Origin of the sequence: Devosia sp. (assembly GCF_014860165.1) — a bacterium.
In the GTDB taxonomy this organism is placed as follows: domain Bacteria; phylum Pseudomonadota; class Alphaproteobacteria; order Rhizobiales; family Devosiaceae; genus Devosia.
The window spans coordinates 1-57,671 of the sequence record NZ_JACZKG010000017.1; the positions used below are offsets into that span (position 1 = coordinate 1).

49 protein-coding genes (1 of these 49 running past the window's edge) are annotated in these 57,671 nt (G+C 64.2%); 33 read left to right on the forward strand and 16 right to left on the reverse strand.

Annotated features, from left to right (window positions below; genetic code table 11):
- Window positions 1–217 precede the first annotated feature (217 nt).
- Complete coding sequence (locus IH615_RS04395) at window positions 218–1,111, reverse strand: aromatic ring-hydroxylating dioxygenase subunit alpha (RefSeq protein ID WP_291360137.1); 894 nt, start codon at window positions 1,109–1,111, stop codon at window positions 218–220.
- 126 nt (window positions 1,112–1,237) lie between these two features.
- Here IH615_RS04395 and IH615_RS04400 point away from each other — a divergent pair, with 126 nt between their 5' ends.
- The gene (locus IH615_RS04400) at window positions 1,238–2,278 is read left to right on the forward strand and encodes an Ldh family oxidoreductase (RefSeq protein ID WP_291360139.1); all 1,041 of its coding nucleotides are present in this window, start codon (window positions 1,238–1,240) and stop codon (window positions 2,276–2,278) included.
- A 1-nt stretch (window position 2,279) separates the two neighbouring features.
- Here IH615_RS04400 and IH615_RS04405 read toward each other — a convergent pair whose 3' ends face one another.
- From IH615_RS04405 to IH615_RS04415, 3 genes are read right to left on the reverse strand one after another with little or no spacing between them, the layout of a single operon-like run.
- Window positions 2,280–2,936, reverse strand: coding sequence for a response regulator transcription factor (locus tag IH615_RS04405; protein ID WP_291360140.1), 657 nt, complete (start codon window positions 2,934–2,936; stop codon window positions 2,280–2,282).
- On the reverse strand, window positions 2,933–5,188 hold the full coding sequence (locus IH615_RS04410) for an ATP-binding protein (protein WP_291360141.1): 2,256 nt from the start codon (window positions 5,186–5,188) through the stop codon (window positions 2,933–2,935). Before IH615_RS04410 ends, IH615_RS04405 begins: the two co-directional genes overlap by 4 nt.
- A 54-nt stretch (window positions 5,189–5,242) precedes the next feature.
- Window positions 5,243–6,019 (reverse strand): SDR family NAD(P)-dependent oxidoreductase, encoded by a 777-nt coding sequence (locus IH615_RS04415; protein ID WP_291360142.1) that lies wholly within the window; start codon window positions 6,017–6,019, stop codon window positions 5,243–5,245.
- Between the two features lie 241 nt (window positions 6,020–6,260).
- Between IH615_RS04415 and IH615_RS04420 the strand changes: the two genes are divergently transcribed.
- From IH615_RS04420 to IH615_RS04435, 4 genes are all read left to right on the forward strand, one after another.
- Window positions 6,261–7,463, forward strand: coding sequence for an efflux RND transporter periplasmic adaptor subunit (locus IH615_RS04420; RefSeq protein WP_291360143.1), 1,203 nt, complete (start codon window positions 6,261–6,263; stop codon window positions 7,461–7,463).
- 3 nt (window positions 7,464–7,466) lie between these two features.
- Entirely contained in the window at window positions 7,467–9,416 is a 1,950-nt protein-coding gene (locus IH615_RS04425; protein WP_291360144.1) for a MacB family efflux pump subunit, read from the forward strand.
- A 294-nt stretch (window positions 9,417–9,710) separates the two neighbouring features.
- Window positions 9,711–11,591 carry an autotransporter assembly complex family protein gene (locus IH615_RS04430; RefSeq protein WP_291360145.1) on the forward strand — a complete coding sequence of 627 codons (1,881 nt, stop codon included), beginning with the start codon at window positions 9,711–9,713 and terminating at the stop codon, window positions 11,589–11,591.
- Window positions 11,591–15,946: a translocation/assembly module TamB domain-containing protein gene (locus tag IH615_RS04435; protein WP_291360146.1), complete on the forward strand. Its 4,356-nt coding sequence runs from the start codon at window positions 11,591–11,593 to the stop codon at window positions 15,944–15,946. The genes IH615_RS04430 and IH615_RS04435 overlap by 1 nt, the downstream gene beginning before the upstream one ends.
- A gap of 173 nt (window positions 15,947–16,119) precedes the next feature.
- On the opposite strand, the gene IH615_RS04440 is transcribed toward IH615_RS04435, so the two are convergent.
- From IH615_RS04440 to IH615_RS04455, 4 genes are read right to left on the reverse strand one after another with little or no spacing between them, the layout of a single operon-like run.
- Window positions 16,120–17,967, reverse strand: a complete 1,848-nt coding sequence (locus IH615_RS04440; protein ID WP_291360148.1) for an extracellular solute-binding protein — start codon at window positions 17,965–17,967, stop codon at window positions 16,120–16,122.
- 49 nt (window positions 17,968–18,016) lie between these two features.
- Window positions 18,017–19,645 carry an ABC transporter ATP-binding protein gene (locus IH615_RS04445; RefSeq protein ID WP_291360149.1) on the reverse strand — a complete coding sequence of 543 codons (1,629 nt, stop codon included), beginning with the start codon at window positions 19,643–19,645 and terminating at the stop codon, window positions 18,017–18,019.
- Window positions 19,642–20,784: an ABC transporter permease gene (locus IH615_RS04450; RefSeq protein WP_291360150.1), complete on the reverse strand. Its 1,143-nt coding sequence runs from the start codon at window positions 20,782–20,784 to the stop codon at window positions 19,642–19,644. Before IH615_RS04450 ends, IH615_RS04445 begins: the two co-directional genes overlap by 4 nt.
- Window positions 20,781–21,875: a microcin C ABC transporter permease YejB gene (locus IH615_RS04455; RefSeq protein ID WP_291360152.1), complete on the reverse strand. Its 1,095-nt coding sequence runs from the start codon at window positions 21,873–21,875 to the stop codon at window positions 20,781–20,783. Before IH615_RS04455 ends, IH615_RS04450 begins: the two co-directional genes overlap by 4 nt.
- 201 nt (window positions 21,876–22,076) lie before the next feature.
- Between IH615_RS04455 and IH615_RS04460 the strand changes: the two genes are divergently transcribed.
- The 22 genes from IH615_RS04460 (at window position 22,077) to IH615_RS04565 (ending at window position 43,797) form a co-directional block, all read left to right on the forward strand.
- Window positions 22,077–22,310 (forward strand): hypothetical protein, encoded by a 234-nt coding sequence (locus tag IH615_RS04460; RefSeq protein WP_291360154.1) that lies wholly within the window; start codon window positions 22,077–22,079, stop codon window positions 22,308–22,310.
- A 122-nt stretch (window positions 22,311–22,432) separates the two neighbouring features.
- Window positions 22,433–23,032, forward strand: a complete 600-nt coding sequence (locus tag IH615_RS04465; RefSeq protein ID WP_291360155.1) for an AprI/Inh family metalloprotease inhibitor — start codon at window positions 22,433–22,435, stop codon at window positions 23,030–23,032.
- 207 nt (window positions 23,033–23,239) lie between these two features.
- Entirely contained in the window at window positions 23,240–24,388 is a 1,149-nt protein-coding gene (gene zapE / locus IH615_RS04470; RefSeq protein ID WP_291360156.1) for a cell division protein ZapE, read from the forward strand.
- A gap of 251 nt (window positions 24,389–24,639) precedes the next feature.
- The gene (gene mdh, locus IH615_RS04475; RefSeq protein WP_291360157.1) at window positions 24,640–25,602 is read left to right on the forward strand and encodes a malate dehydrogenase; all 963 of its coding nucleotides are present in this window, start codon (window positions 24,640–24,642) and stop codon (window positions 25,600–25,602) included.
- Between the two features lie 162 nt (window positions 25,603–25,764).
- Window positions 25,765–26,958: an ADP-forming succinate--CoA ligase subunit beta gene (gene sucC, locus IH615_RS04480; RefSeq protein WP_291360158.1), complete on the forward strand. Its 1,194-nt coding sequence runs from the start codon at window positions 25,765–25,767 to the stop codon at window positions 26,956–26,958.
- Between the two features lie 4 nt (window positions 26,959–26,962).
- Window positions 26,963–27,490, forward strand: a complete 528-nt coding sequence (locus IH615_RS04485; protein WP_291360159.1) for a hypothetical protein — start codon at window positions 26,963–26,965, stop codon at window positions 27,488–27,490.
- 1 nt (window position 27,491) lies between these two features.
- Window positions 27,492–27,869: a cupin domain-containing protein gene (locus tag IH615_RS04490; protein WP_291360160.1), complete on the forward strand. Its 378-nt coding sequence runs from the start codon at window positions 27,492–27,494 to the stop codon at window positions 27,867–27,869.
- Between the two features lie 8 nt (window positions 27,870–27,877).
- Window positions 27,878–28,783 (forward strand): succinate--CoA ligase subunit alpha, encoded by a 906-nt coding sequence (gene sucD / locus IH615_RS04495; protein WP_291360162.1) that lies wholly within the window; start codon window positions 27,878–27,880, stop codon window positions 28,781–28,783.
- Between the two features lie 369 nt (window positions 28,784–29,152).
- Complete coding sequence (locus IH615_RS04500; protein ID WP_291360164.1) at window positions 29,153–32,155, forward strand: 2-oxoglutarate dehydrogenase E1 component; 3,003 nt, start codon at window positions 29,153–29,155, stop codon at window positions 32,153–32,155.
- An 11-nt stretch (window positions 32,156–32,166) separates the two neighbouring features.
- Window positions 32,167–33,462, forward strand: a complete 1,296-nt coding sequence (odhB, locus tag IH615_RS04505; protein ID WP_291360166.1) for a 2-oxoglutarate dehydrogenase complex dihydrolipoyllysine-residue succinyltransferase — start codon at window positions 32,167–32,169, stop codon at window positions 33,460–33,462.
- Window positions 33,463–33,532: 70 nt separating this feature from the next.
- On the forward strand, window positions 33,533–34,291 hold the full coding sequence (locus IH615_RS04510) for an SDR family oxidoreductase (RefSeq protein ID WP_291360167.1): 759 nt from the start codon (window positions 33,533–33,535) through the stop codon (window positions 34,289–34,291).
- A gap of 147 nt (window positions 34,292–34,438) precedes the next feature.
- Complete coding sequence (locus IH615_RS04515; protein ID WP_291360168.1) at window positions 34,439–34,885, forward strand: hypothetical protein; 447 nt, start codon at window positions 34,439–34,441, stop codon at window positions 34,883–34,885.
- 74 nt (window positions 34,886–34,959) lie between these two features.
- Window positions 34,960–35,445, forward strand: coding sequence for a hypothetical protein (locus tag IH615_RS04520; protein ID WP_291360169.1), 486 nt, complete (start codon window positions 34,960–34,962; stop codon window positions 35,443–35,445).
- 73 nt (window positions 35,446–35,518) lie between these two features.
- Window positions 35,519–36,151 (forward strand): LysE family translocator, encoded by a 633-nt coding sequence (locus IH615_RS04525; RefSeq protein ID WP_291360171.1) that lies wholly within the window; start codon window positions 35,519–35,521, stop codon window positions 36,149–36,151.
- 18 nt (window positions 36,152–36,169) lie between these two features.
- On the forward strand, window positions 36,170–37,579 hold the full coding sequence (lpdA, locus tag IH615_RS04530; RefSeq protein WP_291360172.1) for a dihydrolipoyl dehydrogenase: 1,410 nt from the start codon (window positions 36,170–36,172) through the stop codon (window positions 37,577–37,579).
- Window positions 37,580–38,072: 493 nt separating this feature from the next.
- Window positions 38,073–39,053, forward strand: coding sequence for a TRAP transporter substrate-binding protein (locus IH615_RS04535; protein WP_291360174.1), 981 nt, complete (start codon window positions 38,073–38,075; stop codon window positions 39,051–39,053).
- A 270-nt stretch (window positions 39,054–39,323) separates the two neighbouring features.
- Window positions 39,324–39,818: a TRAP transporter small permease gene (locus tag IH615_RS04540; protein ID WP_291360176.1), complete on the forward strand. Its 495-nt coding sequence runs from the start codon at window positions 39,324–39,326 to the stop codon at window positions 39,816–39,818.
- Between the two features lie 5 nt (window positions 39,819–39,823).
- A complete protein-coding gene (locus IH615_RS04545) occupies window positions 39,824–41,107 on the forward strand; it encodes a TRAP transporter large permease (RefSeq protein ID WP_291360178.1) in 1,284 nt (427 codons plus the stop codon).
- Window positions 41,108–41,111: 4 nt separating this feature from the next.
- Complete coding sequence (locus tag IH615_RS04550; RefSeq protein ID WP_291360180.1) at window positions 41,112–41,861, forward strand: FadR/GntR family transcriptional regulator; 750 nt, start codon at window positions 41,112–41,114, stop codon at window positions 41,859–41,861.
- Between the two features lie 2 nt (window positions 41,862–41,863).
- Window positions 41,864–42,694, forward strand: a complete 831-nt coding sequence (gene kduI / locus IH615_RS04555) for a 5-dehydro-4-deoxy-D-glucuronate isomerase (RefSeq protein ID WP_291360182.1) — start codon at window positions 41,864–41,866, stop codon at window positions 42,692–42,694.
- Window positions 42,691–43,455 carry a 2-dehydro-3-deoxy-D-gluconate 5-dehydrogenase KduD gene (gene kduD, locus IH615_RS04560; protein WP_291360184.1) on the forward strand — a complete coding sequence of 255 codons (765 nt, stop codon included), beginning with the start codon at window positions 42,691–42,693 and terminating at the stop codon, window positions 43,453–43,455. Before kduI ends, kduD begins: the two co-directional genes overlap by 4 nt.
- Before the next feature lie 6 nt (window positions 43,456–43,461).
- A complete protein-coding gene (locus tag IH615_RS04565) occupies window positions 43,462–43,797 on the forward strand; it encodes a cupin domain-containing protein (RefSeq protein WP_291360185.1) in 336 nt (111 codons plus the stop codon).
- Window positions 43,798–43,944: 147 nt separating this feature from the next.
- Here the strand turns inward: IH615_RS04565 and IH615_RS04570 are convergent, their stop codons facing one another.
- Entirely contained in the window at window positions 43,945–44,565 is a 621-nt protein-coding gene (locus IH615_RS04570) for a hypothetical protein (RefSeq protein WP_291360186.1), read from the reverse strand.
- A 74-nt stretch (window positions 44,566–44,639) separates the two neighbouring features.
- Here IH615_RS04570 and IH615_RS04575 point away from each other — a divergent pair, with 74 nt between their 5' ends.
- The 5 genes from IH615_RS04575 to IH615_RS04595 all read left to right on the forward strand — a co-directional run bounded on the left by IH615_RS04575 (window position 44,640) and on the right by IH615_RS04595 (window position 49,272).
- Window positions 44,640–45,251, forward strand: a complete 612-nt coding sequence (locus tag IH615_RS04575) for a trimeric intracellular cation channel family protein (RefSeq protein ID WP_291360187.1) — start codon at window positions 44,640–44,642, stop codon at window positions 45,249–45,251.
- Entirely contained in the window at window positions 45,248–45,598 is a 351-nt protein-coding gene (locus IH615_RS04580; RefSeq protein ID WP_291360188.1) for a DUF4326 domain-containing protein, read from the forward strand. The genes IH615_RS04575 and IH615_RS04580 overlap by 4 nt, the downstream gene beginning before the upstream one ends.
- 61 nt (window positions 45,599–45,659) lie before the next feature.
- Window positions 45,660–46,871, forward strand: coding sequence for a mannonate dehydratase (gene uxuA, locus IH615_RS04585; RefSeq protein ID WP_291360189.1), 1,212 nt, complete (start codon window positions 45,660–45,662; stop codon window positions 46,869–46,871).
- A gap of 95 nt (window positions 46,872–46,966) precedes the next feature.
- Window positions 46,967–48,862: an ATP-binding protein gene (locus IH615_RS04590; protein WP_291360190.1), complete on the forward strand. Its 1,896-nt coding sequence runs from the start codon at window positions 46,967–46,969 to the stop codon at window positions 48,860–48,862.
- A gap of 14 nt (window positions 48,863–48,876) precedes the next feature.
- Window positions 48,877–49,272 carry a response regulator gene (locus IH615_RS04595; protein WP_291360191.1) on the forward strand — a complete coding sequence of 132 codons (396 nt, stop codon included), beginning with the start codon at window positions 48,877–48,879 and terminating at the stop codon, window positions 49,270–49,272.
- A gap of 56 nt (window positions 49,273–49,328) precedes the next feature.
- Here IH615_RS04595 and IH615_RS04600 read toward each other — a convergent pair whose 3' ends face one another.
- The gene (locus tag IH615_RS04600) at window positions 49,329–50,684 is read right to left on the reverse strand and encodes a pyridoxal phosphate-dependent aminotransferase family protein (protein ID WP_291360193.1); all 1,356 of its coding nucleotides are present in this window, start codon (window positions 50,682–50,684) and stop codon (window positions 49,329–49,331) included.
- Window positions 50,685–50,889: 205 nt separating this feature from the next.
- Here IH615_RS04600 and IH615_RS04605 point away from each other — a divergent pair, with 205 nt between their 5' ends.
- Window positions 50,890–53,289, forward strand: a complete 2,400-nt coding sequence (locus IH615_RS04605) for a bifunctional diguanylate cyclase/phosphodiesterase (RefSeq protein WP_291360195.1) — start codon at window positions 50,890–50,892, stop codon at window positions 53,287–53,289.
- A 6-nt stretch (window positions 53,290–53,295) separates the two neighbouring features.
- On the opposite strand, the gene IH615_RS04610 is transcribed toward IH615_RS04605, so the two are convergent.
- The 6 genes from IH615_RS04610 to IH615_RS04635 all read right to left on the reverse strand — a co-directional run.
- Entirely contained in the window at window positions 53,296–54,438 is a 1,143-nt protein-coding gene (locus IH615_RS04610; RefSeq protein WP_291360197.1) for a succinylglutamate desuccinylase/aspartoacylase family protein, read from the reverse strand.
- Window positions 54,439–54,445: 7 nt separating this feature from the next.
- Window positions 54,446–54,733 carry an MTH1187 family thiamine-binding protein gene (locus tag IH615_RS04615; protein WP_291360199.1) on the reverse strand — a complete coding sequence of 96 codons (288 nt, stop codon included), beginning with the start codon at window positions 54,731–54,733 and terminating at the stop codon, window positions 54,446–54,448.
- Window positions 54,734–54,741: 8 nt separating this feature from the next.
- Window positions 54,742–55,476, reverse strand: coding sequence for an ABC transporter permease subunit (locus IH615_RS04620; RefSeq protein WP_291360201.1), 735 nt, complete (start codon window positions 55,474–55,476; stop codon window positions 54,742–54,744).
- On the reverse strand, window positions 55,476–56,288 hold the full coding sequence (locus tag IH615_RS04625; RefSeq protein WP_291360203.1) for an ABC transporter permease subunit: 813 nt from the start codon (window positions 56,286–56,288) through the stop codon (window positions 55,476–55,478). The genes IH615_RS04620 and IH615_RS04625 overlap by 1 nt, the downstream gene beginning before the upstream one ends.
- Before the next feature lie 185 nt (window positions 56,289–56,473).
- Window positions 56,474–57,226, reverse strand: coding sequence for a transporter substrate-binding domain-containing protein (locus IH615_RS04630; RefSeq protein WP_291360204.1), 753 nt, complete (start codon window positions 57,224–57,226; stop codon window positions 56,474–56,476).
- Between the two features lie 66 nt (window positions 57,227–57,292).
- A protein-coding gene (locus IH615_RS04635; RefSeq protein ID WP_291360205.1) for an amino acid ABC transporter ATP-binding protein crosses the window boundary here: on the reverse strand, window positions 57,293–57,671 show its 3' portion. The gene runs 419 nt beyond the window's last position; the window shows 379 of its 798 coding nt (coding positions 420–798); the start codon falls outside the window, past its right edge; its stop codon occupies window positions 57,293–57,295.

Sequence of the window (57,671 nt, forward strand, 5' to 3'; positions counted from 1 at the left end):
GCGATGGACTGGGATCGCGCCACGATCTGAAACTTGCTGCTCGCTACCCTGGCGTACGGGGCAACGCGATCTGAGAGGGTTGGGGAGGGGTGGCGCCGCGAACGCGGTGGGTGTGGCTCACCCCCACCCTCATTCCCTCCCCACAAGGGGGAGGGAAGCGATGGCTGCGCATTCATTGCCAAGACCTCGTGGTTCGACAGGCTCACCATGAGGTCTACTACGATGCCACCGGGATCACGCCATAGGTAATGCCCTTCTGGCTCAGCCAGCGGCGGTAGGCGATGGCGGATTTGTCGGCGCGGATGGGTGTTTCGGACCTGGGGTCCAGGGGAAGCCGCTTGGGATACTGGTTTTCGAGGATGGGCTTGTCCTGGCCGAAAATGGTCTGCTGGAAGCGGCGGAGATCGGTGATGGTGGAGGTGGAATCGATCATCGATTGCAGCAGGTGGGCGCGGCAGCGCTCCTGGGTCATGGGCTGGAGGAAAATGGCGATGACATCGCGGCGGCTCTCGTCCTCCGGGCAGGATTTGTAGAGCACCGAGCAGAAGGGGTGGGGGACGCGATAGACGTATTCGACTTCCATGGCCGAGGTGGCCGACTTGGCGGCGCGCGGCTGGATGAACCGGCATCTGGTGGCCAGCACCTCGTCGCGCTCCTCGGAGACCTCGACGTCATATTCCTTGACCTCGGTATGGGGCTCGGCGCCGAGGATGTCGGTGTGGACGTACGGAAAGTGGCCCATGTCGAGGAAGTTCTCCACCGCGCGGGGGGCGGAGACATGGATGCCGATGGAGCCGCAACTCATGTTCTTGCGATCGGGTTCGGCATATTCGGGGATGGGGAAGAGCGCAGCGGGCGGGCTGCCGAGGCTGGTCCAGATATAGCCGTAGCCGGTGATGGCGGGCAGGCGATCGATGATGGTTTCGGTGTCGATCTCATCACCCTGCTCTTCGTCGGTCCGGCGCCAGACGACCGGGTTGCCGTCGCTGTCGCGGGTGAGGGCGATCCTGATATCGAGCAGCAGGGTGGTCTCGATTATGCCGGGCACGATTTCATCGGTGGCGGCAATGACCTGCCAGAGGTCGCGGGTGACGGGGTCGATGGTGGGCATGGGCGGTCTCAACTGTTGGGATGAGCATAGTCCGGTGCGCGATGAGGGAAAGAGGAAAGTTGGCGGACGCCCCATGCGGTGGTGGCATGGTGCTAAGGTAAGCCATTGAGTCTGCGGAGGTCACGGGTGGAGAGTTCGGCGAAGCGGTTTCCGGCGGCGGTTCTGGAGCAGAGGGTGGCGGGCGCCCTGCGCAATGCGGGGGCCAGCGAGGCTTCGCTGGCGGCTGCGACACGGGCCATGCTGCATGCCTCGGCGCTGGGCGTGGACAGCCATGGCGTGCGGCTGACCGAGCACTATTGCGCCATGCTGGCTGGCGGGCGGCTGAACAGGGATCCGCAACTGAGGGTGGATATCCGCGCAGCGGGAAGCGCCATGGTGGATGGCGATGATGGGCTGGGGCATTACGCGGCCTACAAGGCCGTCGAGGTGGGCATCGAACTGGCGCGACAGGCGGGCGTGGGCGCGGTGGGCATCGCCCATTCCTCCCATCTGGGGGCGGCGGGGGCCTATGCGCTGGCCGGAGCGGAGCAGGGCTATGTGACCTTTGCCACCACCAATACCGATTCGATGGTGGCGCTGTTTGACGGCGCCTCGCGCTTTCACGGCACCAATCCGCTGGCTTTTGCGGCGCCGGTGCCCGACAGCAGGCCGTGGCTGCTCGACATGGCGACGTCGTCGATCCCGATGAACCGGGTGCTGCTGCATCGCTCGCTGGGCCTGCAACTGCCCGAGGGGGTGGCGGCCGACACGCATGGGGCGGCGACCACGGATCCGCAGGCGGCCGAAATGCTGCTGCCGCTGGGCGGGGCGGATTTCGGCTACAAGGGCGCAGGCCTGGCTGGCGTGGCGACGCTGTTTTCGGCGCTGCTTACCGGCACGACGCTCGATACCGATTTCATCCCGATGTATGGCGGGCCCGGCGGGGATGTCTCGACGCCGCGCAATATGGGCCATTTCGTGCTGGTGATCGATCCGGCCAAGTTCGTGGGGCGTGAGCTGTTCGGCATGATGATCACACGGTACCTGGCCAGCCTGCGCGGGGCGGCGGTGCGTGATGGCGCGGAACGGGTGATGGCGCCGGGCGATCGGGAATGGGACCGGATGGCTGAGCGCGAGGCCCAGGGCATCCCCGTCGATCCAGACACGGTGCGTTTTCTCGGGCTCTAGATCACGCGAGGCCGCGCCGCACCGCCTCGCGGGTGGCCTCGGCGCGGCTGGTGACGCAGAGCTTCTGGTAGATGACCTTGACATAGGACGCCACGGTCTGCGGCTGCAGGCCGAGGCGGGATGCGGCTTCGGAGACGGTGAGGCCGCGCGCCAGCAGCGTCAGCACCTCGGTTTCGCGCGGGCTGAGGCCGGCTTCGTCCTTGACGACGGCCGGGGCACGGAAGTGGCTCAGCATGCGGTGGGCGATGGAGGGTGAGAGGGGCGGTTCGCCGCGCTCGATGCGGCGAAGGTAGTTGACGAGCAGGTCGGCTTCCTCGTCCTTCAGCACATAGCCGCGGGCGCCGGCGGCAATCGCCTCGAACAGATGGGCGTCGTCATCGTAGATGGTGGCGACTACTGGCAGCACATCGGGATATTCGCGCTGCAGGCGGTTGATAATGTCGATGCCCGAGCCGTCGGGCAGGCCGATATCGACGATGGCGAGCCAGAGCCCGGTGCCATGGCGGTCGAGCCAGGAATGGGCGGATTTGAGCGTGCCTGCGGTTTCAATGCGCAGGTCGGGGAAGGCGGAAGCCAGCACCGCCAGCATCCAGTCACGGGTGCGCGGTTGGTCCTCGATCAGCAGGCACAGGCGGGGCGGGGTTGGGTCGACAGTCATGCCGGTGAGTTAAGCCGAACTGCCGGTTCCAGCACCCCCGGTTCCGGGGGGCGGGCGGTGAGGACGAGGGGAATATCGAGGGTGATGCTGGTCCCGTCGGTCTGGGCCGCCAGCACCAGGTGGCCGCCGATATCCTCGATGCGGTGGCGCAGGTTGCGCAGGCCGAAGCCGGCGGTCTCGCCTGACAGGGCCTCCGCCGGAATGCCGCTGCCGTCATCGGTGAAGCGCAGGGCCAGGTGTCCCGGGGACAGAGTGGGGGTGACGGTGAAGCGGCTGGCGCCGGAATGGCGGATGGCATTGGAGACGATTTCGCGCACGGCCGATGTCAGCGCCTTGTGCAGGCGATAGTCGAGCTGGATGGCCTCGACCTCGGTCTCAGGCAGCGGCCAGTCGAGTGCGATTTCAGCGGCCTCGAGCCGGCGCGCCGCTTCGTGACGCGTTTCGGCGAGCACGCGATCGAGGCTGGCCTCTTCACCCGAGAGGCCGCTGACGATGGCGCGGATGTCGCTCAGCGCCGCCTGCAGGGTGGGGCGGGTGGTTTCGTCGGCGGTGTGCAGCCCGGTCAGCAGCCGGGCGCCGACATCGTCGTGCAGGTCCCGCGCCATGCGGCGACGCTCTTCGCCGACGCCGCGCATATAGGCCTCACGACCTTCCTCCGCGCGCACGGTGAGGGCGACGAGATTGTTGGCGAGCTTGAGATGATTGGGCGAAAAGAGGCCGCGGCCGGCAAAGGGATAGATGACGCGCAGGGGCGGGGAGCCGCCCACGGCGGGCAGTTCGAGCAGGAGCCCGTCAGCGCTGACTGCGGGCGCCGTCGCCGGGGATTCGATCTCCTCGATTTCGAGCGGGTCGAACAGGCGTTGCAGCAGGGCTCGCCATTCGCGGGCGCCGGCCGCCGGCGAGGGGGCAAAGGCGATTTCCAGCGCGGCGGAAAACAGTTCGTCCTGCTCGATGCGGCGGCGTGTGGTGAGGCGGCGCCAGATCCAGTCGCGCGCCGGCAGATAGACAAAGCCGACCAGCAGCAGGGAGACACCGAGTGCCGGGGCGGTTTCGAACTGAAGCAGGAAGATGAGCCCGGCATCGATAACCAGCAGCAGCACGGCGCCAAAGGTATAGAACAGGACGCGGTAGGCCCAGTCGCCCAGCTCGAACAGCCGGTAGCGGCTGAGCCCCAGCGCCAGGCCGACATAGATGACGATCAGCACGCCGGTGACGTGGCTCTGGGGCAGGCCGAACGGAATGCCGAGCAGGACAGGGGCGGCGCCGAGGATGGTATATGCCCCTGAACCGGCCACCACGGACAGGCCGAGCCAACCCAGCGCCGCACGGTCGGACGGCCGGTTGCGAGTGTGCCACCACTGCAGGCCGATAGCGACCAGGATGGCGAGCATGAGCAGCGCGACACCGATATAGAGCTGCGACGGGCCCGAGCCCAGCTCATTGAGGTCGGCGACGATGAAGGCTCCAACAAGCACCGGCAATACAAGCAGCCAGGCGGGCGGCACGATCCGACGCGGATATGTGAGCAGCAGGGCCACCATGGCGATGCCGAACAGCATGGTGCCGATGTGGTTGATGGGTATCAAGGCGCGGAACAGGGTCGCCTCGATGGCCAGTTCGCGATTGGCATAGATGGCCAGCGTCGCGGTGGCCATCAGCATTCCAATGGCGGTGATGGCGAAGAAGGCCGGGCCCAGGCTGCGCGGGCGCAGCGCCCAGACCCAGCCGGCAATCAGCATGCTGGCAATGCCGGTGAGCAATTGTACCCAGAAGCCATCCGGCAGTCGCCAGATCGGATAGCCCGCGGGGGTGCCGATGACGGTGTAGGTTTCACCGGTGACGAGGTGGCGCAGGTGCAGTTCGACCCGGTCCTGATTGAGCACGTCGTAGAGCTGCTGCTGCCGGTCGAGGAACCGGCGCAGAGCCGGATAGGTCTCGAGCGTGTCGGCCTCGGGGATCAGGTCTGCGGCCTCGACCGGCACCGGCTCGGGCCAATCGGCAGGCCGGCCTGCCGCCGGGGGCGCCGCGCCAATGGCCACGAGTTCCGCAGGCAGGGTGAAGGCAGGCCCTTCGAAGCTTGCGGAGGGATCTACGCCGACGATGAAGACTCCGTCCTGCAAGGGACCGGGCGACAGCTTGACGCCCAGACGGGGAATGGACGTTGCGAACACGGCCACGACGACGAATGTCGCCACGCAGAGCAGTGTTACGGCGGCCATCAGCAGGCCGGGTGTCGTGGTGTTTCCCCTCATGCCCGCATATGATGGCGCCAGGACTTCTGGATCAACAGTATAGTTGCCGAAACCTTAACTTCCGCGATGGATATCGAACGGTCCGAAGGCCTGCGTCGTCGCCATCAACTGCAATCGGTTGACGTTGACATGGGCGGGCAAAGACGTGGCCCAGAAGATCGACTCGGCGATATCATCGGCGTTCATGGCCTTGGTCCCTTCATAGGGCTTGGCGGCCTTACCCTCGTCGCCCTTGAAGCGGACCAGCGAGAATTCGGTCTCGGTGAGGCCCGGCTCGATGTTGGTGACCCGCACATTCTTGCCCTGGACGTCCGAACGGATGTTGAGGGCAAACTGCTTCACGAAGGCCTTGGTGGCGCCATAGACCGAGCCGCCTGGATAGGGATAGTCCCCGGCCACCGAGCCGAGCGTCACGATATGACCGCCGCCCCTGGCGATGAGGCCTGGCAGCAGGGCGCGGACCGTGTAGGCCAGGCCGGTCACGTTGGTTGCGATCATCGTTTCCCAATCGGTGATGTCGGTTTCGGCCGCGGGCTGGAGGCCGAGGGCGAGGCCGGCATTGGCGAGCACAATGTTGATCTGGTCGAAGGGGGCGGGGAGCGCGGCAATGGTGGCGTCGATAGCGGCCCGGTCGCGGACGTCGAGCTCGGCAATGTGGCAACTGGCGGCGCCGAGTTCGGCTTGCAGCTCGACCAGCCGATCCTTGCGGCGTCCCGTCGCGATCACCTTGCCGCCGGCGGCAACGTAGCGGCGGGCGGCGGCGGCGCCGAAGCCTGATGTCGCGCCGGTGATGAAGACGACAAAGCGGCTGGGATCGAGCAGCTGGTACATTGGGAAAGTCCTGATGGTCGGGGAGACGCGCAGGGTGGACCGGACGGGGTGGTGCGGTCAACCGGGTCGGGTGCGTGGAATTCTTTCGGACAGTCATTGTGTGTGGCCAAGCATATCAGCCTGTGAAGCGGCCTGACCACAAGCGCAACGCCAACCTTTCCAAACCTTACCAAGTCCTAACGTGAACCAGGGGAGCGGACGTATTATCCTGCTGCCAAATGATTTTTGCGGGATTTGCGGCTTGAAGACGTTGGTGAAGTGGCTGGTGGGGCTGGTGCTGCTCGGAGGCGTGGGGCTGGGGGCGTGGTGGTATTTCCTCGCGGCGCCGCAGGCGGCCACCGTGCCCAATACCGTGGCGGTGACGCGCGGCGATATCGAGCGCACGGTGCTGGCCTCGGGGGTGCTCGAGGCCAATTCGCTGGTCAGCGTGGGAGCCGAGGTCAGCGGTCGCATCGAGGCGGTGCATGTGGCGCTGGGACAGGACGTCAAGAAGGGCGACCTGATCGTCGAGATCGACAGCCTCGACCAGGAAAACGCGGTCAAGACGGCGCAGGCCGTGCTTGCCGGCATCGAGGCGCAGAAGCGCAGCCAGCAGGCCACCCTGGTCAAGGCGCAGGCCGCGCTGGCGCGCAACCAACAGCTCAGCGCCAATAGCCTGGTGTCGCAGACCGACCTCGAAACAGCGCAGGCGGCGGTCGATTCGGCGCAGGCGCAGATCGACCAGCTGGATGCGCAGATCGCGCAATCCCAACTCAGCGTGGAATCGGCCGAACTCGACCTGGCCCGCACCAGGATCGTGGCGCCCAGCGATGGGACCATCGTCGCCGTGCTGGTCGACGAGGGCCAGACCGTGAACGCCAACTCGACCATTCCCACCATCGTCAAGATCGCCGATCTCGACACGATGGTGATCAAGGCCGAGATTTCCGAGGCAGATGTGGTGCGCGTGCAGGCGGGGCAGCGGGTCTATTTCACCATTCTGGGCGAGCCGGAGGTCAAGATCGATGCGACGCTGCGTGAAGTGGAGCCGGCGCCAACCTCGATCGGTTCGGACGCGGCCGCGGCCGACAGCGCGGTCTATTACAATGGCCTGTTCGACGTGCCCAACCCCGATCACAAGCTGCGCATCTCGATGACAGCGCAGGTGACCATCGTGCTGGACGAGGTCACGGATGCGCTGCTGCTGTCCTCGGGCCTGGTTTCGCGCAAGGACCCGCAGGGCAATGTGGTCGTGCCGGTCTATGACCCGACGACCGAGACGATCACGCCACGGCGGATCGAGGTGGGGCTCAACAACAATGTCATGGCCGAGATCAGGAGCGGGCTGAGCGAAGGCGAGCAGGTGGTCAGTGGCGGCGCGGTGCTGGCGCGGCCAGCCGGACAGCCGGGCGGGCCGCCACCCGGGATGCGCCTGGGCGGCCCCGGCATGCGCCTGGGCGGCTAGCGCATGACCGATCCCATCATTTCCCTGCGCGGGCTGACCCGACGATTCCAGACCGGGGCGGAGACCGTGACGGTGCTCAGGGATGTCGATCTCGACATATACAGGGGCGAGCTGGTCGCCATCATGGGCCAGTCGGGCTCGGGCAAGTCGACGCTGATGAACATCCTGGGGTGCCTGGATCGAGCCAGCGCGGGCACCTACACCTTTGCCGGGCGCGAGGTGGGCAGGCTGGGGCCCGATGCGCTGGCGGAGCTGCGCCGGGAGCATTTCGGCTTCATCTTCCAGCGCTATCAGCTGCTGGCCGATCTCGACGCGGTCGAGAATGTGGAAATGCCGGCCATCTATTCCGGTGTGGATGGTGGGGCGCGGCGCAAGCGGGCGATCGACCTGCTGACGCGGCTGGGGCTGGGCGAGCGGCTGAGCCACCGGCCCAATGCCCTGTCGGGCGGCCAGCAGCAGCGGGTCAGCGTGGCGCGGGCGCTGATGAATGGCGGCGAGGTGATCCTGGCCGACGAGCCCACCGGTGCGCTCGACAGCAAGAGCGGCAAGGAGCTGATGGCGCTGCTGGCCGAGCTGCATCGCGACGGACACACGATTATCATCGTAACGCATGATCCGCTGATTGCGGCGCAGACCGAGCGGGTGATCGAGATTTCCGACGGCGTCATCATTGCCGACCGGCGGACGGGTGAGGATACGCGGGTCGACCGGATGAGGGAGACGATCCGCAGGATAGCGCGCTGGCGCGAAGGGCTCGATCGCGGGCTCGAGGCCTTGCGCATGGCGCTGCGGGCCATGGTGGCGCACAAGCTGCGGACGTTCCTGACCATGCTCGGCATCATCATCGGCATTGCCTCGGTAGTAAGCGTGGTGGCCCTGGGCCAGGGCAGCCAGCAGACGGTGCTGGAAAACATCGCCTCGATCGGTACCAATACGATCAATATCTATCCGGGCACCGGCTTCGGGGACCGGCGCAGCAACCGCATCCAGACGCTGCTGCCGTCTGATGCGGAAGCCATTGCCAGCCAGCCCTATGCCGATAGCGTTTCGCCCCAGGTTAGCTCCAACGCCACGGTGCTGTTCCGCAATACGTCGTCCAATGCCACGGTCACGGGGGTGGGCGACGAGTATTTTCAGGTCAACGGGCGCACGTTCACCGCCGGCGTTGGCTTCAATGCGGCCAGCGTCACGCAGCGGACGCAGGAGGCAGTGATCGACGGCAATGCGCGTGATGCCTTCTTCATCAATGGCGAGGACCCGATCGGGCAGGTGATCATGCTCGGTCGGGTACCGGTGCGGGTGATTGGCGTGGTCGAGAACGTCACCGGCTTCGGACCGGGTGGCAACAGCGCCAATGTCTATGTGCCTTATACGACCGCGATGGACCGTATCCTGGGCCAGTCGTTTCTGGGCTCCATTGCCGTGCGGGTAAGCGATGATGCCGACATGGAAGACACCGAGGCAGAGATCACCGATCTGCTGACGCGGCTGCATGACGGCAAGACCGATTTCTTCCTGCAGAACACCGCCACCATACGCGACACGATCGAATCGACGGCAGCGACGCTGACGCTACTGATCTCGACCATTGCGGTCATCTCGCTGGTGGTGGGCGGCATCGGGGTGATGAACATCATGCTGGTGAGCGTCTCCGAGCGCACCAAGGAGATCGGCATCCGCATGGCGGTGGGGGCGCGGCGCGGCGATATCCTGCGCCAATTCCTCATCGAGGCGGTGCTGGTCTGCTTTGTCGGCGGCGCGGCGGGCGTGGCGCTGAGCTTTGGGCTCGGAAGCCTGCTGACGGCGCTGGTCGAGGGGGCGCGGGTCAGCTATTCGGCGGAGTCGATCATGATCGCGATCGCCTCGGCAAGCCTGATCGGCGTGGTGTTCGGCTTCATGCCGGCGCGCTCGGCGGCGCGGATGGACCCGGTGGAAGCGCTGGCGCGGGAGTAGGTCCACTTCTCCCTCAAGGGGAGAGGACAGGCTTGCGTTGCCCATCTGCCACGACCAGGCCCTCCGACTCGGACAAAAGCCATGGAAGGTTGTTCCCGCCCCGAGGCGGCCCTAAACTCGCCATGAAATGAACGCCTGTTTGACGGGTGCTAGCGTCGGTGCGGTGGGGCAGAGAGACTTAACGGAATCTTTCCGTCCCGAGGGCAAACTTCTGCTTCTGCCTCAAGTGGTTGAAGCGTAACGGGCGGGAACGGGTCACTGCAAATCGCGCGTCTGGTAACGAGTATCTGCGCCTTGTGCGTTGCCGCGGCCATCGTTGGCCCCGCCACGACGCCGGTTGCTGCCTTCGAGATTTTCGGCCTCAAGCTGTTCGAGGACCAGAGCGCCGAGGATGCCGAGGCGGTCATCGCCGATCCGCAGCCCTACACGGTCGTCATCACCGTCAATGCCGTCGGCGCGGTCGAAAGCGCGGTGCGCAATGCTTCGGCGCTGGTGGCCGACCAGAACGAGCCGGCTTCGGGCGCGGCGGGGCTGCGGGCCAAGGCCCGGGGCGATTATCGGCGCATCGTCGCCGCGCTCTACAATGAAGGCTATTATGGCGGCGCGGCGTCGATCCGTGTGGGCGGTGTCGAGGCTTCGAGCCTGGCGCCGGATGTCGACCTGCCCGATCCGGTGGACGTGGCCATCGTGGTCGATCCCGGCCCGCTATTCCGCTTCAACAGTGTCAATATCGTCAACCAAGCGCTGCCGACGTCCGACCCCTATGACCAGGTGGAGCCGCCGGCCAATGCCGGCTTCGGCGTCGGTGAGATCGCCAGATCGTCGGTGATCCTCAAGGCCGAGCAACTGGCGCTGGAGGCCTGGCGGCAGCAGGGCTATGCCAAGGCCGAGATCGTGACGCGCGACGTGGTCGCCGACCATGCGACGACATCGGTGGACGTGACCATCACGGTCAATCCGGGGCCCAAGGCGGCATTCGGCGCGGTGACGGTGACGGGCGCGGAAACGCTCGATCCGGAATTCCTGGCGCGGCAGACCGGGCTGACGCCGGGTGAAGAATATGACCCCGACGAGCTGGAGCGGGCGCAAAAGAGACTCGACCGGCTCGAAGTGTTCCGGGCGGCGCGGCTGGAGGCGGCCGGGTCGGTGGGAGCCGATGGGCTGCTGCCCTATAACCTGATCGTGCAGGAACTGCCGGGGCGGCGCTTCGGCGTGGGCGCGAACTATTCGAGCGTAGATGGGCTGGGGCTTGAAGCCTTCCACCTGTGGCGGAACCTGTTCGGGCAGGCCGAGCGGCTGCGGCTCGACGCGCGAGTGGCCAGCATCGGCTTTCCCATCGATACGGCGCAGTTCGACTATTTCTTCGGCGGCACCTTCACCAAGCCGGGTATCTTCACGCCCGATACGGATCTCGTCGCCGCCGTTTCAGCGGAGCGGACGATCTACCCGACCTTCACCGAGACCTCGGCGAGCGGGCGGGTGGGGCTGACCCATATTCTGTCGGACCAGATCACGCTCGAGGGTGGCGCGCAGTTCGAGATCAATCGCTTTGATGACGCGTTCGGCACGCGGGACTTCAAGACAGTCGGGCTCTATGGCGGGGCCGTGCTGGATTTCCGCGACGACAGTGTCGACCCCACCCAGGGTTGGTACGGCCAGGTGAACCTGGAGCCGTTCTATGAGCTCAACTACGGCAAAGCTGGCGCCAAGCTGACGGTCGAGGGGCGCACCTATTTCGGCTTTGGCGAGGATGATCCGTTCGTGCTGGCGGGGCGGCTCAGGGCGGGCCTCGTGCTCGGACCGAGCCTGGCCGAAATCCCGCCCGACAAGCTGTTCTTTGCCGGCGGTGGCGGCTCAGTGCGCGGCTATGCGTTCAAATCCATCGGGGTGGACAATGGCGCTGGGGTGATTACGGGCGGGCGCTATCTGCTTGAAGGCTCGATCGAGGCGCGGGCCAAGGTCACCGACGATATCGGCGTGGTCGGTTTCCTCGATGGCGGCTATGTGGCCGCCGACGTGTTCCCGGCCCTGACCGACCTGCGGCTGGGGGCCGGCGTGGGCGTGCGCTACTATACCGGGCTCGGACCCATCCGGCTTGATGTCGCGGTGCCGCTCAACAAGCGCGCGGGCGACCCCGACTATGCGCTCTATGTCGGCATAGGGCAGGCATTCTGATGGCCAGGTTTCTTCCCCTCGCTCGACGGTTCGCCGTGCTGATCCTGATCCTTGTCGGTTGTGGCATCGCCGTGCCGGCCGTCCTCGTCGCGCAGGACGTGCAGGATGTCCTGACGATGGACAATGAGGAGCAGAAGGACTGGCTGACCAATTTCGTCCAGGATCGGCTGTCGACGCCTGAGCGACAGATACGGCTCAGCAATATCGAGGGCGCGCTCGGTTCGGATGTAGGGATCCGCGAGATCACCATTTCCGATGCCGAGGGTGTCTGGCTGCGCATCAACAATGCGCGGTTGAGCTGGAACCAGGCGGCGTTGTTTGGCGGCCGGCTGGAGGTTCGTTCGCTCACGGCCGACTCGATTGACTATATCCGCAATGCCGTACCGGTCGAAGGTGCGGTGGACCTGCCGGCGCCTGAGGCCAGCGGCGGCCTTCAGGTGCCCGAATTGCCGGTGGCGGTCATTCTCGAGCAGCTCAGCATTCCGTCGGTGACCTTCGGCGAAGGCGTGTTCGGACTGGGTTCGGAGATTTCGCTGGCAGGCGCGATGACGCTCGATGGCGGCAATCTCGACGCCAATCTCGACATTGTCAGGCTTGATGGACCGGGCGGTACGCTTGGCCTGGATGTCGCCTATCGCAAGGCGGACAACAGCATCGATCTGGGCCTATCGCTGGTGGAGCCCGAGGACGGGCTCATCGCCAACCTGCTCAATATCGAGAACCGTCCGGCGATGACGGTGACGCTCAATGGCAGCGGGCCGGTGACGGACCTGCGCACGGATCTATCCCTGCAGGCCAATGGGCAGACCGCGCTTTCGGGCGTGGCGACACTGAACCAGCAGGCTGGCGGAATCTCGGTTGCGGCCGACCTGCGCGGACCGCTGGCGACACTGATCGCCGAGCCCTATCGACCGTTCTTCGGCGCCGAAACGGCCTTGACGGCCAATGCGCTGATCCGTTCCGAAGGCGGCGTTTCCGTCACCGGACTGCGGCTCAGCGGCGGGCAGCTGTCGCTGGAAGCGGCGGCCGAGACGACGCCGGACAATTTCCTCAGGACGCTCGACCTCAACGCTGTCATTGCCGACCCCGCGGGTGGGCAGGTGACGCTGCCTGTGCCGGGCAATGCGACGCGCGTCGGCTCGACGCAACTGGCCATCGGCTTTGGTGGCGAGGCCGAGGAGAACTGGACCGCGACCCTCGACATGGCCGGCTTCGAGACGACGGGCTTTGCCGCCGACACGCTGGCGCTGACGCTGGGCGGTGTCGCGGCCAACCTCAGCGACCCGGCAACGCGCCGGCTGACCTTCAATGGCGATGGTGCCCTGTCGGGCATTTCCGGCTCCGAGGAGATCGAGGCGGCGCTGGGCGAGAGCATCGGCATCGGCATTGCCGGGCTGTGGAATGCGGGCGAGCCGGTGCAACTGGCCGAGTTCCGGGTGGCGGGGCAGGCGCTGACGGCGGCGCTGACCGGGCAACTCGATGGGCTCGATTTCAACGGCGATATTGCGCTCGAAACGTCGAGCATTGCGCCATTCTCCGGGCTGGCGGGGCGCGATCTGGCCGGGGCGCTGACGCTTGAGGCCAGCGGCGGCATTCAGCCGCTCAGCGGCGGGTTCGACCTGACGCTGGATGGTACGGGCAGCAATCTTGCCATTGGCGACCAGCTTGCCGACGGCTTGCTGGCGGGAAGTGTGCAGCTTTCCGGTCGCGTCGCACGCAGCGAGGCGGGGCTGACGGCGGAGAATTTCCGCATCGCCAATGATCAGGTACAATTGCTGGCCGACGGCACCTATTCCAATGCCCTGGCGGACTTTGGCTTCACCCTTGATCTGAGAGACCTGGCGCTGCTGTCGGAAGAGGCAAGCGGCGCGCTCAAGGTGGTCGGGACGGCCAAGGGACAGGACAATGTCATCGACCTCAACTTCGATGCGAGCGTGGCAGATGGAACGCTGGCGGGGCGGGTGCTGCGCGATGGCCAGGTCGGCTTTGTCGGGCGCTACAATGTCGACCGGCTCGATGGCAAGATAGCTGGGGCCGGGTCTCTGGACGGATTCCGCACGACGCTGGCGGCCGATGTGAGCCTGACGCCGAGTGATCAGAAGCTGTCCAATCTCGATTTCCAGGCTGCGGGCACGCGGATCACCGGCGGGCTGACGCGGGTGACACTGTCTGGGCTGATCGGTGCCGGATTGACGGTTGTGTCGCCCGACGTGTCGGTGCCAGCGGCTTTTGCTTTGCTGGACGCTGAGGGCGCGGTCAATGCCGAGGTGACACTGGCGCCGGCCGAGGGCAAGCAGGGTGCGATGGTACGTGGCGACGTGCGTGGGCTGGTGGTCAACGACATACGCGTTGGGTCGGCCGATATCAACGCCACGGTTTGGGATCTGTTTGGCGTGCCTGTCATCGATGGAGCGGCCAATGCCAGCGACGTGTCGGTGGCCGGCGTCGACATCGAACAGCTCTCGGCGACGGCGACCCAGACGGGCGAGACGACCGCTTTCGACGCACAGGCGAGGCTGGCGACCGGGACGGATATCGATTTTGCGGGCTCGCTGACGCCGGTTGACCGGGGCTATCGCCTGGCGCTGGACCGGGCGCAGCTGCAGCAGGGCCAGCTTTCGGCCCGCCTGGCGCAGCCGACCGTGGTGCAGGTCAGCGGTTCGACCGTGGCGCTGGATGCGGTGCGCTTCGATGTCGGCTCGGGCTCGATCACGGCGACGGGCTCGGCGGGTGAGACGCTGAGCATTGATCTTGAGATCAACGCCCTGCCGCTCTCGATCGCCAATGCGGTGGCGCCCGATCTGGGCCTGGCCGGCACGATCAATGGGCGGGCCAACATCACGGGCACGGGCAGCGACCCGCGGGTCAGCTTCGAGGCGCGCGCCGCCGGGATCAATGCGGCAGCCATCCGTGACTTTGGCATCGCCCCACTGGACGCGACAGCGAATGGCACGTTCGCCAACGGCAGGGCGACGCTGACGGCGGTGTCGGCCAGTGGCGCGGGCGGGCTGACGCTGCGCGGCTCGGGCACCGTGCCGCTCGATGGCGGCGGGCTCGATGTGGCGGTGACAGGTTCGGCGCCGCTGGTGCTGGCCAATCGTTTCGTCGCCGAGCGGGGCGGACAGTTGAGCGGCGTGGTGACGCTGGATGCGCGGGTCAGCGGCAGCCTCGCCAATCCGCAATTTGGCGGGCGCGTCTCGACCAGTGGCGCGGGCTATGTCGATCCGGAACTTAATCTTCGGCTGCAGGTCATCAGCGGCTCGGCCAGCCTTGATGGCAGCAACCTCGTCATCGACAACCTTTCGGGGAACCTCGCCACGGGCGGTTCGGTCAGTGCCTCGGGGTCGGTCGGGCTCAGTGGCGGCATTCCGGCCAATGTCCGGCTCGCACTCAATTCGGCGCGCTATGCCGATGGCAATCTCTTCGTCGCCACGCTCTCGGGCAACCTGGCGTTATCAGGCAATCTGACCGGCTCGCCATTGCTGTCCGGCGATGTGTTCGTGGAAGAAGCCAATATCACGGTGCCCGAGAATTTCGGCGGCGGGGCGCAGCTGATCGATGTCGATCACGTCAATGCGCCGCCCGCGGTGGAGCAGACGCTGGCTCGTGCCAAGATCGACGACCGGACTGGCGCGCCAATTCCGCAGACGCGGCCGGCCGGGCTGGTGCTCGATATCAATGTCAGCGCCCCCAACCAGATATTCATCCGCGGCCGCGGGCTGGATGCCGAAGTCGGCGGTTCGGTGCGGCTTACCGGGCCGGTCAACAATATCCAGCCGGTCGGCGGGTTCGCACTCAATCGCGGGCGGCTGGCGATCCTGGGGCAACGAGTGACGTTCGAAAGCGGCACGGTGACGCTGGTGGGCGATCTCGACCCGTTCCTGAACCTGGTGGCACGCACCGAGGGCGAGGGCATCACCGTCTTCGTCACGGTTTCGGGCCGCGCTTCCGACATCAATGTGACCTTCACCTCCAGCCCCATGCTGCCGCAGGACGAAGTGCTGAGCCGGCTGATCTTCAACCGCTCGATGGGCGAGTTGTCGCCGTTGCAACTGGCCAAGCTGGCCGGCGCGGCGGCGGAACTGGTGGGCGGCGGCGGCAATGGGCTGGTCGATAGCCTGCGCGGGGCGGCGGGGCTGGCCGACCTCGATATCGTCACCGACGACAAGGGCAATGTGGGTGTACAGGCCGGGACCTATATCCAGGACAATGTCTATCTGGGGGTGCAGGCCGGCGCTGGCGGGCAGAGCAAGGTGACGATCAATCTGGATGTGACCGACGACCTCAAGGTCACTGGTGCGGCGGGGCAGGACGGGAATTCCAGCCTCGGCGTGTTCTATGAGAAGGATTATTAGGGGCGGTGGTACGGGGTTAGTGCCATAGGCTCAGGCAAACTGGATCGTCACCCTCGGGCTTGACCCGAGGGCTCTGCACTTTTCGAACGCTTCAGCAAGTGAAGGCCCCTCGGGTCAAGCCCGAGGGTGATGTCTGGTGGGCGGGTGACGTCTGCAGCGGTCCTATGAGCTCGCTACTGGCTCGCCCCACCCGTCTTGGCCGCTTTCTCCGAGTCCCACCACCAGATCGTCGGGAAACCGCTCGAGAATTCGGGCAGGGTCTCGGGGTGACTGAAACGGTTCCAGCGGGCGATGCGGGAATTGCGCAGGCTGTAGCTGGGCACGATGTAGTGATTGTGCAGCAGCACGCGGTCGATGGCCTTGGCGATGGCAGTCTGGGTGTCGCGATCATCGGCGACGACCAGCTTGTCGATCAGCGCATCGATGGCCGGATTCTCGATGCCGGCATAGTTCTGGCTGCCTTCTTCATTGGCGGCGGCGGAGCCGAAGAAGAAGCGCTGCTCGTTGCCCGGCGAGAAGGACTGGGTCCAGCCAGTATAGAGCACGTCGAAATCGAACGAGCGGGCGCGGTTGATATATTGCGGGCTGTCGACGGTGCGCACGGTGGCGGCGACGCCGATCTGGGCCAGGTTGGTGACGAGGTTGGCTGCGACCGGCTCGATGGTGGGTCCGTTGAGCAGGATCTCGAAGCTGAACTGGGTGCCGGTCGCATCGACAAGGCGATTGCCGTCGAGGGTGTAGCCGGCCTCGTTGAAGAGGCGCAAAGCGGTGCGCAGATTTTCGCGAAGTTTGGCGGGGTCGCCGCTGACGGGGTTGGTGTAGGGTTCGGTGAAGACTGTTGGCGGCACCAGGTCCTTGATCGAATTGAGCACTTCGAGCTCTTCCCCCTCGGGCAGGCCGGTGGCCTTGAAGGGCAGGCCGAAGAAGTAGCTGTCGACGCGCTCGTACTGGTTGAAGAACAGGGTGTTGCTCAGCTCCTCGAAATCGAAGGCGTAGTTGAGCGCCTCGCGGACACGGATATCCTGGAATTTCTCGCGGCGCAGATTGGGGACGAAACCGAGCCCTATGCCGGAGCCGGCATAGTCCTGCGGAAAGAGTTCGAGGACGACACGACCCTCGGCGACAGCAGGGAAATCATAGGCGGTGGCCCAGCGGCGTGCGGTGTTTTCCCACCACCAGTCGAACTGGTCACCCTTGAAGGCCTCGAACTGCACCGTCAGATCGAGGAAATATTCGTATCTGAACTCGTCGAAATTGTTGTGGCCGACCTGAGTCGGGTGGTCGTTGCCCCAATAGTCCTCGACGCGCTTGTAGATGAGCGTGCGGCCGGCATCGAAGCTGTCGAGCCGATAGGGGCCTGAGCCCAGCGGGGGCTCGAGCGTCGACTCGGCGATATTGCGGGCATTGCCCTTGGCATCGGTGCCCTCCCACCAATGCTGGGGCAGCACCATCAACTGGCCCAGGATGAGCGGCAGCTCGCGATTGCCGGTCTGGTCGAAGGTGAAAGTGACCTCGCCGGGGGCGGTCACTTCGGCCTTGGTGATGTTGATATAGTATTGCTTGCGGTCGGGATTGAGCTCGATCAGCTTTTCGAACGACCAGACCACGTCCTCGGCGGTAACGGGTTCGCCGTCGTGCCAGCGCGCGTCCGGATCCATGCGGAAGGTCACCGCGCCGTAGTCCGGGGCGATCTTGAAGCTCTCGGCCAGCAGCCCGTAATAGGTGTTTATCTCGTCCAGATTGGGCGTCATCAGCGTCTCGTAGATGAGGCCGATGCCACTGGCAGGATCGCCCTTGGGCAGGATGGGGTTGAAGGTGTCGAAGCCGCCCATGGCGCCCTGGCGTACGACGCCGCCCTTGGGGGCATCGACATTGACATAGTCGAAATGGGTGTAGCCGGCGGGATATTTCGGTTCGCCTTCCATGTTGAAGGCGTGGCTCCACGTATCGGTCGGCGTCTGCGCCAGTGCTGGCGCTGCCAAGCCGATCAGCAGGGCGGCCAGAGCGGGTATGAACTTCATCGGACGGCTCCGGAATTGCAATTGTCTGCCAGCAGACTAGGGGGAATTGTCACGGTGTGACAGGGGGCGCCGGATCAAGACTTTGCGGGCCGATGACGGTGAGGTCGAAGGCCGCGGCGATCAGCGCCCTGGTGTAGTCGGACCGGGGCGCGGCGAAGATATCGGCAGCGGGCCCGTGCTCGACAATCTTGCCGTCGCGCATCACGATCAGCTGGTTGGCCAGCGCGCGAACCACCTTGAGATCGTGCGAAATGAACAGGTAGGTGAGGCCGCGGCGCTGCTGGATGTCGCGCAGCAGATCGACCACCTGCGCCTGGATGGAGACATCGAGCGCCGAGGTCGGCTCGTCCAGCACGACGAATTTGGGCTCCAGCACCATGGCGCGGGCAATGGCGATGCGCTGGCGCTGACCGCCGGAGAATTCGTGCGGGTAGCGAAAGCGTGTCGCGGGCGCCAGGCCGACTTCCTCGAGCGCCCTGACAACGCGGGCATCGCGCTCGGCGGCGCCGATCTGGGGGAAATGCACGGCCAGCCCCTCGCCGATGATCTGGTCAACCGACAGGCGCGGGCTCAGCGAGCCGAAGGGGTCCTGAAAGACGATCTGCATGTCTGAGCGCAGCGGCCGCATGGCTTTCCACGAACGGCCCTGGAGCTGGTTGCCGAGCACGACGATGCGGCCGTCCGACGGCAGCAGGCGCAGCAGGGCGTAGCCAAGCGTGGATTTGCCCGAACCGCTTTCGCCGACCACGCCCAGGGTTTCTCCGCGGCGGATGGAGAGGTCGACGCCGTCGACGGCCTTGATGTGGCCCACCGTGCGGCGAAGGAGTCCGCGCTTGACCGGGAACCAGACCTTGAGATCGGCAACATCGACGATGCTGGGGGCCGCGGGATCGGAAGCGGGCGGATTGCCGCGTGGCTCGGCAGCCAGCAGGTGCCTGGTATAGGCGTGTTGCGGGGTGGCGAAGATCGATGCCACCGGCCCGGTCTCGACGATTTCGCCTGATGTCATGATGCAGACTCGGTCGGCAATGCGTTTGACGATGCCCAGATCGTGGGTGATGAACAGCATGGCCATGCCGAGGCGGCTTTGCAGGTCCTTGAGCAGGGTCAGGATCTGCGCCTGCACGGTGACGTCGAGCGCGGTGGTGGGTTCGTCGGCGATCAGCAGGTCGGGCTCGTTGGCGAGCGCCATGGCGATCATCACCCGCTGGCGCTGACCGCCGGACAACTGATGCGGATAGGCGCCAAGACGGCCGGCGGGATCGGGAATGCCCACGGCATCGAGCAGCTCGAGCGTGCGCTTGCGGGCGGCGGTGGCACGTAGGCCGCGATGGATCGCCAGCACCTCGCCGATCTGCCGCTCGACGGTATGGACCGGATTGAGCGAACTCATCGGCTCCTGGAAGATCATGGAGATGTCATTGCCACGCACGGCGCGCAATTCGGCCGGCGGGGCGGTCACCAGGTTCTGACCCTTGAACAGGATCTGGCCGGACAGTTTCGCGGTCGGCGGCAGGAGCTTGAGCACCGACAGCGCCGTGACGGACTTGCCCGAGCCGCTTTCGCCGACAAGGGCCACCGTTTCACCGGGGGCGATGTCGAAGGAGACGCCGCGGGTGGCGGCGTTGGCGCCGAAGGCCACGGTGAGATCGCGGATGGAGAGCAGGGGGGCGGTCATGCCATCGCCTTGCGCGGATCGAAGGCGTCGCGCACGGCTTCGCCGATGAAGACCAGGAGCGTCATCAGGATGGCAATGGCGAAAAAGCCGGTGAGGCCAAGCCAGGGCGCCTGAAGATTCTCCTTGCCCTGGAACAGCAGGTCGCCCAGCGACGGGGTGCCGACTTCGAGGCCCAGCCCGAGCAGGTCGAGCGAGGTCAGCGTCACCACCGAACCGGACAGGATGAAAGGCATGAAGGTGAGCGTTGCCACCATGGCATTGGGCAGCAGGTGCCGGAACATGATGGTCATGTTGGAGACACCCAGCGCCCGCGCGGCGGCGATATACTCGAAATTGCGCCCGCGCAGGAATTCGGCGCGCACGATTCCCACCAGCGAGACCCAGGAAAACAGGAGCAATATGCCCAGCAGCACCCAGAAACTGGGAGCGATGACGCTGGAGACGATCAGCAGCAGGTAGAGCGCCGGCACCGAGGTCCAGATTTCGATGACGCGCTGGAAGATGAGATCGATCCAGCCGCCGAAATAGCCCTGCACGGCACCGGCGAGGAGGCCGATGATCGAGGAGAGGATAGTGAGCGTGAAGCCGAACAGGATCGAGATGCGGACGCCGTAGAGCAGGCGCGCCAGCACGTCATGGGCTTCGCCGTCGGTACCCAGCCAATGATAGGTGCCCCAGCTGCAGCCGGGGTCGTCCGCCCCCAGCGGGTAGCGGGCACAGGCTTCGTCGCGGCTCAGCAGCCAGCTGGGCGGGGTGGCGCCGGAGCCGGGTTGATAGCCGTCGACGGTATTGTAGCTGAAGCGGACGGGTGGCCAGATGGTCCAGCCATTGGCCTCGATCTCGGAAGCGATGAAGGGATCGCGGTAATTGGTGTTGGCGAGGAAGCCGCCGAACTTGGCTTCGGGATAGTCGACGATGGCCGGGAACAGCAATTCGCCCTTGTAGGACGCGATGATCGGCCGGTCATTGGCGATGAATTCGGAGCCCAGGGTCAGCATGAAGCAGGCGAGGAAGATCCACAGCGACCAGTAGCCCCGGCGATTGTTGCGGAAATTGTCCAGCCGGCGCTGGTTGAGCGGCGTCAGGAAGCGCCTGCGCGGCATGGCGCTGCTTGCCGCCTGGCTGGCCACGTCGCTCATACTTCGCGGCTTTCGAAATCGAGGCGGGGATCGACCCACATATAGGCGAGATCGGAGATGAGGGCGATGACCAGGCCGAGCAGGCTGAAGACATAGAGCGTGGCAAAGACCACGGGATAATCGCGATTGGAGACCGACTGGAAACCGAGCAGGCCCAGCCCGTCGAGCGAGAAGATGGTCTCGATCAGCAGCGAACCGCCGAAGAAGGCGCCGATGAAGGCGCCGGGGAAGCTGGCGATTATGAGCATCATGGCGTTGCGGAAAACGTGGCGGTAGAGCACCTGGTTTTCCGTCAGCCCCTTGGCTCGGGCGGTGGTGACATATTGCTTGCCGATTTCGTCGATGAACGAGTTCTTGGTCAGCAGCGTGGTGGTGGCGAAGGCGCCCAGGCCCATGGCGATGATGGGCAGCACCAGGTGCCAGAAATAGTCGAGGATCTGCCGCCACCAGGGAAAACTGTCAAATCCCGGTGAGGTCAGGCCGCGCAGCGGAAAGATCGACCAGAAGCTGCCACCGGCAAAAAGGATAACCAGGGCTATCGCGATCAGGAAGCCGGGAATGGCATAGCCCATGATGACCACGGTCGAGGTCCAGACATCGAAGCGGGAGCCATCGGTGACGGCCTTCTTGATGCCGAGGGGGATGGAGACACCATAGGCGATCAGCGTCATCCACAGGCCCAGCGAGATGGAAACGGGCATTTTCTCGAGGATAAGGTCGATGACGGAGATGTCGCGGTAATAGCTCTCGCCGAAGTCGAAGCGCAGGTAGTTCCACAGCATCATGCCGAAGCGCTCGAGCGGTGGCTTGTCGAAGCCGAACTGCTTTTCGATGCGCGCCACCAGTTCGGGCGACAGGCCCTGTGATCCGCGATAGGCGGACTTGTTGCCCTGGCCGGGCTGGGCGGCGAAGTCGCCGGCGGCGTCGCCGGTGATGCGCGAGGCCATGGAGGAATTCTGGCCGGAGATGTTGGCCAGCGCCTGCTCGACGGGGCCGCCAGGGGCGAATTGGGTGATGACGAACGAGATGGCCATGATGCCGAAGATGGTCGGGATCATCAGCAGCAGGCGGCGAAGGATATAGGCGCCCATCGGTTCTCCGCGCAGGCTGTGGTCCGTGGAGCAAACGCCTGGACAATCCGGCCGGCAAATCACCATGCGGTGAGACGGCTTGCCGCGAATGCAACACTTTGACGACGGCTTGGCAAGGCGGGTGTGGGGCCAAGCTCGCCCTGGGGGCTTGCCCTGGGCAGCCGCGCCGTTCAACATCGCATTCCAGTTGCGGAGCGCCTCATGGCCTATCAGATCATCGCCCATGTCAAGAATCCCTCGCAGGCGCGGGCGCTGGTGGTGGCGTTGCGGGCCTATGGATTCAGTCCGCTGGAGCAGGGCGATGGCGGGCTGCCCGGAGTGAATGGTCTGTTCGGGTCCGAAGGCGTGCCGGTGCAGGTTCCGGAAGATGAAGCAGCCGATGCAACCGTTCTGGCCCGCGACCTGTTAAAGGAAATGGCGGCGTCCGACCCCTAAAACGCCACATTGATAGTGGTTGGTGCACAAGCGGACCGGGCGGTTGAACGCAACGCGGCCTTTGGCTATAAGCCAGCCGAGCTGTTAACCTTTATTAAGCCTTCGGGCAGGAGCGAGACCCCATGACGGTTTGGATACGCGGATCGTTGTCCGCGGTAGGCGTGGCGGCAATCGCCGTTGTGCTGGCGGCATGTCAGTCCACCGGGTCCAACACGGCCAACCTGAATACCATCGGCGCCCCGGCGCAGTTGCAGGCCGTGCCCAATTCGACGGTGCAGCAGGGCACCCTGCCGGCTATTGGCGCCACCGGCACTCCGGCGCCGGGCCTTTCCGGCCAGCCCGTGCTGGGCGGCGTCCCCGCCAACCAGACGGCCATGGCCACGACCGGCGCGACGCCGTCCATCGTGTCACTCGATCCGCTGGCCCAGCCCGTGGCTGGCGGCATGAGCACCGGCCCTGAAGGGGCCTGGAATGTCGCGGCGGGTACAGCGACCTGTCGGATCAACCTGCCGATGACCGCCAAGACCGGCACCAGCTATTACCGCGCCTCCGCGCCGGGTTGCACCGTGCCGCAGATCGCCTCGGTTACCGGCTGGCAGCAGGTGGGCAGCCAGTTGCAGCTCTATGATGAGAACGGCAACATCGCCGCGTTCCTGGCTCCGTCAGGCGGGCGCTATATCGGGACCATGGGTGGCGGCCAGGCCATCTCGATGTCCCGCTAGTTTTCGGTGAAGCCGGCCTGTAAATGGCCGGCTTCTGCGCTTCCTAAATGTCCAGTAGACCTCATGGTGAGCCTGTCGAACCACGAGGTCGTGCCCGCATCGTGCCACGACCTCGTCCTTCGACAAGCTCAGGATGAGGTCTGCTGAGAGTTCTTCTGTTTGCCTTCGCGCCCCGCACGCTCCGCCCCCGCAGCATCATCCGGCCCCGTGACCGCCGCCTATTTGGCACTGGCGGAGCGTGGCGTGCTGGTTGCCGATCCGGCGCAGCGGGAGGCGGCGGGGCTGCTCGATGGCGTGCTGGCCGGTGTTGCGGCGGAGCGGCCGAAAGGTCTGATCGGCAAGCTCTTCGACAAGGCCGAGCCGGTGCGCGGACTTTACCTGCATGGCGAAGTGGGGCGCGGCAAGACCATGCTGATGGACCTGTTCTTTGCCGCAGTGCCGATCAAGCAGAAGCGTCGGGTGCATTTCCATGAATTCATGGACGAGATGCATGCCGGCATGGCGGCGTTTCGCAAGAGCAAGACGGGCAAGGATGCCGATCCGGTCGAGGCGGTGGTCAAGCCCATCGTCAGATCCGGACTGCGCCTGCTCTGTCTTGACGAATTCCACGTGCATGACATCACCAATGCCATGCTGCTCTACCGGCTGTTCGACAAGCTGTTCGCCCAGGGCGTGACGCTGGTGGCGACGTCCAATGTTGCGCCGGACCAGCTCTACAAGGACGGGCTCAATCGCCAGCTGTTCCTGCCATTCATCGAACTGCTCAAGCAGCACACTGTCGTCGAGGAACTGCCGGCGGCGCGGGACTATCGGCGCATGAAATTTGCCGGGCAGCATGTCTATGCCTTTGGCACGGGTCCGGAGGCGCGCGCCGCGATGGACCAGTTATGGCTGCGCATCACGGGGGGCGAGCCGGGTCATCCCGATGTGGTCGAGAGCATCGGCAGGCAAATCCACGTGCCGCTGGCGGCCATGGGCGCGGCGCGGTTCGGCTTTGCCGACCTCTGCGAGAAGCCGCTGGGCTCGCGCGACTTCGTGCGCATCTCCCACCAGTTCGATTCCATCCTCATCGATGGCGTGCCGCAGATGGACCGGACGAAGTCCGATGCTGCCAAGCGGTTTATCCTTTTGATCGACAACCTCTATGACCGGGGTGTGAAACTGGGCGCCAGCTTTGCCGTGCCGCTGGAGCAGCTGGGCAGGGATGACAAGACGGCGTTCGAATTCCAGCGCACGATCTCGCGGCTCGATGAGATGCAGTCGGAGGAGTATCTGGGCAAGGGCTTGCGGGACGAGCCGAGCGAAGGTGCCGGCCCGGATCAAACCGCATCCACCGCGCGTCACCCTCCGGCTTGACCCGAGGGCTCTACACCAGCTGTGCGTCTGGCCAGTACAGTGCCCTCGGGTCAGGCCCGAGGGTGACGGCCGGTGGGTGGGGCTGGTGTTGCGTTCCAACGTTTGCCCAAGATGGGCACTTGCCCATCCGGCATCACCCCTTCGCCCATCAGCAAGGGCCAAAACGGCTTTAAGACGAAGGGTTCACTTGCCCCTCCGGACCGACAGGGTTAAGAGGTGCGCCAATTCAACGCAGTCTGGGATGAGGACTTATGGCGCGCAAGAAGATCGCTCTTATTGGCTCGGGTCAGATCGGCGGCACGCTCGCCCTGCTGGCAGCGCAAAAGGAACTCGGCGATATCGTCATGTTCGACGTCGTCGAGGGCGTCGGTCCCGGCAAGGCGCTCGATATTGCGCAGTCGGCGCCGGCCCAGGGCCTGGCCGCGTCGCTCAAGGGTACCTCCGAATACAAGGATATTGCCGGCGCCGATGTGGTGATCGTCACGGCCGGCGTGCCGCGCAAGCCGGGCATGAGCCGCGATGACCTGCTGGAAATCAACCTCAAGGTGATGGAACAGGTGGGCGCGGGCATTTCCAAATATGCCAAGGACGCCTTCGTCATCTGCATCACCAACCCGCTCGATGCGATGGTCTGGGCGCTGCAGAAGTTTTCGGGCCTGCCCACCAACAAGGTGATCGGCATGGCCGGCGTGCTCGACAGCTCGCGCTTCATCCACTTCATCGCCGAAGAACTGGGCGTTTCGACCGAGGACGTGACGGCCTTCGTGCTGGGCGGCCATGGCGACACCATGGTGCCGCTGACCCGCTATTCCACAGTGGCCGGCATTCCGCTGACCGACGTGGTCAAGATGGGCTGGATGAGCAAGGAAAAGCTCGACGCCATCGTGCAGCGCACCCGTGATGGCGGCGCCGAGATCGTCGGCCTGCTCAAGACCGGTTCGGCCTTCTATGCGCCCGCAGCTTCCGCCATTGCGATGGCCGAGAGCTATCTCAAGGACAAGAAGCGCGTGTTGCCGTCGGCTGCGTTCCTCAACGGCGAATATGGCGTCAAGGGCACCTATGTCGGCGTGCCCGTCGTCATCGGTGCCGGTGGCGCCGAGAAGGTCATCGAGATTTCGCTGAACTCGGCTGAGCAGAAGGCGTTCGACAAGTCCGTCGGCGCCGTCGAAGGGCTGATCGAGGCCTGCAAGAAGATCGCGCCGAAGCTCGCCTGATGGTGCTCTGAAAGCCCCCGCCGGGCGTCTAGCGCGGCTCTCTGCGCTTCCGGTGCTCACGTATCCAAAGATACGCTCCGCTCCGGTTCTCGAAATCCACGCCATCCGCCGCGGCGGATGGCTCCCAGAGCACCATCAGGTGCCTCACGAAGGGTCAAGACAATGAATATCCATGAACATCAGGCCAAAGAGCTGCTGAAATCCTACGGCGCGCCGGTCGCTGCCGGTGTGGCGATTTTCTCGGCGGATGAAGCCGAGGCGGCTGCCAAGTCGCTGCCGGGTCCGCTCTATGTGGTCAAGAGCCAGATCCATGCCGGCGGGCGCGGCAAGGGCAAGTTCAAGGAACTGGGCCCCGACGCCAAGGGTGGCGTTCGCCTGGCCAAGTCGATCGAGGACGTGGTCAAGAACGCCCGGGAAATGCTGGGCAATACGCTGGTGACCAAGCAGACCGGCGATGCCGGCAAGCAGGTCAACCGCCTCTATATCGAGGACGGCGCTGACATTGCCCGCGAACTCTATTGCTCGCTGCTGGTCGACCGCTCGACCGGCCGCGTCTCCTTCGTGGTCTCCACTGAAGGCGGCATGGATATCGAGGCCGTGGCCGAGCATACGCCCGAGAAGATCATCGCCGTCGATATCGACCCGATGGCCGGCGTCACGGCTGCCAATGTCGACGAGATCGTCACCGCGCTCAAGCTCGAGGGCGATGCCAAGGCCGATGCGGCCAAGCTGTTCCCGATCCTCTACAAGGCGTTCACCGAAACCGACATGAGCCTGTTGGAAGTGAACCCGCTGATCGTGATGACCGACGGCCACCTGCGTGTGCTCGATGCCAAGGTCAGCTTCGACAACAATGCCGCCTTCCGCCACGAAGAGCTCAAGGCGCTGCGTGACCTCAGCGAAGAAGACGCCAAGGAAATCGAGGCCAGCAAGTTCGACCTCGCCTATGTGGCGCTCGACGGCAATATCGGCTGCATGGTCAATGGTGCGGGCCTGGCCATGTCCACCATGGACATTATCAAGCTCTATGGCGCCGAGCCGGCGAACTTCCTCGATGTGGGCGGTGGCGCCTCCAAGGAGAAGGTAACGGCGGCGTTCAAGATCATCACGGCCGATCCGGCGGTGAAGGGCATCCTGGTCAATATCTTCGGCGGCATCATGCGCTGCGACGTCATCGCCGAAGGCGTGATCGCCGCGGTCAAGGAAGTGGGCCTCACGGTGCCGCTGGTGGTTCGCCTCGAAGGCACCAATGTCAAGGAAGGCAAGGCCATCCTCGACCAGTCCGGCCTCAACGTGATCTCGGCCGACGACCTCGACGACGCCGCCCAGAAGATCGTCAAGGCGGTCCAGGGCTAGCGCCATGCGCGCCGGTCTCGCCCTTATTGCTGCATTCTGCCTCTGCGCGACGCCGGTCGTGGCGCAGGGCAAGACCAAGGCGGGTGCCGTGCCGCAGAGCGTGCAGGCGCTGGAAATGTGCGAGACCTTTGCAAAGGGCGACGTGCTGGCGGTGGAAGCGGCCATCGAGAAGGGCTGGGACGCCTACGAAGAAACCGCCGAAAGCCCCTATGTGAAGTCCTATTCGGGCAGCAAGGAATTGCCGGGCATCGGCTACGCGACGATGTTCGCGCTGGTCGAGGACTATCCGAACAACACTTTCGGCTACTGCCGGGTGGATGTGACCGAGGTCACCGGCGATGCGGGCGTTGCCGTGCAGTCGATCCAGAATCTCGACCGCTACGAGGGCCAGGCGATCCAGAACAGCGATGGCACCTTTGCCAGCCTCACCGGCAAAACCGACAAGAACCGGATGCTGCTGACCCACCTGGCCGGCGGCTCGTTCGTGATCCAGCTGTCCATCATCACGCCCAAGGCCGGGGTGGACGAGTAACATGGCGGTTCCGCGCAAGATCAATCTCGTCAGCGCTGCCGAGAGCCAGATCAATGGCGTCTGGCAGCCTCATATTGCCGGCGACATCAATGACAGCCAGGTCAAGATCACCAAGTTCGGCGAGGTCTTCGACTGGCATGCGCATGTCCAGGAGGACGAGGGTTTCCTCGTGCTCAAGGGGCGCATCGCCATCGATTTTCGCGACGGTGTGGTCGAACTGGGCGAAGGCGATTTCCTCGTCGTGCCGCGCGGCGTCGAGCATCGTCCACGCGCCCTGACATCAGAGCCCATCGTGCTCATGGTGGAGCCATCCACCACCCTCAACACCGGCGATGCGCAGAGCGCATTGACCGTTACCCAACTCAATCGACTTCAATAGGAAGAGCCATGTCCATCCTCGTCAACAAAGACACAAGGGTTCTCGTACAGGGCCTGACCGGCAAGACCGGGACGTTCCATACCGAGCAGGCGCTGGCCTATTACGGCACCAAGATGGTGGGCGGCACCCATCCCAAGAAGGGTGGCGAGACCTGGTCGTCGGGCGTCGACGGCACCGAATTGCCGATCTTCGCCTCGGTGGCCGAAGGCAAGGAGCGCACCGGCGCCAATGCCTCGGTGATCTATGTGCCGCCTCCGGGCGCCGCTGCAGCCATCGAGGAAGCGATCGATGCCGAAATCCCGCTTATCGTCTGCATCACTGAAGGCGTGCCGGTCCTCGACATGGTGCGGGTCAAGGCGAAGCTGGAAAAATCCAAGTCGCGGCTTATTGGTCCCAACTGCCCCGGCGTGCTGACGCCTGAAGAGTGCAAGATCGGCATCATGCCGGGCTCGATCTTCTCCAAGGGCTCGGTGGGCATTGTTTCGCGCTCGGGCACGCTTACCTATGAAGCTGTGTTCCAGACCACCAATGAAGGCCTCGGCCAGACCACCGCTGTCGGTATCGGCGGCGACCCGGTCAAGGGCACCGAATTCATCGACATGCTCGAAATGTTCCTCGCCGACGAAGCCACCAAGTCGATCATCATGATCGGCGAAATCGGCGGTTCGGCCGAGGAAGATGCAGCGCAGTTCCTGATCGACGAAGCCAAGCGCGGCCGCAAGAAGCCGATGGCCGGCTTCATCGCGGGTCTGACGGCGCCCAAGGGCCGCACGATGGGCCATGCTGGTGCCGTAATTTCGGGCGGTAAGGGCGGCGCCGAAGACAAGATCGCGGCGATGGAGGCAGCGGGCATCCGCGTGTCGAAGTCGCCGGCCCGGATTGGTCGGACGCTGGCGGAAGTGCTGAAGGGTTGAGGGTCAACTCCGTCTGACACCCACCGTCATCACCCAGCTTGTCCGGGTGATCCATGGTGCGGTGCACCTGGATTGCCGGGACAAGCCCGGCAATGACGATGTAACGGCAAAGTGCGCGGGCAACGGCGCCCGTGATTGCCAGAGTACGACCAATGTCGGTCGCGCTTCGGACACAGAACGGTGTTACCCCGTTCTGGCCGGTAGCGGTTAGTATGATAATTGAGCCGCGACCCTGCTCAGGGGTCGCACCACTTAACAGGATACTAAGGATAAGCGGTCAGTATCCGACACGAAATCAGGGACCGCATGGACCGGTATGGCCGGTTCGTTGAGAAGGATGGCGGGGCGTGGGCCTCGCATGAAAAAGCGATGACACGACAGGAAAAGAACGACACGTTCTTGCTGACTTCGTTCCTCTATGGTGGGAACGCCGACTACATCGAACAACTCTATTCCCGCTACAAGACCGATCCACAGAGTGTCGACGACACCTGGAAGAGCTTCTTCTCCAAGCTCGACGACGCCGAAGGCGTCGCCCAGCAGAATGCCGAGGGCCCGAGCTGGGGCCGCAAGGACTGGCCGCAGAGCGCCAATGGCGAACTGGTCAGTGCCCTGGACGGCAATTGGGGCGACATCGCCGTCAAGACCGAAAAGGCCGTGGCCAAGAAGGCCGAGGCGATGGGCGTCGCCAGGTCCTCCGTTGCCGACGTGCTGCAGGCCACGCGCGACTCGATCCGCGCCATCATGATGATCCGTGCCTATCGCATGCGCGGGCACCTGCATGCCGATCTCGACCCGCTGAAGATGAAGGCCGATGAGCCGGCGCCAGAGCTCGACCCCAAGAGCTATGGCTTCACCGAAGCCGATTATGGCCGCAAGATCTTCATCGACAACTATCTGGGCCTGGAATACGCGACCATTCCCGAGATGCTGACGATCCTCCGACGTACCTATTGCGGTACGCTGGGCATCGAGTTCATGCATATCTCCGATCCCGAAGCCAAGCAGTGGATCCAGGAGCGCATCGAAGGTCCGGACAAGGAAATCACCTTCACCAAAGAAGGCAAGAAGGCGATCCTGTCCAAGCTGATCGAGGCGGAAGGCTTCGAGAAGTTCATCGACGTCAAATATACCGGCACCAAGCGCTTTGGCCTGGATGGCGGCGAATCCACCATTCCGGCGCTCGAGCAGATCATCAAGCGCGGTGGCGCCCTGGGCATCAAGGACATCGTGCTGGGCATGGCCCATCGCGGGCGCCTCAACGTGCTGACGCAGGTGATGGCCAAGCCGCACCGCGCGCTGTTCCACGAATTCAAGGGCGGTGCTTTCTACCCTGATGACGTCGAGGGTTCGGGCGATGTGAAGTATCACCTGGGTGCGTCCAGCGACCGCGAGTTCGACGGCAACAAGGTGCACCTGTCGCTCACGGCCAACCCCTCCCACCTCGAAATCGTCGATCCGGTGGTGCTGGGCAAGTCGCGCGCCAAGCAGGACCAGCACATTGCGCCCGATGGCAAGCTGGTCAACATTGCCACCGACGGCAAGCCCGACCGCTCGATGGTGCTGCCGCTGCTGATCCATGGCGATGCCGCCTTTGCCGGGCAGGGCGTGATCGCCGAATGCCTAGGCCTTTCCGGCCTCAAGGGTCACCGCACGGGTGGCTCGATCCACTTCGTGATCAACAACCAGATCGGTTTCACCACGAGCCCGATGTATTCGCGCTCGTCTCCCTATCCGACCGACGTCGCCAAGATGATCGAGGCACCGGTCTTCCACGTGAACGGGGACGATCCGGAGGCCGTGGTGTTCGCGGCCAAGGTCGCGGTCGAATATCGCCAGAAGTTCGGCAAGCCTGTCGTCATCGACATGTTCTGCTATCGCCGCTTCGGCCACAATGAAGGCGACGAGCCCAGCTTCACCCAGCCGCTGATGTATTCCAAGATCCGGTCGCACAAGTCGACGCTGGAGATCTATGCGGACAAGCTGGTCGCCCAGGGTCATCTGACGGTCGCCGAAATCGACAAGATGAAGGCCGACTGGCGCGCCAGGCTCGAAAGCGAGTTCGAGGCGGGGCAGGACTATCGCCCCAACAAGGCCGACTGGCTCGATGGCGCCTGGAAGGACTTCAAGCCGGCCGAGCAGGAAGGTCCGCGTCGCGGCGAAACCGGCGTCGAAATCGAACGGCTGGCCAAGATCGGCACAGCGCTGACGCGCATCCCTGAAGATTTCAACGTCCACAAGACGGTCAAGCGCTTCATGGACAACCGCCTGGCCGCGATTGAATCGGGCGAGGGTATCGATTGGGCAACCGCCGAGGCTTTGGCCTTCGGTACGCTGGTGACCGACGGTCATCCGGTGCGCCTTTCGGGCCAGGATGTCGAGCGTGGCACGTTCAGCCAGCGCCACTCGGTGCTGAACGACCAGCAGGTCGACAACAAGACCTATACCCCGCTCAACAATCTCGATCCGGAACAGAGCCGCTACGAGGTCATCAACTCGATGCTCTCGGAAGAGGCGGTGCTCGGTTTCGAATATGGCTATTCGCTGGCCGAGCCGAAGGCGCTGACCATCTGGGAAGCCCAGTTCGGTGACTTCGTGAATGGCGCGCAGGTGGTGATCGACCAGTTCATCAGCTCGGGCGAACGGAAGTGGTTCCGCATGAGTGGCCTGGTGATGCTGTTGCCGCATGGCTATGAGGGGCAGGGGCCGGAGCATTCCTCCGCACGTCCCGAGCGCTTCCTGCAGCTCTGCGCCGAAGACAATATGCAGGTTGCCAACTGCACCACGCCGGCCAACTACTTCCACGCCCTGCGCCGCCAGGTGACCCGCGACTTCCGCAAGCCTTTGATCCTGATGACGCCCAAGAGCCTGCTGCGGCACAAGCGTGCCGTCTCGGGCCTCGTGGAAATGGGTCCGGATTCGTGCTTCCATCGCCTGTTGTGGGACGATGCCGAGGCTCCGGGCGCGCCAAAGACCACGATCAAGCTGGCCGCCGACGACAAGATCCGTCGCGTCGTGCTGTGCACAGGCAAGGTCTATTACGACCTGCTCGAAGATCGCGAGAAGAAGGGCATCGACGATGTGTACCTGCTGCGCATCGAGCAGCTCTATCCGTTCCCGGCCAAGGCGCTGCTGGACGAATTGAGCCGCTTCAAGAATGCCGAGATCATCTGGTGCCAGGAAGAGCCCAAGAATATGGGTGCCTGGGCCTTCATTCAGCCTTATGTTGAATGGGTATTCGACCAGATGGGCCGGACCGGGCAGCGCGTACGCTATATCGGCCGCCCGGCATCTGCCTCCACGGCGACGGGTCTGATGCGGACCCACCTGGCCCAATTGCAAGCCTTCCTCGACGAAGCCTTCGCCAACTAAAGGACAAGACAATGTCGACTGAAATCCGCGTCCCGACGCTGGGCGAAAGTGTCACCGAAGCCACTATCGGCCAGTGGTTCAAGAAGGTGGGCGACACTGTCGCCGCCGATGAACCCATCGTTGAACTCGAGACCGACAAGGTGACCATCGAAGTACCCGCGCCTGCCGCCGGCGTGCTCGAGGCCATCGCTGCCGAAGCCGGCACCACTGTCGATGTGGGCGCCTTGCTGGGCGCCATCGGTGGCTCGGGTGCTGGTGCCGCCACCGCGGCGCCCGCTGCCGCTCCGGCTCCGGCCAAGACCGAAGTGCCCGCCGCCAATGCTGCCGGCCCCGAGCCGATCAAGCCGGCAGGTACGGGCATGCCGCCGGCTCCTTCGGCGCAGAAGCTGATCAACGAGAGCGGCGTCAACGGCTCGGATATCGATGGTTCGGGCAAGCGTGGCCAGGTGCTCAAGGAAGACGTGCTCGCCGCGCTCGCCAAGCCAGTGGCCGTGGCCGAGGCACCGGCCGTGGCCCAGGCCGCGCCGGCTTCGGCTCCCGCTGCCAAGCCGGCTGAAGCCCCCAAGACGCCCGCCGCGCCGCGCGCCCCGGTTTCGGCCGACGATGCCAGCCGCGAAGAGCGGGTCAAGATGACCCGCCTGCGCCAGACCATTGCCCGCCGCCTCAAGGATGCGCAGAACACCGCGGCGATGCTGACCACCTTCAACGAGGTGGACATGCAGCCGGTGATGGACCTGCGGACCCAGTACAAGGAGCTGTTCGAGAAGAAGCATGGCGTCAAGCTGGGCTTCATGGGCTTCTTCACCAAGGCCGTGGTGCATGCGCTCAAGGAAATCCCGTCGGTCAATGCCGAGATCGATGGCGACGACCTGATCTACAAGCAGTATGCCCATATCGGCGTGGCCGTGGGCACCGACAGGGGCCTGGTGGTCCCGGTGGTGCGCGACGCCGACCAGATGAGCATTGCCGATATCGAGAAGTCGATCAACGCGCTGGGCAAGAAGGCGCGCGACGGACAGCTGTCGATGGCCGACATGCAGGGCGGCACCTTCACCATCTCCAATGGTGGTGTCTATGGTTCGCTGATGTCGACGCCGATCCTCAATGCGCCGCAGTCTGGCATTCTTGGCATGCACAAGATCCAGGAGCGGCCGGTCGTGGTCGGCGGGCAGATCGTCATCCGCCCGATGATGTATCTGGCGCTGAGCTATGATCACCGCATTGTCGATGGCAAGGAAGCCGTGACCTTCCTCGTCCGCGTCAAGGAAAGCCTCGAAGCACCGGAACGCCTGGTTCTGGACCTCTAGGGTCCAACGCTCTAGTTTGCAGAGGGTCGGGGCTATGCTCCGGCCCTTTTTGCTTTTGGGGGGCAGGGTGATGGACAAGGGCGTGGTGATCGTTACCGGTGGGTCGCGGGGGATTGGCGCGGCGACGGCAAGGCTTGCCGCGGCGCGCGGCTATGCCGTGGTGGTCAACTACTCCGCCAGCGCCGATGCGGCGCAGGCAGTCTGTGCCGACATCCACGCACGGGGTGGCAAAGCTGCCGCGGTGCGCGGCGATGTTTCGCTGGAAGCCGATATCGACCACATCTTTGCCGCGGCGGACCGGCTGGGGAGGCTGGCGGGCCTGGTCAACAATGCCGGCGTCATTGACCGCGTCGCGCGGGTCGATGAATTCGACACGGCCCGGCTGACCCGCATGTTCGCCGTCAATACGATGGGGACCATTCTCTGCAGTGGCCGCGCGGTGCGGCGTATGTCGAGCCGGTATGGCGGCAAGGGTGGCGCCATCGTCAATATCACCTCGGCAGCGGCCAAGCTGGGGGCGCCGGGAACCTATGTCGACTATGCGGCGGCCAAGGGCGCGGTGGACAGTTTTACGGTCGGGCTGGCGCTGGAAGTGGCCGCCGAGGGCATTCGCGTCAATGGCGTGCGCCCCGGGATCATCGATACCGAACTCCACGCCGCGGGCGGCGATCCGGACCGGGCGGCGCGCATGGCCGCCAGCCTGCCGATGCCACGGGTGGGAACGGCGGAGGAGGTGGCGCGGGCGATCCTGTGGCTGCTGTCGGACGAGGCGAGCTACACGACCGGCACGGTGATCGACGTCACCGGCGGGCGGGGAATCCGACCCTAGAATTTGCCGCATTGGGGTGTGAAGAGCGGGCATTGGCGGGTGTTCACCTGCTCGTTACGCCGCGCGGCGGTCAATGCTAACAGTCTGTTAACGTCATTGGTCCAGATGCGGTGGGGTGCCAATAGAATTTTCGGAGTAGCAGGCCTTTTGCGACCACTGATTTTCCCGGCCGTCATCTGGCTTCTTGCCCTTGCCCCCACCGCCGCACAGGATGCTGCCGACGCCGAACTGATCGGCGAGTTGATGGCGTTCCATGGCTCGCAGGCCATCGTTTCGGCGATGACCACGCATTGCTACGAAACCACCGGGCTCGACCCGGCCTATCAGAGCGCCAATGACAACTGGTATCTGCGCAATATCGGCTTCCTCGACCTGGCCGACCGGGTGATCGTTCGGTTGGGCGGGGGCGCCGAAGGGCAGCAGGAAGCGGCCGAAACCTATGGCGGCAGCCAGATCATGAGCGCCTATAACCAGGCCGAGGACAAGGACGCGTTCTGCCGGGCCTTTCTCGAGCAGGTCGATGGCGGCGCGCTCGACATCGACAAGCAGTTGCCCGATGCGCTGGCCAAGGCGCAGGCCATCGCCGCGCAATAACACCCCCTGCCCATGGGTTGGCTGATCCTCTTGGCCAGCTATTGTAGCCGCAGCACGACCGGCGGGGGCAAATCATGCTGCGAATGACTGTTTTGGCCGGGCTGCTGCTGGCCGGAAGCGCGCAAGCCGCCGAATGCACCATCAGCAATGCCCGGTACGAGCACGACCAGGCAGCATGGCACCTGAGCTTCAAGCCAGTGCCAAAATTTTCGGCTCCAAACCAGACAGCGGCGTTCATCATCGAGCTGCCCAACTCCGCCGTGACGCTGGAGGGTGCGGTGCACCGACCCAACGGCTTTGGCTCCCCGCTCTGGTCGATCAGCGGCCCCTGCTCGGAAACCAGCACGGAGAGCTGCACCTTCGTCGAGGGCAATCCGGCCGCCTATGGCAATTATGGCGGCAAGGTTGGCTGGTTCGACGATGCGCCCGGCGCGACGGCGCCCGACCAGTTCATCCTGCCGCAGCTCGCGATGAGCCTCTGGTATTCGATGTATCGCGAGAATGAGTTCGTCGCGGACAACAATGAGGGCGACGTGTTCACGCTCACCGGCTGCGACTGACGGGAATCTTCGTTTCCCTCCACCACGGACTTCGATAAACAGAGGTTCCGATCTCTCGCGTGTGGTGATGCGCATGAACTTTCCCTGGCTCGAATTTGCCGCGCTGATGCTCGCCTTCGGCATCAATGCCGTCATCCCCGGCGCCGATTTCGCCATGGTGCTGCGCCAGTCCATCGCGCATGGTCGCCGCGCGGCCCTGTTCACCTCGGCCGGCATTGCCACCTCGATCCTGGTCCATGGCAGCTATACGCTGCTGGGCATCGGCGTCATCGTCGGGCAGTCGCTGCTGGTGTTCAACATCATCAAGTGGGTCGGCGCCGCCTATCTGGTCTGGCTGGCCATTTCGGCGCTGCGCAGCCCGGCGCCCAAGCCGCCCGAAGAGGGGCGCCTCGCCTCGGTCCGGCCCGGCGATTTCGCGGCATTCGCGCTGGGTTTCCTCACCAACCTGCTCAACCCCAAGGCGGTGCTGTTTTTCCTCGCGCTCTTCACCACCCTGGTCTCGGCCCATACCGGTGGCGACATCAAGGTGATCTATGTGCTGAGCATGAGCATCATGCTTTTTGCCTGGTTCGCTTTGGTCTCGGTTTTCTTTACGACAGCCTCGGTACGACAGGGCTTTTTCCGCTTTGGCCGATGGTTTAATCGGGTCACCGGCATTACATTCATCCTGCTGGCGGTGCGTGTCGCACTCGCCCAGCAGCACTAGACAGTTTTGGGGCTCCCTATGGCAGACGTTTTCGATCTCATCATCATTGGCTCGGGTCCGGGCGGCTATGTCGCGGCGATCCGCGCGGCGCAGCTGGGGATGAAGGTCGCGGTCGTGGAGAAGTGGGCGACGCTGGGCGGCACATGCCTGAATATCGGCTGCATTCCCTCCAAGGCCTTGCTGCATGCCTCTGAGCTGTTCGAGGAGGCCGGGCATGGCTTCAAGGCGCTGGGCATCGATATTCCCGCGCCGGTGCTGAACCTGCCCATGATGATGAACCACAAGACCGAAACGGTCGCGGCCAATGTCGGGGGCGTCGACTATCTGTTCAAGAAGAACAAGATCACCACCCTGCGCGGCATCGGTACCATCGTGTCGCCCGGCAAGGTGCTGGTGACGCCGCAATCGGGCGATGCCACCGAAGTCGAGACCAAGAATATCGTCATCGCCACCGGCTCGGTATCTGCCGGTCTGCCGGGCATCGAGATCGACGAGAAGCGCATCGTGACCTCGACGGGCGCGCTTGGTCTGGACAAGGTGCCGGGCAAGCTCCTGGTCATCGGCGCCGGCGTGATCGGGCTGGAGCTCGGTTCGGTGTGGGCGCGGCTGGGCGCGCAGGTGACCGTGGTCGAATATCTCGACCGCATCCTGCCCGGCATGGACAGCGAAGTGGCCCGCCAGTTCCAGCGCATGCTGCAGAAGCAGGGCATGGAATTCAAGCTGTCGAGCAAGGTCGCCGGCATCGACAAGCAGGACGACGGCTCGCTCAAGGTACGGGTCGAGCCGGCCAAGGGCGGCGACATGGAAATTCTCGATGCCGATGTGGCGCTGGTCGCCATCGGCCGCAAGCCGTTCACCGAGGGGCTGGGGCTGGACATTGTCGGCGTGGCGCTGGACGAGCGCGGCCGGGTGCGCGTCGACGCGCATTACAAGACGTCGGTCGACGGCATCTATGCCATTGGCGACGTGATTGCCGGCCCGATGCTGGCGCACAAGGCCGAGGACGAGGGCATTGCGGTGGCCGAGATCCTCAACGGCCAGGCCGGGCACGTGAACTATGCGGCTATCCCGGCGGTGGTTTACACCAATCCGGAAATCGCTTCGGTCGGCAAGACCGAGGATGAGCTCAAGGCCGAAGGCATCGACTACAAGATCGGCAAATTCCCCTTCACCGCCAATGGGCGCGCCAAGGCGATGCTGGCGACGCAGGGTTTCGTCAAGATTCTGGCCGATGTCGAGACGGACCGGGTCCTGGGCGCCCATATCGTGGGCAAGAATGCCGGCGAGATGATCCACGAGCTGGTGGTGCTGATGGAGTTCTCGGGCTCGGCAGAGGATCTGGCGCGCTCGACCCATGCCCACCCGACGCTGTCGGAAGCGGTGCGCGAAGCGGCATTGTCGCTGGGGGATGGCGCGATCCATATCTGAGGGCTTTTCTGCTCAAGGCCATAAAGGGCTCCGGCGCCGCGCCGGGGCCCTTTTGTTTTGGGCATGCCGAAGCGGCCGGCTCACCCCACCACTGTTCACGCCACTCGGGCGAACCCCGAGCGGCCATGTCACCCAAAATCGCTCCACTGGAGCGATCTTGCCTGCGGCCGGATCGAAGCCGGCAGGCCGCTCATGCGTGTGGTTAGGAGGGGGTACTCCGATGCCTGTGGCGGTCGTGGTCGGCTAGGTGCAGAGCCCTCGGGTCAAGCCCTGATTGACGGCCGGTGGGCTGGACGAATAGTCATCATACAACATCCTGAGTTTTGTATGTTGACTTACCAGTCCCTCTTCCATACCAGTTTCAACACCAAGCCTGCTCGGAGTCCAGAGGGCGCGTGCGGACTTGAGCGAGGGGTGAAACCCGTCGCGTGCAACGGCATCGGCAAACGGCGCGGAGGACGGGCCGGACCGGTGCCACTTTGGGAGGACATCCATGTTTCATCTGCCTAAACTGGCAGCGACGGCGCTCGTTGTTGCATCCCTGATGGTTTCGACCGCCAGCGCCCAGACGGTGCTGCGCTCATCCGATACCCATCCGGACGGCTATCCGACCGTCGAGGCGGTCAAGTATTTCGGTGAACTGCTGAGCGAAAAAACCGGCGGGCGCTACTCGGTCGAAGTGTTCCACTCGGCCCAGCTGGGTCAGGAAGCTGACACGATCGAACAGACCCAGTTCGGCGTGATCGATCTCAATCGCATCTCCATCGGCGCCTTCGGCACCCAGGTGCCGGAAGCGACGGTAACGCAGCTGCCATATATCTTCCGCTCGGCAGATCACTTCCACGCCGTGCTGGACGGTCCGATCGGCGAGGAAATCCTGGCTGCCTTCGACGCCGTCGATGTGGTGGCCCTCGCCTATTACGACGGCGGCGCCCGCTCGTTTTACAACAGCGAAAAGCCGATCGCCTCGATCGAGGATATGGCAGGCATGAAGATGCGCGTCATGCAGTCGGACATTTTCGTCGACATGGTCGCGGCCTTGGGCGGCAATGCCACGCCGATGCCTTATGGCGAAGTCTATTCGGGTATCCAGACCGGCGTCATCGACGGTGCCGAGAACAACTATCCGAGCTACGACACGGCCGGCCATGCCGAAGTCGCCAAGTATTACTCGCTCGACGAGCACCTGATGGTGCCGGAAGTGCTTGTCATCTCCAAGATCGTCTGGGACGGGCTGACCCCTGAAGATCAGGCCCTGTTCCGCGAAGCGGCCAAGGAGTCGGTGGCCAAGCAGCGTGAGCTGTGGGCCGCCAAGGAAGTTGAATCCAAGGCCAAGGTGGAAGCCCTGGGCGCCCAGATCAATACGGTCGACAAGGCCCCCTTCATCGAAGCCATGAAGCCGGTTTACGAAAAGTACGTCACCGATCCCAAGCTGCAGGACCTGGTGGCGCGCATTCAGGCGACTGAAGGCTAGCCTGACCGATCCTAGGCGTGGCTCAATTCTGGCCACCCACACCGAACGGCACCTCCCCCTTTGATGGGGGAGGTTGGGAGGGGGTGACGGGAGCCCCGATACTGGGGCCAGCATACCCCCACCCTAGCTGCGCTAGCCCCTTTCAGGGCCAAGCTTCGCTACCCTCCCCACAAGGGGGAGGGTGATCGACGAAGAAGCTGGGGAAGGTGGAGCAGAGCTCACCATGAGGTCTAAACAATGAAATCCTGGCTATTGCCAATCAGTCGCGGCTTGGGGCGACTTTCAAGCGCCATCCTGTGGCTGGCCGGCATTGGCCTGATCGCCATGACTGTCATCGTCGCCTATCAGGTGTTCATGCGCTTCGTGATCAACGCGTCGCCGTCGTGGACGGAAGCTGGCGCGATCATGCTGGTCACCTGGTTCGTGTTTCTGGGCGCCGCTGTCGGCGTGCGCGAAAACTTCCATATGGGTTTTGACGTGCTGCTTTATGTGTTGCCCGGCGGCGCCAAGCCCTGGCTGCGCGGCATCAGCGACGTCGCCATCTTCGCCTTTGCCTTCGGCATGCTGTGGTATGGCGGGGAACTGGCGATACGCTACTGGTCGACCCGCATTCCGGTGCTCGGACTGCCAACCTCCTTCACCTATTTCCCAATCGTGGTTTCGGGCTTTCTGATGTGCCTGTTTGCGGCTGAGCGCTTCCTGCTGCGTCTCGCCGGCGAGCCGGTCGATGACGTCGCGGCCGACCCTGCTATCACCGAGGCCTGACGCATATGGAATACTGGATTCTCTTCGGCGTCTTCACGGTACTGATGGTGATCGGTACGCCGATCGCCTATTGCCTGGGCATTGCCAGCTTCGCCACCATCATCTATCTCGGCCGCCCGGCCATCGTGGTGTTCCAACAGCTCAATTCCGGCGTCTCGGCGTTCAGCCTGCTGGCCATTCCATTCTTCATCTTTGCCGGAGACCTGATGATGCGTGGCGGCATAGCCGAGCGCATCATTGCTTTCGCCGGCTCGCTGATCGGACATGTGCGTGGCGGCCTGGGGCAGGTCAATATTGCGGCGTCGACGCTGTTCGGTGGTATTTCCGGCTCGGCCGTGGCTGAGGCGGCCGCCGTCGGCGGGATCATGATCCCGCAGATGAAGGCGCGGGGCTATGGTACGGACTACGCGGTCAACGTCACCTCGATGGCGGCGCTGATCGCCCTGCTGCTGCCGCCCAGCCACAACATGATCATCTATTCGCTCTCTGGCGGCGGCAATATCTCCATTGCCGACCTGTTCACTGCAGGCATCATTCCGGGCCTGCTGCTGGCGCTGGCGCTGAGCGTCACCGCCTATATCGTGGCGGTCAAGCGCGGCTACCCGACCGAGCCCTTTCCCGGCTTCAGGAAGGCCGGTTATTTCCTCGTCGTTGCCATTCCCGGACTGATGCTGATCGCCATCATCTTCGGCGGGGTTCGTTCGGGCATTTTTACCGCCACGGAAAGTTCGTGCATCGCGGTATTCTACGCGTTCTTCGTGACGCTGCTGGTCTATCGCTCGCTGAGCTGGAGTGAGTTCGTGCATTCGGTGCTGGGGGCGGTGCGGACGACGTCGATGGTGCTGTTCATCATCGGCGCGGCGGCGTCGTTTGGCTGGCTGATGGCCTATCTCAAGGTGGCGATCATTCTCACCGACGGAATCGCGGCGATCTCGAGCGATCCGCTGGTGGTGCTGCTGCTGATCAACGTTCTGCTGCTGGTGCTCGGTACCTTCATGGATATGGGGCCGCTCATCATCATCACCACGCCCATCTTCCTGCCGATCGCCAAGTCCTTTGGCATCGACCCCGTGCATTTCGGGGTGATCATGATCCTCAACCTGGGCATCGGGCTCAACACGCCGCCGCTGGGGCCGGTGCAGTTCGTTGCCGCGGCCGTGGGCAAGATATCGGTCTGGGATGCGATGAAGAGCATCTGGCCATTCTATCTGGCCGGGATCGTCGTGCTGGGGCTCGTTACCTACATTCCGGCGCTGTCGCTCTGGCTGCCGGCGCTGTTCCGGGGATAGGGTGATGAGTCTCAGCGACGAGATGACAATTCCCGGGCGCAAGCCGAAGCTGGCTGACCTCGTGATCGGGACGCTGCGCAAGCGCATCAGCGCCGGCGAATACCGCGCAGGCACCAAGCTGCCGACCGAGAGCCAGATGACCACGATATTCGGCGTCAGCCGCACCGTGGTGCGGGAGGCGATCGCGGCCTTGTCGGCCGATGGACTGGTGCAGCCGCGGCAGGGGGCCGGGGTGTTCGTCGTCGGCAATGCGGCGAGCCCATTCACGGCAATCGGCGCGGACACGTCCAACAAGATTTCGGTCGCCATCAATGTGCTCGAAGTGCGCATGGGGATCGAGATCGAGTCGGCGGGGCTGGCGGCGCTGCGTCGCAGCGCCAGCCAGGAGGCGGCGATCCAGGAGGCGTGGAACGAGTTCGAGCGGCTGATGAAGCTCGGGACGCCCACGGGCAAGACCGATTTCGCCTTTCATCGCGCCATCGCGGCGGCGACGAACAATCCATTCTACATCGAGGTGCTGGACGGGCTGGGCAGCCGGACCATTCCCTGTGACGTGGCTTCGCCATGGGGCACGGAAAGCGTGCTGACATTCGAATATCAGGCGGGGCTGCAACGGGAGCACCTGGCCATTCTCAAGGCCATTTCGGCGCAGGATGCCGGGGCGGCGCGCGAGGCGATGCGCCAGCATCTGTCGCTGAGCCAGGAGCGCTATCGCCAGCGGCTGCGTGAACAATCGACGGCAAAACAGGACTGAGCATGAGTACCGATTTCGACATCCGCTTCGCCATTGACCCGGTCAGCGCCGCCACCATGAATACCGAGGAGCTGCGCGACCATTTCCTGGTCAACGACCTGTTCGTTCCTGGCGCTGTCAACTGGACCTATACCCACTACGACCGCATGGCGGTGGGCAGCGCGGCGCCAGACGCCAAGCCACTGGTGCTGGAGACCATCAAGCCGACCGGCACGGAGAACTTTCTCGACCGGCGTGAGCTGATCGCCGCCAATATCGGCGAGGCGGGAACAATCACGGTTGATGGTACCGATTATGCAGTGGGCGCGCGCGACATGCTTTATGTGGGCATGGGCGCCCAGGATGTGCGGTTTGCCGGCCAGGGCGCCAAGTTCTACCTGCTCAGCGCCCCGGCCCATGCCAGCCATCCCACGACCCTGATCAGGCAGAGCGACGCCAAGCGGCTGGATCTCGGGAGCCAGGAGACGGCGAACGAGCGCAGCATCTTCCAGTTCGTCAATGCCGACAGCGTCAAGACCTGCCAATTGGTGGTGGGGCTGACCAGCTTCGCGCCCGGCTCGGTGTGGAACACCATGCCGGCGCATGTGCATGACCGGCGCATGGAGGCCTATCTCTATTTCGACCTCAAGCCGGATGCCTTCGTGGTGCATCTGATGGGCGAGCCGGACGAGACGCGGCACCTGATCGTGCGCAATGAGGAGGCGGTGATCTCGCCGCCCTGGTCGATCCATTCGGGCGCGGGGACGGGGGCCTATACCTTCATCTGGGCGATGGCCGGCGACAATGTCGACTATACCGATGTCGACAAGATCGGCATGGACGAATTGCTGTGAGCGATCTCAGCGCATTCAGCCTCGCCGGCAAGACCATCATGGTCACGGGCGCCAATACCGGGATCGGGCAGGGCATCGCGCTATCGGTGGCCCGGGCCGGCGGCAGGGTGATCGGGGTCGGGCGCTCCAGCATGGAGGAGACGGAAGGCCTGGTCCGCGGCGCCGGGGCAGCCTTTGTCGGCATGGGCGCCGATCTCTCGTCGGTGCCGGCGGCGCAGGACATGTTCGAGGCGGCGTGGATCGCCCATGGGCCGATCGACGGGCTGGTCAACAATGCCGGCATCATCAAGCGGGTGGACGCGGTGGACTTCACCGAAGCCGACTGGGACCAGGTGATGGACATCAATCTCAAGACGATGTTCTTCCTGTGCCAGGCGCTGGGGCGGAAGGCGATCGAGGCTGGACGGGCCGCCAGGATCGTCAATATCGCGTCGATGCTGAGCTTTCAGGGCGGTATTCGCGTCGCCAGCTATACGGCCTCGAAAAGCGGTGTGCTGGGTATTACGCGGCTGCTGGCCAATGAGTGGGCGGCCAAGGGCATCAACGTGAACTCGATCGCGCCAGGCTATATCGAGACCAACAATACCGAGGCTTTGCGGGCCGATCCCGACCGTTCGGCATCCATTCTCGGACGCATTCCGGCGGGACGCTGGGGCGTACCGTCCGACATTGGCGACGCGGCGGTGTTCCTGCTGTCGGGCGCTTCCAACTATATGCATGGCGCCGTCATCCCGGTGGATGGCGGGTGGCTGGCGAGGTAAATCAGAGTGACTGAACAGAAACTGTTCGCGCAGGCGGATGAGGGCGAGACGGTGGTGCTCGCGCCGGGCAATACGCGGCGCGTGCTGATCCATACGCCCGAGCTGATGCAGGTGGAATTCGGCTTCGACAAGGGCGCGGTCGGGGCGCTGCATAGTCATCCGCATGTGCAGGTGAGCTATGTGGCCGAGGGGACCTTCGAGGTGACGATCGACGGCAAGACGGCAGTCGTTGGCACGGGGGGCAGCTTCATCGTGCCATCTGGGCTGGTGCATGGTGTGGTGGCGCTGGAGAAGGGGCGACTGGTTGATGTGTTTACGCCGCTGCGGGCGGACTTCTTGTAGGGTGAGGTCTCCTCACACGCCGCGGTGTCATTCCGGCGAAGGCCGGAATCCATGCGGCGAGCGCGCCACACGCTGGATGTCGCTGAGGACCACGGACGTGGATTCCGGCCTTCGCCGGAATGACACCGTGGTTGGGTTGGCTAGAGATCACCCGATCTCCTCCAGCATCGCTGCATAGGCCTCGTCATGCCTTCCGGCCCAGTTGGGTTTGCCCGGCCCGGTGAATCGGCCCCGTCTCGGCGGGATGAAGCTGTAGATCTTGCGCTCCGATTCTTGGCGCCATTGCAGGTTGAAGGCGGCGAGCCTGGGGAAGAATTCCATGTCGGAATAGGGGAGGTGGTCATGCACCCACCAGGCCATGGCTTCCCAATCGCCGGTGCGCTCGTAATAGGGCACGAAGCGGTTGACGACCACGCAGGCGGTGGCGCCCATGCGGCCGCTGGCGTCGCGGCGGTCCCAGATGTGGCCGGCATAGTTGGTTTCGTTGCGGCCGCAATTGAGCTTGTTGATATTGCCGAAATGGTTGACCTCGGGCGAGCGATAGGCGGAGCGGATGGAGATCTTGCCGAAACGGGCCTGCAGCGGTTCGAGCAGGGTTTCGCAGAGCACTCTGCCGGCGGCGATGGCGAGGTCCGGATCATCGGGGATGTTCTGGAAACCGTGGATCACGGCGATCTCGGAATAGAGAAAATCGCGCAGGAAGAAGTTCTCGCTGAGCCTGACACGGCCGAGATCTTCGAGGCCTTTGACGGATTTGGGCTGGCGCATGGCGGCTCTCACTGGACGCGGCAATCTCTTGCGGTAACGTGGCGCCGCACAACCCGGTTTCGACAGGACGCCTGATGCTCGAGGTCATTTTCTACATCGCCATTACCGCCGAGGCGATGACCGCGGCACTGGCCGCCGGGCGGCGCAAGATGGACTGGTTCGGCGTGTGCCTGCTGGCCTGCGTCACCGCCCTGGGCGGGGGAACCATCCGGGACATCTTTCTCGACCACTATCCGCTGTACTGGGTCAGGAACCCCTATGTGCTGCTGCTGGTCTGCGGGGCGGCGCTGCTGACCATCGCCATGGCCCGGGTGGTGGATCGGCTTCGCTGGCCGTTCCTGCTGCTGGATGGGCTGGGGCTGGTGGTCTTCACCATCATTGGCTGCAACATCGCCATGGAAATGGGGTCCCATCCGCTGATCGTGCTGATTGCTGGCATGGTGACCGGCATTTTCGGCGGCATCCTGCGCGACGTGCTGTGCAATGACGTGCCGCTGGTGTTCCGGGGCGAGCTCTATGCCACCGTCTCGATCGTGACCGGGGCGATCTACTATTTCGGCCTTGCCGCCAATATCTACCCCGATGTGGTGATCATCGCGGCCATTGCCGTGGGTTTCCCGCTGCGCGTGCTGGCCATCGTCAAGAAGTGGGAAATGCCCAAATTCGTCTATGACAAGGAGCTGTGATGAAACCAGTGCGCATCGTGCTGTCGCGTCGCGCGGGGTTTGACCTGCAGGCCGTTTCACAGGCGCTGAACGGACTGCCGGCGCAATCGGTGGCGCGTCCCGGGCCGTGGGGCAATCCTTTCACCATTGCCGAGGTGATGGAGGAGGCTGGGCTCGACAAAGAAGCCGCCCAGGCCGAGGCGGTGGCGCGCTACGGGCGCTGGATCGCGGGCGAACTCAAGGGGCCAAAGCCGCCGCCGGCCCGCGAGAGAATCCGGACCGAGCTGGCGGGCAGGAACCTTGCCTGCTGGTGCCGCGAAGGCTCGCCCTGTCATGTCGATGCGCTGCTCAGGTTGGCCAACGAATAGGACTTTCGCGCCGTGCCACGATGTGGCAAGGCACTACCATACAAGAAGACGGAGCCTGATTTTGCGACAGACTTGGCGGTGGTTCGGTCCCAAGGACCTGTGCAGCATCGACGACATTACCCAGGTGGGTGCGATGGGGGTCGTCAGCGCCCTGCATCATGTGCCCAATGGTGCTGTGTGGACGCCTGAGGAAATCGCCAAACGGCATGCCGAAATCGGCACACGCAAGGACGGGACGCCATCGGGCCTGACCTGGGACGTGGTGGAAAGCCTGCCGGTCTCCGAGGATATCAAGAAGCAGAAGAATGCCTGGCGCGAGCATATCGAGACCTACAAGATCTCGATGCGGAACCTCGCCGACAGCGGCATCGAGGTCATCTGCTACAATTTCATGCCGGTGCTGGACTGGACGCGCACCGACCTGCGCTGGGCAGTGCCCAATGGCGGTTCGTGCATGCGGTTCGACATCAACGACTTCGCCGCATTCGACATCCATGTCCTGCAGCGCCGGGGCGCCGCGGCCGACTACACCAATGCCATTGCCGACGAGGCGGAGCGGCGCTTTGCCGGCATGGACGATGCCGAACGCAAGCAGCTGGCGCGCAATGTCACCATGGGCCTGCCAGGCTCGACGGAGTCGATGACGCTAGAGGATGTCCAAGCGCATCTGGACGAATATGGCGCCATCACCCGCGAGCGGCTGCGCGCCAATTTCGTCGATTTCCTCGATGCGGTGGTCCCCACCGCCGAAGACCTGGGCCTGCGGTTGTGCTGCCATCCCGATGATCCGCCGTTCGCGCTGCTCGGCCTGCCCAGGGTGATGTCGACCGCGGCCGACTACCAGTACATCCTGGATGCCGTGAACAGCCCGGCCAATGGCATGACCTTCTGCACCGGCTCGCTGGGGGCGCGGCCGGACAACGACCTGCCCACCATGTTCGAACAGTTCGCCGACAAGGTGCATTTCCTGCACCTGCGCAACGTCAAGCGCGACAATGACGATGTCATGGGCTCGTTCTACGAGGCCGAGCACCTGGCCGGGGATACCGACATGGTCGCCGTCATTGCGGCGGTGGTGCGTGAGGAGCGTCGACGCAAGGCGGCCGGGCGCAAGGACCATGTCATTCCCATGCGTCCGGACCACGGCCAGGACATCCTGGACGATCTGGGACGGCGTTCGCAGCCGGGTTATCCCACTATCGGCAGGATGAAGGGACTGGCGGAACTGCGAGGGGTCGTGACGGCGCTGGAGCATGCCGAGTTCGGGCTCTAGAGGCGCCCGAATACCTTCACGTTCCGAACAATAGTTTACCACTTGTCAAAATGTTGGGCCCAAAGTCGTGGTGAGTTATTGCGCGAGGCGCTCCCTTGGCCTTCCTGACCTTTCTGCAGCGGGTGATGAACTGGTTCGTCCCCGAGCACCTGAGCGGGGACCTGCATACGCGCAAGCGTGTGCAGATGTTCATCATCAGCCATGTGTTCGGACCGATCATCGCCACGCCGATCCCGCTGTTCCTGTGGTTCAATGATCCGCGGCCCTGGCCGCAGGTGCCGATCCTGGCGGCGTCCATCTACGGCTTCTGGCCATTCCTGGCGCTGGTGAAGCTGTTTCCGCGCGCCTATACGCCGCTGGCCATGGCCTCGGTGCTCAATCTCACCTTCTGCATCCTGTGGGGCACCTATAACTATGGGGGAGCAAGTTCCCCGTTCCTCGTCTGGCTGGTGCTGACGCCGCTGCTGGCCTTCATGTATATGGGCTCGACCTGGACAGCGCGCATCTTCGTGCTTGGCCAGATCACCCTGGGCATTGCCGGACTTTACGGCGCCTATCTCTATACCGACTTCCCCGTGCATATCCCAGTGGAGAACATGGTCGTGGCGGGGGTGCTGTCGGCGCTGGGCTCGAACATCTACGTGTTCATGATGGCGGCCTATTATTCCAGCGTGGTGGATAGCCAGTCCGAGCTGATCAAGGAAATCGACCGCCACCAATCCACGCTCAAGGCCCTGACCCGCGCCAAGGACGATGCCGAGCGTGCCAACGGCGCCAAGTCGGAATTCCTGGCCAAGATGAGCCACGAGCTGCGCACGCCGCTCAATGCGGTGCTTGGCTATTCCGAACTGCTGCTCGAAGACGCCGAACTCGACGGGCGGGGCGAACAGATCGCCGACCTGCAGAAGATCAGTGCCGCCGGCAAGCATCTGCTGGCCATGGTCAACGACATTCTCGACATCTCCAAGATCGAGGCGGGCAAGATGGTCCTGCATGTGGAGAATGTCGACCTCGACAAGCTGATCGACGAGATCGAGGCGACGGCCCGTCCGCTGGCGGCCAAGAATGCCAACAGCTTCATGGTCGAGCGCGGCCCCGATCTCGGCGTCATGCGGGCCGATATTACCAAGCTGCGCCAGGCGATCTTCAACCTTCTCTCCAATGCCGCCAAGTTCACGCAGAACGGGCAGATAACCCTGAGCGTCAAGCGGAACGGGGACTGGATGGAAATTGCCGTTGCCGATACGGGCATCGGTATCTCCCAGGAACAACAGAAGGTGCTGTTCTCCAATTTCACCCAGGCCAGTTCCAAGATTGCTGCGGTCTATGGTGGCACTGGGCTGGGCCTGTCGCTGAGCCAGAATCTGTGCCGGTTGATGGGCGGGCGGATCGAGATCGAAAGCGAATCTGGAAAGGGCAGTCTGTTCACCATTCGGCTGCCAGCGCAGGTGGAACAAGCCGCTGCCGAGCCCATCATATCGGCGCTGCCACTGCCGCTGCGCCACAAGCAGGCCGGGTTTCCTGCCGATGGCGAGGCCGAAGCGGACGAGGCCGCGGCCGGGCGCGCCGGATCGAGCCGAGATGCCACCATCCCCGACCAGCGGCCACGCCTGCTCGTGGTCGATGACGACCGCAGCTTCCTCGAACTGGCCGAACGCCTCTTCGCGCGGGAAGGCTACACGCCGATCTGTACCGACGCGCCGCAATCGGCGCTGCAGATTGCCCGGACAGTCAAGCCAGCGGCGATCTTCCTTGACATACTAATGCCAGGATTTGATGGCTGGGATGTGCTGGCGGCGCTCAAAGCAGATCCGGTCACCGCAGACATCCCGGTCTTCATGATCTCAATCCTCAGCGAACGCTCAAAGGCGCTGGCGGCCGGGGCGGACGGGATCGTGATGAAGCCGTTTGACGGCAGCAAGGTCAAGGCAGCTCTTGCGGGGCTCAAGGCCACGCGTGGTCAGCTGCGCGCCAAGGCCGTCAACGGATAGGACGGAGTTTCGAGATGGCACTGGTTTTGATCGTCGAGGACAATCCGATCAATCGCGACGTGCTTGGCCGGCGGCTGGAACGACGTGGCTTCTCCATCCGCTTCGCCGAGGACGGACCGAGCGGCATCGCGGCTGCCAAGGCCCTGATGCCCGACGTGATCCTGATGGATATCGGCCTGGGCGAAATGGATGGCTGCGAAGCGACGCGCCGCATCCATGCCGATCCGGAAATGGCGGCCATGCCGATCATCGCGCTCACCGCCAGCGCGTTTGAAAGCGATCGGGCCAAGGCCCTGGCCGCCGGCTGCATCGACTTCGAGACCAAGCCGGTGGACCTGCCGCGCCTGCTGGGCAAGATGCAGGCCGTGCTGGGGCCCAAGACCCCGGCAGCGGCCATGAGTTTCGGATAGGCTTCGCCCGCTCTGCGCCCCCTGAGGGGCAACGGCTGCGGCGGGGCGCCGTGCAGTCAGGCGATGGCGCCCGCCACATGGGCCCGGCTCGCATCGGCCTGCCCCTCGTGACCCAGGCGATATTCAAGATCGGCCTCGCGCATGGCCTTGGCCAGGATGGCAACGACCTGATCGATGTCGTCGCTGGTATGGGAGGCCATAACCTGGAAGCGGAATCGGGCGCCGCCCTGCGGAACAGCGGGGTATTCAACTAGATTGGCGATGCCGCCCATGGCCATGAGGTGACGGCTGGCAAACCGGCCGACGCCTTCGAGACCCAGCCGGACCGGGACGATGGGCGAGGGATCGCCCAGGGTCTCGAGGCCGGCGCGCGTCATCTCGGCGCGCAGGTGGAGGATGTTATCCATCAGCTTGCGGCGCAGCAGACGACCCTCTTCGGAGCGCACGATATCGAGGGCACAGAGCACGGTTGCGGCCTGCACCGGCGAGAGGGCGTTGGAGAAGGTGTGGGTGGCGCTGTAATATTTCAGATATTCGGCGGTGGCCCTGTCCCTGACGGCGATGAAGCCGCCATTGGAGGCGAAGGTCTTGGAGAAGCTGCCGATAATGATATCGGCCGCATCAAGGGCGTTCTGCAGGCCAAGGTGGCCGAGACCGTCTTCGCCCATGGAGCCCAGATCGTGGGCGCAGTCGACCAGCAGCGTGGCGTTGTAGGTGTCGCAGAGCGCGCGCATGGCCAGCAGGTCAGGCGTATCGGAATGCATCGAGAACAGGCTCTCGGTGATCACCAGGATACCGTTGTCCTTGTCGCTGGCGCGGATGCGCTCGAGCTTGCGGGACATCGCCTCTAGGTTGAGGTGGCCGTGATAGTGGATATTGGGTGTGGCGGCCTTGGCGCCTTCCTGCAGGCAGGAATGGGCCAGGATATCCATGACGACATGATCGTTGGCGCGGACGAAGCCCTGCACCGAGCCGTAACCGGCGGCCCATCCGGTGGGATAGAGCACGATTTCCCGGCCGCCCAGGAACTGGGAGAGCCCCTGTTCGAGCAACAGGGAATTGGTGGTGTTGCCGAGCAGCGCTGCCGAGCCGGCGCTGTGGACGCCATATTCGTCGATGGCCTTGTGGGCCGCCGCCTTGATGGCGGGATGAGAGGACAGGCTCAGATAATCCTGGCTGGCGAAGTTGATGCCGGCGAAGGTGGCGCCGGTATCGCTCATGGCTTCGCAGCGGGCCTGTGGCGCGGTGGAGGTGGAGCGGGCATAGGGCCAGAGGTCGTGCTCGCGACGCAGGTTCTGCCATTCGTAAAATCCGGCGACGCGACCGATCAGATCGGAACCGTGGGGGGAGCGGAAGTCACGCAGGCTGCCGGTCAGCGCACTCTCGGGAACCGAGTTGGTCTTGGTGGTCATGCACACTCTCCGGAAAGGACCCTGCCGCTCTCTCAGCGGGGCAAAGCTAATGTTGGCGCTCAAGTCGACTAACGACCGCAGTTTATTATGGTTAGCCTTACCAGAGTACAATTCGAAGTTAAGGAAAGGCTAATTGTAGAAGTTTGTACCCCGTTGCGAAGCTGACTCATACGCAAAATTAAGCGCTGGACGACATCCTGCGTCCATGAGCGCCATTCCGGGTTCGGGCCTGATTTCCCTGATAAACGGCTTTGTCGACCGCGCCATCGGTGCGGACGGCCTGACGCCGCGTGTCCGCGACAAGCTGCTGCGCCAGCAATTGGGTTCCGCGGCGCGGATGGCGCCGGCCATGCTGGCAGCCTCGCTGGTGGTTTCGACGGTGTTCCTGGCCCTGACCTGGCAGACGTCGCGCTTCTGGCCGATCCTCGCCGCAGTCTGCGCCATCATCATGATCGGAGCGCACGGCACCTATCTCGCATTTGCCAGGACGCCGAACCGGACAGAGGGGCCGCCTCGGGCTTCCGTCATTCGCACTATCGCCTATGCCGCGTTGCTGGGCAGTCTTTGGGGATTTGTGTTGTACCTGCTGCCGGTGGACCAGAGCCCCACCATGCGCGGTGCGGTGACTATCGGCGTCGGCGGGCTGGTTTGCGTCTCGACGATGGCGCTGGTCCACTATCCGCAGGCCCTGGCGGCGTTTTTCATTCCACTCATCGTGGGGGCCCTGAGCACCGTGCTTAGCCTGGGCAGCCTGCCTGACATCTGGGTGCTTGGCACGCTGCTGATGGGCTTCACGCTCATCATGGTGGTGGTTACGCTCAACCATGCGGCTGCCTTTGCCAGCTATCGCGCCTCCGAAACGCTGGTCAGGGAAAAGAGCGAAATCATTGGCCTGCTGCTACGTGAGTTCGAGCAAAGCACCTCGGACTGGATCTGGGGATTTGATGCCGACGGCGCCATCAATCGCATGTCGGCCGGATTCACCATGGCAACCGGGGTGGCCGAGGAGGCATTGCGGGGTGCCGATTTCGTGCATTTCCTGCGCTGCATCACCCCACCTGATGACCCCCTAATGTTGCATGTCGAAAGGGACGTGCAGAAGCGGCAGACCTTTCAGGACATCGAATTGCGGGTGATCGCTGACGGAAGGGAATGCTGGTGGGCCCTGACGGGCAAGCCGGCTTTCGACGAAGCGGGCAATTACCTGGGCTATGTCGGCACCGGCTCGGACGTGACCGAGCGCAAGGTCGCCGAGCGACGCATTACCATGCTGGCGCATCATGACCCGCTGACCGGCCTGCTCAACCGCACCAAGTTCACCGAACAACTGGGCAGTTGCGTCGCACGGCTGGAACGGCACGGAGCACCGTTCTCAGTGATGTTCCTCGACCTTGACCAGTTCAAGGCGGTCAATGACAGCCGGGGTCATCTGGCCGGCGACAAGGTGCTGGTGCAGATCGCCCGCCGCATCCAGGGGCTGGTGCGCGAAACCGACCTGGCCGCCCGGCTGGGTGGCGACGAATTCGCGATTATCCTGCCCAATGACAGCCATGCCGAGGGCCTTGGCCGGTTGGCGACGCGGCTGATTGAGGAGATCAAGCGCCCCATCGCTATCGAGGGCGACCAGGTAAGCGTCGGGGTGAGCATCGGGATCGCCATGGCCCCTGCCAACGGCAGGCTGGCCGATGAGATCCTGCGCAATGCCGATCTGGCGCTCTATCGCGCCAAGGCGGCCGGACGCTCGGTGTTTCGCTTCTTCGAAAGCCAGATGGATTCGGAAGCTCAGGATCGGCGGCTGCTTGAGGGGGAGCTGCGCGAGGCGATTCAAAACGACGAACTGGTGCTGTTCTACCAGCCGCAGGTGTCGGCCGACGACGCCACACCCACGGGCTTTGAAGCGCTGATCCGCTGGAATCACCCGGTTCGCGGCCTCATATTGCCGGCCGAGTTCATTCCGATCGCCGAGCATTCCAACCTTATCGTCGATATCGGCGACTGGACGATCGTGGAGGCGTGCCGCGCGGCAGCCAGCTGGCCGGAGCAGCTGACGGTGGCGGTCAATCTATCGGCCAAGCATTTCCGCCGCTCGGACATCGCCATGGTGGTGAAACGTGCGCTGGCGGTGTCGGGGCTCGCCGCCCCGCGACTCGAAATCGAGATCACCGAAGGGCTGCTGATGGAGGATCCGGACGCGATAATCGGCAGGCTCGTGGAGATTCGGGACCTGGGCGTCACCATCGCCATGGACGACTTCGGCACTGGCTATTCGAGCCTCAGTCACCTGCTGAAGTTCCCCTTCGACAAGATCAAGATTGATCGCTCTTTCGTCGACGCCTCTGGTGACGACGAGGTGGCGCGCGACTTCCTCAAGGCGATTGCATCGCTGGGCAAGACGCTCAAGCTGACGATCACCGCCGAGGGTGTCGAGACCAGGGCACAGGCTCAGTTCCTTGCCGGGATCGCCTGCCACCAGTTGCAGGGTTTCTATTTCTCGCAGCCGCTCGATCATGTCGCTTTGGCGGATTACCTGCTGACCCATGTCCCGCCGCTGGCCCCCGCCGTCAAGGCCGAGGCGGAAGCCAGGCTGTCGGCGCTGGCCGGGTAGGGGCCGTCAGTCTTCCAGCAGATACGCGCCTGCGCGGGTGGGCAGCACCTCGGTGCCGACAATCTTGGCGATGCTGGCGCCCCGAACGACGTATTTGCCCATGACCCGCGAGAGCACGAAGCCGTCGGTTCCCGCCAGGATCGGCCGACGGGCCATATAGGCCTCGGACCCATCCATCGCGATGAGATCGGCAATGGGCTGGCCTTTCTGCACCCGGGCGCCGAGTTCGACGCGGTAGGCCAGGAGCCCAGGCGCGTCGACCCGCAGCACTTCGGTCGCCTCGAACGGCGTTGGACCGGGTGCGGAGGCCGGACGCGCGCCGGGATCGGCCGCGATGAGGCCCCGAGCGGCAAAGAAGCCGAAGAGCCCGGCCGCGTCCTCCTCGCCGATGGCGTCGAAGCTGTCGGCGCGGCCGCGATATTCGAGTGTGGCGGTCTCGGCGCCTGACGGAATGGGATGGTCGGGATGGGCCAGGCGCGCCTTGCGATAGAGGGTGGGCAGCACCTCGTCGAAGGAACCGCCGCCACTGTCCTCGGCGGTGAGTGTTGCCGCGACGCCCATCCAGTCGGCGAGGTCCTGCAGGCCCGGCATCAGCTCGGGCGAGGTGAAGATGTGCTTGAGGCTGTCGTCGTCGCAGTGGAGATCAAGCACGATGTCCGCGGCGGCTGCCGATCTGAGCACGAGCAGGCGCAACTGCTGGATCGCCGTGCGCGGCTGCTGCATGTCGATCCAGGCGGCGACGGCGGCGCGGATGATGGCGATGTTGGCTCTGCCATCGCCGGTCAGCTTGCCGGCGATGGAGTCCGCCACCTGCGGGTAGAGATCGGGCCAGCGGCGGTTGTAGTTGATGCCTGTTTCGATGTCGTAGCGGCCGATGTGATGGCGCAACGTGTAATTGCCCAGGCCCAGCGGGTTCACCGAGGGGAAGATGGTGAAATGCGCTCGCAACTGGCCGGCGGCATCAGCATCGCGCAATCGCGGCAGCAGGTGATGCAGCGCCATGGTGCCGGGCTGCTCGTCGGCATGCAGCGCTGCCTGCAGGTGGATGCGCGTTTCGGCATCGTCCGGGCCGATAGTGTACCAATAGAGCTTGGTCGTGGTGCCGGGCGTATCGCCGATGAGGTTGGTGTGGTGCAGTTGGAAGGTCATGGGTTCCTCAGGCAAGGCTCGCCAGTTTGTCGGCCATGGTCTGGGCCTTGTCGTTGCGGGTCGAGAACGACATGGTGCAGAAGATGCGTTCGACGCCCATGTCGTGCAGGCGGGCGCAGCAGGCCTCGATGCAGGCCGTGACGGCGGCCATTTCGCCTTCGATATTGGTGCCGTTGGCATGCATGTGATGGCTGAGCCCCGAGGCGTCGATGATGTCCCGTACTTCCCTTATATAACCGGATACGGACGGGCCGACGCCCATGGGGACGATGCACAGATCGGCGATGATCTTCATGGTGTTCCTCAGCGCAGCCATTTGGGGGCGAAGCGCATGCCCGGCGCGGCTGGCATGTGACGCATCAGGCGTCGATAGACCAGACCGAACAGGAAGAAAACCACCAGCGAGACGGCGAGGAACCACAGCGCCGCGACCGAGAAATGCAGGAAGGCATTGTAGTCGCGCTCGAACAGGTCCTTGGCCGTGATCATCAGGTCCCGCTGGTTGCCGATGACGGGCAGGGCGAAATAGACGATGGCCGTGGCGTGGAACAGGAACACGACCTCATTGGTATAGGCGGGCCAGGCCAGGCGGATGAGATTGGGCCAGACCACGTGGCGGAACTGCTGCGCCCTGGACATGCCGTAGGCACGGGCGGCCTCCACCTCGCCGCGCGGCACGGCACGCAGCGCGCCATAGAAGATTTCGGCGGTGTAGGCGCCGGTGTTGAGGGTCAGCACCAGCGGGCCGATGAACAGCGGGTGCAGCACGAACCAGGAAATGCCCCATGGCTTCCACACGGCGACGTTGAACGACAAAGCCAGCGAATAGAGCATGAAGAACTGGATGAAGAGCGGCGACCCGCGGAAGGCGTAGATATAGCCGCGGCTGAGCCTTGATATCAGCGGATTGGGCGATGCCTTGCCCAGCGCCAGGGCCACTGCGAAGACGAAGCCGAGCGGAATGGAGGCGGCGGCGAAATAGACGTTGAACACGGCCGCGGGCGCGAAGAGGGCGATTTCCTGGAGCAGGCGATCCATCAGTGGCGCACCTCGCTCAGGATGCCACGGCCGGCGCGGCGCATGATGGCCTCGAAGACCCGCTCGGACAGCAGTGTCACGAGGATGTAGAAGACAAACAGGACCAGATAGTAGCGCCAGCGCCAATCGTCATGCACGAGACCCACCGTGGGCAGGAAATTGGGGGCGCCAAGCCGGTCGGCCCACAGCACGATATCGGCGATCTGCAGCAGCGAGAGCAGCGATGTCGCCTTGATGATCAGCATCCAGACATTGGAGAGGCCGGGCAGGGCATAGACCCACATCTGGCGGATATGGATGCGCCACAGGAGCTGGCTCGCCGACATGCCATAGGCGCGGGCGGCCTCCAATTGCCCCTTGGGCACCGAGCGCAGCGCGCCGTGGATGACATTGGTGGCGAAAGCGCCATAGACCAGGCCCAGCGAGACCGAGGCGAGGACGAGGTATTCGGGCGTGCCGAGGAACCAGTTGGCTTCCTTGCAGGGCGGCCAGGCAGCCGACTGCGCAGCGAGCATCTCTGGCGTGCAGACCTGGCCGGCGATGAACCACTCGACCGCCTGCTCGAAGGCCAGCGGGAAGAACAGGAAGAACAGCACATCGGGCACGCCGCGCACGATCGAGGAATAGACCGTGCCGATCAGGCGCAGCGGCAGGAACCGCGAATTCTTGAGGGTGGCGCCGAGCAGGCCGAAAATGACGGCCAGGGTGCCGCCAAAGACGGCGGCAAAGATGGTGAACTGGAAGCTCGCATACCAGGTGAGATGCTTGCCATTGGTGATGTAGCTCAGCCAGAAGGCCAGGTCTTCGCTCATGGAGTCCAGCCGCTGGATATCCTTCTCCCCTTACGGGAGAAGGTGCCCCGAAGGGGCGGATGAGGGGGTGGGGTAGAACCGTCCGATTGCATATGCAGTGCCGATCCCCTCACCCGTCTTGCGCTAGGCGCGATCTCCCCGCTCCCGCCAGGGGAGAGGGGAGACCGAGCGTGTGAAGGCTTGGCTTACTCAGCGAAATACGGCCCGCGGCCTTCGAACCACTGCGCGATCAGCTTGTCGACGGTGCCGTCCTTCTTGAGAGCCGTCAGGGCGTCATCGAACTTGGTCTTGAGTTCGGCTTCGTCCTTGCGCAGGCCCGCGCCGACGCCATTGCCGATCATCACGTCTTCGCCGACGAATTCGAGGGCGCCGCTGGACGCGGCGACCACGGGCTCGAGATAGGCGCCATCGGCCAGGATGGTGTCGAGGTTGCCGCCTGCCAGGTCGGCCATGGCCTGGTCGGCAGTGCCGAAGGAGACCACGGTGTTGGTCGCGCCGAGATTTTCCTCGGCATAGGCGGCCTGGATGGTGCCGCCCTGAACGCCGACCCGCTTGCCTTCGAGGGCCGACGGGTCAATGCCGGCGCCGGCAGCGGCGACGAACTTGGACGGATCGGGCGGGAAGTAGTTCTGGGTGAAGTCGATGGTTTCGAGACGCTCGTCGGTGATCGACATGCCGGCCATGATCACGTCGTAGTTGCCCGCGAGCAGGTTGGGGATGATCGAGTCCCAGTCATTGGTGATCACTTCGCAGGTAAGGCCGGCCTGGGCGCAGATGGCGGCCGCCAGGTCGATCTCGAAGCCAGCGGGCTCGCCCGCATCGTTGAGGAAGTTCCAGGGCGCATAGGCGCCTTCGGTAGCGATGCGCACGGTTTCCTGTGCCTGGGTCGCGGCGCCGAGGGCCAGGGTGGCCACTGCCGCGAGGATGAGCTTCTTCATCTGTTTCTCCGTTCGTTGTTCTTGTCGTTGCGCCCGTTTCCCGGGACTTGATCCAGCGTCGCCCGCCTATTGGTGGCTGGCGGCGTTTAGGAATTGCTTGAGGCGGGCCGATTTGGTGGCGCCGAAAACCTGCTCGGGCGGGCCTTCTTCCTCGATCATGCCCTGATGCAGGAAGATGACGCGGTCGCTGACCGAGCGGGCGAAATCCATGTCATGGGTCACCAGCACCATGGTCCGGCCCTCGTCGGCGAGAATCTTGATGACGCGCAGCACCTCCACCTCGAGTTCCGGGTCTAGCGCCGAGGTGGGTTCGTCAAACAGCATGACGCGCGGATTGATGCAGAGGGCGCGGGCAATGGCCGCGCGCTGCTGCTGGCCACCCGACAGCTGGGCGGGATAGGCGTCGGCCTTTTCGCGGATGCCGACCTTGGCCAGCATGGCGAGC

What these genes read in the sequence shown, in the direction of transcription:
- IH615_RS04395 (WP_291360137.1), bottom strand. Translation starts at nt 1,111, where the DNA reads ATGCCCACCATCGACCCCGTCACCCGCGACCTCTGGCAGGTCATTGCC.
- IH615_RS04405 (WP_291360140.1), bottom strand. Translation starts at nt 2,936, where the DNA reads ATGACTGTCGACCCAACCCCGCCCCGCCTGTGCCTGCTGATCGAGGAC.
- IH615_RS04410 (WP_291360141.1), bottom strand. Translation starts at nt 5,188, where the DNA reads ATGAGGGGAAACACCACGACACCCGGCCTGCTGATGGCCGCCGTAACA.
- IH615_RS04415 (WP_291360142.1), bottom strand. Translation starts at nt 6,019, where the DNA reads ATGTACCAGCTGCTCGATCCCAGCCGCTTTGTCGTCTTCATCACCGGC.
- IH615_RS04425 (WP_291360144.1), top strand. Translation starts at nt 7,467, where the DNA reads ATGACCGATCCCATCATTTCCCTGCGCGGGCTGACCCGACGATTCCAG.
- IH615_RS04435 (WP_291360146.1), top strand. Translation starts at nt 11,591, where the DNA reads ATGGCCAGGTTTCTTCCCCTCGCTCGACGGTTCGCCGTGCTGATCCTG.
- IH615_RS04440 (WP_291360148.1), bottom strand. Translation starts at nt 17,967, where the DNA reads ATGAAGTTCATACCCGCTCTGGCCGCCCTGCTGATCGGCTTGGCAGCG.
- IH615_RS04445 (WP_291360149.1), bottom strand. Translation starts at nt 19,645, where the DNA reads ATGACCGCCCCCCTGCTCTCCATCCGCGATCTCACCGTGGCCTTCGGC.
- IH615_RS04450 (WP_291360150.1), bottom strand. Translation starts at nt 20,784, where the DNA reads ATGAGCGACGTGGCCAGCCAGGCGGCAAGCAGCGCCATGCCGCGCAGG.
- IH615_RS04455 (WP_291360152.1), bottom strand. Translation starts at nt 21,875, where the DNA reads ATGGGCGCCTATATCCTTCGCCGCCTGCTGCTGATGATCCCGACCATC.
- IH615_RS04460 (WP_291360154.1), top strand. Translation starts at nt 22,077, where the DNA reads ATGGCCTATCAGATCATCGCCCATGTCAAGAATCCCTCGCAGGCGCGG.
- IH615_RS04465 (WP_291360155.1), top strand. Translation starts at nt 22,433, where the DNA reads ATGACGGTTTGGATACGCGGATCGTTGTCCGCGGTAGGCGTGGCGGCA.
- mdh (WP_291360157.1), top strand. Translation starts at nt 24,640, where the DNA reads ATGGCGCGCAAGAAGATCGCTCTTATTGGCTCGGGTCAGATCGGCGGC.
- sucC (WP_291360158.1), top strand. Translation starts at nt 25,765, where the DNA reads ATGAATATCCATGAACATCAGGCCAAAGAGCTGCTGAAATCCTACGGC.
- IH615_RS04485 (WP_291360159.1), top strand. Translation starts at nt 26,963, where the DNA reads ATGCGCGCCGGTCTCGCCCTTATTGCTGCATTCTGCCTCTGCGCGACG.
- IH615_RS04490 (WP_291360160.1), top strand. Translation starts at nt 27,492, where the DNA reads ATGGCGGTTCCGCGCAAGATCAATCTCGTCAGCGCTGCCGAGAGCCAG.
- sucD (WP_291360162.1), top strand. Translation starts at nt 27,878, where the DNA reads ATGTCCATCCTCGTCAACAAAGACACAAGGGTTCTCGTACAGGGCCTG.
- IH615_RS04500 (WP_291360164.1), top strand. Translation starts at nt 29,153, where the DNA reads ATGACACGACAGGAAAAGAACGACACGTTCTTGCTGACTTCGTTCCTC.
- odhB (WP_291360166.1), top strand. Translation starts at nt 32,167, where the DNA reads ATGTCGACTGAAATCCGCGTCCCGACGCTGGGCGAAAGTGTCACCGAA.
- IH615_RS04510 (WP_291360167.1), top strand. Translation starts at nt 33,533, where the DNA reads ATGGACAAGGGCGTGGTGATCGTTACCGGTGGGTCGCGGGGGATTGGC.
- IH615_RS04520 (WP_291360169.1), top strand. Translation starts at nt 34,960, where the DNA reads ATGCTGCGAATGACTGTTTTGGCCGGGCTGCTGCTGGCCGGAAGCGCG.
- IH615_RS04525 (WP_291360171.1), top strand. Translation starts at nt 35,519, where the DNA reads ATGAACTTTCCCTGGCTCGAATTTGCCGCGCTGATGCTCGCCTTCGGC.
- lpdA (WP_291360172.1), top strand. Translation starts at nt 36,170, where the DNA reads ATGGCAGACGTTTTCGATCTCATCATCATTGGCTCGGGTCCGGGCGGC.
- IH615_RS04535 (WP_291360174.1), top strand. Translation starts at nt 38,073, where the DNA reads ATGTTTCATCTGCCTAAACTGGCAGCGACGGCGCTCGTTGTTGCATCC.
- IH615_RS04545 (WP_291360178.1), top strand. Translation starts at nt 39,824, where the DNA reads ATGGAATACTGGATTCTCTTCGGCGTCTTCACGGTACTGATGGTGATC.
- IH615_RS04550 (WP_291360180.1), top strand. Translation starts at nt 41,112, where the DNA reads ATGAGTCTCAGCGACGAGATGACAATTCCCGGGCGCAAGCCGAAGCTG.
- kduI (WP_291360182.1), top strand. Translation starts at nt 41,864, where the DNA reads ATGAGTACCGATTTCGACATCCGCTTCGCCATTGACCCGGTCAGCGCC.
- IH615_RS04570 (WP_291360186.1), bottom strand. Translation starts at nt 44,565, where the DNA reads ATGCGCCAGCCCAAATCCGTCAAAGGCCTCGAAGATCTCGGCCGTGTC.
- IH615_RS04575 (WP_291360187.1), top strand. Translation starts at nt 44,640, where the DNA reads ATGCTCGAGGTCATTTTCTACATCGCCATTACCGCCGAGGCGATGACC.
- IH615_RS04595 (WP_291360191.1), top strand. Translation starts at nt 48,877, where the DNA reads ATGGCACTGGTTTTGATCGTCGAGGACAATCCGATCAATCGCGACGTG.
- IH615_RS04600 (WP_291360193.1), bottom strand. Translation starts at nt 50,684, where the DNA reads ATGACCACCAAGACCAACTCGGTTCCCGAGAGTGCGCTGACCGGCAGC.
- IH615_RS04605 (WP_291360195.1), top strand. Translation starts at nt 50,890, where the DNA reads ATGAGCGCCATTCCGGGTTCGGGCCTGATTTCCCTGATAAACGGCTTT.
- IH615_RS04610 (WP_291360197.1), bottom strand. Translation starts at nt 54,438, where the DNA reads ATGACCTTCCAACTGCACCACACCAACCTCATCGGCGATACGCCCGGC.
- IH615_RS04615 (WP_291360199.1), bottom strand. Translation starts at nt 54,733, where the DNA reads ATGAAGATCATCGCCGATCTGTGCATCGTCCCCATGGGCGTCGGCCCG.
- IH615_RS04620 (WP_291360201.1), bottom strand. Translation starts at nt 55,476, where the DNA reads ATGGATCGCCTGCTCCAGGAAATCGCCCTCTTCGCGCCCGCGGCCGTG.
- IH615_RS04625 (WP_291360203.1), bottom strand. Translation starts at nt 56,288, where the DNA reads ATGAGCGAAGACCTGGCCTTCTGGCTGAGCTACATCACCAATGGCAAG.
- IH615_RS04630 (WP_291360204.1), bottom strand. Translation starts at nt 57,226, where the DNA reads ATGAAGAAGCTCATCCTCGCGGCAGTGGCCACCCTGGCCCTCGGCGCC.